This is a genomic window from Streptomyces sp. NPDC034099 (assembly GCF_055575415.1).
In genome coordinates this window covers 1-50,228 of sequence record NZ_JBVISR010000026.1, presented here as the reverse complement: position 1 = coordinate 50,228, position 50,228 = coordinate 1, and the positions used below count along the sequence as shown (strand labels likewise).

General features: G+C 70.6%; 30 protein-coding genes and 2 pseudogenes. 17 read left to right on the top strand and 15 right to left on the bottom strand.

Features of this window, described 5'->3' with window-relative positions:
- The 4 genes from ACZ56V_RS38330 to ACZ56V_RS38315 form a co-directional block, all read left to right on the top strand.
- The coding region (locus ACZ56V_RS38330) for an amino acid adenylation domain-containing protein (RefSeq protein ID WP_468948357.1) at nt 1-7,439 on the top strand (7,439 nt) is incomplete at its 5' end.
- Nucleotides 7,439-14,617, top strand: a complete 7,179-nt coding sequence (locus ACZ56V_RS38325; protein ID WP_468948355.1) for an amino acid adenylation domain-containing protein — start codon at nt 7,439-7,441, stop codon at nt 14,615-14,617. The genes ACZ56V_RS38330 and ACZ56V_RS38325, both read left to right, overlap by 1 nt.
- Before the next feature lie 64 nt (nt 14,618-14,681).
- Nucleotides 14,682-14,900: an MbtH family protein gene (locus ACZ56V_RS38320; RefSeq protein ID WP_031035186.1), complete on the top strand. Its 219-nt coding sequence runs from the start codon at nt 14,682-14,684 to the stop codon at nt 14,898-14,900.
- A 100-nt stretch (nt 14,901-15,000) separates the two neighbouring features.
- Nucleotides 15,001-15,804, top strand: a complete 804-nt coding sequence (locus ACZ56V_RS38315; protein WP_398915009.1) for an alpha/beta fold hydrolase — start codon at nt 15,001-15,003, stop codon at nt 15,802-15,804.
- A 52-nt stretch (nt 15,805-15,856) separates the two neighbouring features.
- Here ACZ56V_RS38315 and ACZ56V_RS38310 read toward each other — a convergent pair whose 3' ends face one another.
- Together ACZ56V_RS38310 and ACZ56V_RS38305 are read right to left on the bottom strand one after the other, a co-directional pair.
- Nucleotides 15,857-17,002: a hypothetical protein gene (locus tag ACZ56V_RS38310; protein WP_467383331.1), complete on the bottom strand. Its 1,146-nt coding sequence runs from the start codon at nt 17,000-17,002 to the stop codon at nt 15,857-15,859.
- A 181-nt stretch (nt 17,003-17,183) separates the two neighbouring features.
- Nucleotides 17,184-19,607 carry an MMPL family transporter gene (locus tag ACZ56V_RS38305; protein WP_468948352.1) on the bottom strand — a complete coding sequence of 808 codons (2,424 nt, stop codon included), beginning with the start codon at nt 19,605-19,607 and terminating at the stop codon, nt 17,184-17,186.
- Nucleotides 19,608-20,000: 393 nt separating this feature from the next.
- On the opposite strand from ACZ56V_RS38305, the gene ACZ56V_RS38300 reads away from it, so the two are divergent.
- Entirely contained in the window at nt 20,001-21,026 is a 1,026-nt protein-coding gene (locus tag ACZ56V_RS38300; RefSeq protein ID WP_398915015.1) for an ornithine cyclodeaminase family protein, read from the top strand.
- Nucleotides 21,027-21,130: 104 nt separating this feature from the next.
- On the opposite strand, the gene ACZ56V_RS38295 is transcribed toward ACZ56V_RS38300, so the two are convergent.
- The 3 genes from ACZ56V_RS38295 to ACZ56V_RS38285 all read right to left on the bottom strand — a co-directional run bounded on the left by ACZ56V_RS38295 (nt 21,131) and on the right by ACZ56V_RS38285 (nt 23,717).
- On the bottom strand, nt 21,131-21,766 hold the full coding sequence (locus ACZ56V_RS38295; protein ID WP_398915278.1) for a response regulator: 636 nt from the start codon (nt 21,764-21,766) through the stop codon (nt 21,131-21,133).
- The gene (locus ACZ56V_RS38290) at nt 21,766-22,986 is read right to left on the bottom strand and encodes a sensor histidine kinase (RefSeq protein WP_467383335.1); all 1,221 of its coding nucleotides are present in this window, start codon (nt 22,984-22,986) and stop codon (nt 21,766-21,768) included. Before ACZ56V_RS38290 ends, ACZ56V_RS38295 begins: the two co-directional genes overlap by 1 nt.
- A 68-nt stretch (nt 22,987-23,054) precedes the next feature.
- On the bottom strand, nt 23,055-23,717 hold the full coding sequence (locus ACZ56V_RS38285; RefSeq protein ID WP_398915019.1) for a DedA family protein: 663 nt from the start codon (nt 23,715-23,717) through the stop codon (nt 23,055-23,057).
- Nucleotides 23,718-24,026: 309 nt separating this feature from the next.
- On the opposite strand from ACZ56V_RS38285, the gene ACZ56V_RS38280 reads away from it, so the two are divergent.
- Genes ACZ56V_RS38280 through ACZ56V_RS38260 form a run of 5 tightly spaced genes read left to right on the top strand, consistent with a single transcriptional unit; the run spans nt 24,027 to nt 30,674 of the window.
- Complete coding sequence (locus ACZ56V_RS38280) at nt 24,027-25,160, top strand: hypothetical protein (RefSeq protein ID WP_468948349.1); 1,134 nt, start codon at nt 24,027-24,029, stop codon at nt 25,158-25,160.
- Entirely contained in the window at nt 25,157-25,891 is a 735-nt protein-coding gene (locus ACZ56V_RS38275) for a DUF6182 family protein (RefSeq protein WP_398915023.1), read from the top strand. The genes ACZ56V_RS38280 and ACZ56V_RS38275 overlap by 4 nt, the downstream gene beginning before the upstream one ends.
- Nucleotides 25,891-27,516, top strand: coding sequence for a GH3 family acyl-acid amido synthetase (locus ACZ56V_RS38270; RefSeq protein ID WP_467383339.1), 1,626 nt, complete (start codon nt 25,891-25,893; stop codon nt 27,514-27,516). Before ACZ56V_RS38275 ends, ACZ56V_RS38270 begins: the two co-directional genes overlap by 1 nt.
- Before the next feature lie 31 nt (nt 27,517-27,547).
- Nucleotides 27,548-29,887 (top strand): hypothetical protein, encoded by a 2,340-nt coding sequence (locus ACZ56V_RS38265; protein WP_468948346.1) that lies wholly within the window; start codon nt 27,548-27,550, stop codon nt 29,885-29,887.
- On the top strand, nt 29,880-30,674 hold the full coding sequence (locus tag ACZ56V_RS38260) for a hypothetical protein (RefSeq protein WP_468948344.1): 795 nt from the start codon (nt 29,880-29,882) through the stop codon (nt 30,672-30,674). The genes ACZ56V_RS38265 and ACZ56V_RS38260 overlap by 8 nt, the downstream gene beginning before the upstream one ends.
- A gap of 136 nt (nt 30,675-30,810) precedes the next feature.
- Here ACZ56V_RS38260 and ACZ56V_RS38255 read toward each other — a convergent pair whose 3' ends face one another.
- Nucleotides 30,811-31,785 (bottom strand): helix-turn-helix transcriptional regulator, encoded by a 975-nt coding sequence (locus ACZ56V_RS38255; protein ID WP_468948342.1) that lies wholly within the window; start codon nt 31,783-31,785, stop codon nt 30,811-30,813.
- A 136-nt stretch (nt 31,786-31,921) separates the two neighbouring features.
- Here ACZ56V_RS38255 and ACZ56V_RS38250 point away from each other — a divergent pair, with 136 nt between their 5' ends.
- A complete protein-coding gene (locus tag ACZ56V_RS38250; protein WP_467383344.1) occupies nt 31,922-32,317 on the top strand; it encodes a RidA family protein in 396 nt (131 codons plus the stop codon).
- Between the two features lie 36 nt (nt 32,318-32,353).
- Here ACZ56V_RS38250 and ACZ56V_RS38245 read toward each other — a convergent pair whose 3' ends face one another.
- The 5 genes and pseudogenes from ACZ56V_RS38245 to ACZ56V_RS38225 form a co-directional block, all read right to left on the bottom strand.
- A complete protein-coding gene (locus ACZ56V_RS38245; protein ID WP_468948339.1) occupies nt 32,354-32,773 on the bottom strand; it encodes a type II toxin-antitoxin system death-on-curing family toxin in 420 nt (139 codons plus the stop codon).
- A 32-nt stretch (nt 32,774-32,805) separates the two neighbouring features.
- Complete coding sequence (uppS, locus tag ACZ56V_RS38240; RefSeq protein WP_468948360.1) at nt 32,806-34,482, bottom strand: polyprenyl diphosphate synthase; 1,677 nt, start codon at nt 34,480-34,482, stop codon at nt 32,806-32,808.
- A 157-nt stretch (nt 34,483-34,639) separates the two neighbouring features.
- Nucleotides 34,640-35,505: pseudogene (locus ACZ56V_RS38235) on the bottom strand (ABC transporter permease).
- Nucleotides 35,502-36,110, bottom strand: coding sequence for an ABC transporter ATP-binding protein (locus ACZ56V_RS38230; protein ID WP_468948337.1), 609 nt, complete (start codon nt 36,108-36,110; stop codon nt 35,502-35,504). The pseudogene ACZ56V_RS38235 and the gene ACZ56V_RS38230 overlap by 4 nt, the downstream one beginning before the upstream one ends.
- 462 nt (nt 36,111-36,572) lie before the next feature.
- Nucleotides 36,573-37,145: a TetR/AcrR family transcriptional regulator gene (locus ACZ56V_RS38225; RefSeq protein WP_468948335.1), complete on the bottom strand. Its 573-nt coding sequence runs from the start codon at nt 37,143-37,145 to the stop codon at nt 36,573-36,575.
- Between the two features lie 196 nt (nt 37,146-37,341).
- On the opposite strand from ACZ56V_RS38225, the gene ACZ56V_RS38220 reads away from it, so the two are divergent.
- From ACZ56V_RS38220 to ACZ56V_RS38210, 3 genes are all read left to right on the top strand, one after another.
- A complete protein-coding gene (locus ACZ56V_RS38220) occupies nt 37,342-38,772 on the top strand; it encodes an MFS transporter (protein ID WP_468948333.1) in 1,431 nt (476 codons plus the stop codon).
- A gap of 12 nt (nt 38,773-38,784) precedes the next feature.
- Nucleotides 38,785-39,018 (top strand): hypothetical protein, encoded by a 234-nt coding sequence (locus ACZ56V_RS38215; RefSeq protein WP_468948331.1) that lies wholly within the window; start codon nt 38,785-38,787, stop codon nt 39,016-39,018.
- Nucleotides 39,019-39,093: 75 nt separating this feature from the next.
- Nucleotides 39,094-39,759, top strand: coding sequence for an O-methyltransferase (locus tag ACZ56V_RS38210; protein ID WP_468948329.1), 666 nt, complete (start codon nt 39,094-39,096; stop codon nt 39,757-39,759).
- A gap of 1,428 nt (nt 39,760-41,187) precedes the next feature.
- On the opposite strand, the gene ACZ56V_RS38205 is transcribed toward ACZ56V_RS38210, so the two are convergent.
- A complete protein-coding gene (locus tag ACZ56V_RS38205) occupies nt 41,188-41,580 on the bottom strand; it encodes a type II toxin-antitoxin system death-on-curing family toxin (RefSeq protein WP_468948327.1) in 393 nt (130 codons plus the stop codon).
- Nucleotides 41,577-41,771 carry a ribbon-helix-helix protein, CopG family gene (locus tag ACZ56V_RS38200; protein ID WP_007445201.1) on the bottom strand — a complete coding sequence of 65 codons (195 nt, stop codon included), beginning with the start codon at nt 41,769-41,771 and terminating at the stop codon, nt 41,577-41,579. Before ACZ56V_RS38200 ends, ACZ56V_RS38205 begins: the two co-directional genes overlap by 4 nt.
- Before the next feature lie 718 nt (nt 41,772-42,489).
- Here ACZ56V_RS38200 and ACZ56V_RS38195 point away from each other — a divergent pair.
- Entirely contained in the window at nt 42,490-42,882 is a 393-nt protein-coding gene (locus ACZ56V_RS38195) for a hypothetical protein (protein WP_468948324.1), read from the top strand.
- Nucleotides 42,883-42,887: 5 nt separating this feature from the next.
- The gene (locus ACZ56V_RS38190; RefSeq protein WP_468948359.1) at nt 42,888-43,556 is read left to right on the top strand and encodes a nucleotidyl transferase AbiEii/AbiGii toxin family protein; all 669 of its coding nucleotides are present in this window, start codon (nt 42,888-42,890) and stop codon (nt 43,554-43,556) included.
- 122 nt (nt 43,557-43,678) lie between these two features.
- On the opposite strand, the gene ACZ56V_RS38185 is transcribed toward ACZ56V_RS38190, so the two are convergent.
- Nucleotides 43,679-45,265: a hypothetical protein gene (locus tag ACZ56V_RS38185; RefSeq protein ID WP_468948322.1), complete on the bottom strand. Its 1,587-nt coding sequence runs from the start codon at nt 45,263-45,265 to the stop codon at nt 43,679-43,681.
- Between the two features lie 838 nt (nt 45,266-46,103).
- Between ACZ56V_RS38185 and ACZ56V_RS38180 the strand changes: the two genes are divergently transcribed.
- Nucleotides 46,104-48,806 (top strand): tetratricopeptide repeat protein, encoded by a 2,703-nt coding sequence (locus ACZ56V_RS38180; RefSeq protein WP_468948320.1) that lies wholly within the window; start codon nt 46,104-46,106, stop codon nt 48,804-48,806.
- A 225-nt stretch (nt 48,807-49,031) separates the two neighbouring features.
- Here the strand turns inward: ACZ56V_RS38180 and ACZ56V_RS38175 are convergent.
- Nucleotides 49,032-49,189: pseudogene (locus tag ACZ56V_RS38175) on the bottom strand (IS110 family transposase); the annotation flags it as partial.
- Between the last annotated feature and the right edge of the window lie 1,039 nt (nt 49,190-50,228).

Genomic DNA, 50,228 nt, shown 5'->3' with positions numbered 1-50,228 from the left:
TGGCCCGTGACCTCACGGCCGCCTACGCGGCCCGGGTGCGCAATGCGGCAGCCCCGGAGTGGGCGCCGCTGCCGGTCCAGTACGCCGACTACAGCCTCTGGCAACGCGACATCCTCGGCACCGAGGACGACCCCACCAGCGAGATCTCCCGCCAACTCGACTACTGGACCCACACCCTCGCCGGACTCCCCGACCAGCTCGAACTCCCCTACGACCGCCCCCGCCCCGCCGTCGCCACCTACCGCGGCGACCGCATCCCCTTCGACATCCCCGCAGAGCTGTACGACGGGATCACCGCCTTGGCGCGGGATACGCAGGCGAGCCCCTTCATGGTGCTCCAGGCGGCCCTCGCCGCCCTGCTGACCCGGCTCGGTGCCGGCGAGGACATTCCCCTCGGCACCCCGGTCGCGGGCCGTACCGACGAAGCGCTCGACGACCTGATCGGCGTGTTCATCAACACGCTGGTGCTGCGGACGGACACCTCCGGGCGTCCCTCGGCGCTCACGCTCATCGAGCGCGTCCGGAACCAGACCCTGGAGGCGTACGCGCATCAGGACCTGCCGTTCGAGCGGCTGGTGGAGGCCGTCAACCCGGAACGCTCACTCGCCCGGCACCCCCTCTTCCAGGTGCTCCTGGCCTTCAACAACACGGACACCGCCGCCGTCGAGGACGCGGTCGCGAAGCTGCCCGGACTGTCGGTCTCGCGTGCGACGGCCGACACGGGCGTGGGCAAGTTCGACCTCTCCTTCGCGTTCGCCGAGCAGGCGGGGTCGGGCACCGGACTTCAGGGCGTGCTGGAGTACAGCAAGGACGTGTTCGACCGGGAGACCGTCGAGACCCTGGGCCTTCGCTACCTGCGCCTGCTGCGGGCCATGGTCGACGCCCCGCAGAAGCCCGTCGACGAGGCGGATCTGCTGGACGGGGCCGAGCGCGGCCGTCTCCTCTCCGAGTGGAACGACACGGCGTGTGAGGTGCCGGGGCGTTCGATGGTGGAGCTGTTCGAGGAGCGTGCGGCCTCGGACCCGACGGCCGAGGCCGTGGTCGCCGGCACGCAGTCCCTGTCGTACGGCGAACTCAACGACCGCGCCGACCGTCTGGCCCGCGTGCTGGCAGAGCACGGAGCCGGCGCCGAACGCTTCGTCGCCGTGGCTCTGCCCAGGTCCACCGACCTGGTCGTGACCCTTCTCGCGGTCTGGAAGACCGGCGCCGCCTACCTCCCCCTCGACACCGAATACCCGGCCGAGCGACTGGCCTACATGCTGGACGACGCCAACCCCGTCCTGCTCCTCACCACCAGCGACCTGACCCCCGTGCTGCCGGCCGCCACACAGGTCCCTCAAGTCCTCCTCGACGAGCCGGGCCTCCAGGAAGAGCTGTCCGCGCCGGCCGGTCCCGGCCCGCTGCGCGTCATCCACGACCCGAGTGCCGCCGCCTACGTGATCTACACGTCGGGGTCGACGGGACGCCCGAAGGGCGTGGTCGTGCCACATGGTCCGCTCGTGAACTTCCTGACGGCGATGCGGCACCAGTTCCCACTCGGCAACGGTGACCGCCTGCTGGCCGTCACCACCGTCGGATTCGACATCGCCGGACTCGAACTGTTCCTGCCGCTGCTCACCGGCGCCTCCATCGTGATCGCCGAACGCGACACCGTACGAGACCCCGCCGCCCTGTGCACCCTGATCCGCACCAGCGGCGCCACCACCATGCAAGCCACGCCGAGCCTGTGGCGGGCCGTCCTCGCCGAGGACCCCACCGTCCTCACTCCCCTGCACGTCCTCGTCGGCGGCGAAGCTCTGCCCGCCGACCTCGCCACCACCCTCACCCACCACGCCACCTCCGTAACCAACCTCTACGGACCCACAGAAACCACCATCTGGTCCGCCCACTGGCCCGCCACCCCCCACACCGCACACCACCCCCACATCGGCCACCCCATCGCCAACACCCAGATCTACCTCCTCGACCACACCCTCCAGCCCGTCCCCACCGGGACCCCCGGCGAGCTCTACATCGCCGGCCACGGCGTCGTCCGCGGCTACCACAACCGCCCCGACCTCACCGCCGAACGCTTCACCGCCAACCCCCACGGCCCCACCGGCTCCCGCATGTACCGCACCGGCGATCTCGCACGCTGGACCACAGACGGCAACCTCGAATACCTCGCCCGCGTCGACGACCAGATCAAACTCCGCGGATTCCGCATCGAACTCGGCGAAATCGAGACCGCGCTCACCACCCACCCCCACATCACCCAAGCCGCCGTCATCGTCCGCGAAGACCACCCCGGAGACCCACGCCTCGTCGCCTACCTCACCCCCACCACGCCCCACCCCATCCCCACCACCGACCTACGCCAACACCTCGCCACCCACCTGCCCGACTACATGCTCCCCTCCGCCTACATCACCCTCGACGCCTTCCCCCTCACCCCCAACGGCAAGCTCGACCGCCGCGCCCTCCCCACACCCGACTACGCGGCCCACACCGAGAACGGACGAGCCCCCCGCACCCCCCGCGAAGAACTCCTCTGCACCCTCTTCGCCGAAGTACTCGGCACCGACACCGTCACCATCGACGACGACTTCTTCCACCTCGGCGGCCACTCCCTCCTCGCCACCAAACTCGTCAGCCGCATCCGCACCGTCCTGGACACGGAACTGGCCATCCGGCAGCTCTTCGAGGCGCCGACGGTGGCACGGCTGGCGGGGGTGCTGGACTCCTCGGCCGCCGCTCGCGGCCGGCTGGTCGCCGCGCCGAGACCGGCCCGGGTACCGCTCTCCCACGCCCAGCAGCGGCTGTGGTTCCTTCAGCACCTCGAGGGGCCGAGCGACGCGTACAACGTGCCGATCTCGCTCGACCTGACGGGAGAGCTGGACCAGGAGGCGCTGCGGCTGGCGCTGGCGGACGTCGTCGACCGGCACGAGAGCCTGCGGACCGTCGTCGTCGAGGACAGTTCCGGCACCGCCCACCAGGTCGTACTGGGCCGGGAGCAGACGCGGGTGCCGCTGGCCGTGGAGCACCTCGCCTCGGACGCGGAGGTCGACGCACGGATGCGGCGGGCAGCCGGGTACGTCTTCGATCTCGCCTCCGAGATTCCTCTCCGCGCCACCTTGTTCGAGGTCGGGGAGGAGGAGTCCACGAACCGCAGGGCCCTGCTGCTGCTCACCCACCACATCGCCAGTGACGCCTGGTCGCGTGGCATTCTCATCCGGGACCTGGTGGCGGCGTACGCCGCGCGCACCACGACGGGCCGGGCGCCCGACCTGGCGCCGCTGCCCGTCCAGTACGCCGACTACAGCATCTGGCAGCGGAACGTCCTCGGCTCCGAGGACGACCCCGACAGCGAGGCCACGCGCCAGCTCGACCACTGGAAGCGGGCGCTGTCCGGGCTGCCCGAGGAACTGTCGCTGCCCTTCGACCGCCCGAGGCCGGCAGTGGCCTCGTACCGGGGTGACCGGGTCGCCTTCGACCTGCCGCAGGATGTGTACGAGCGGCTCGTCCGGGTGGGCCGCGAACAGGGGGCCAGCCTGTTCATGGTGCTGCAGGCGGGGCTGGCCGCGCTGCTGACCCGGCTGGGGGCCGGCACGGACATCCCGCTGGGCACCCCGATCGCCGGCCGCACCGACGACGCCCTGGACGACCTGGTCGGCTTCTTCGTGAACACGCTGGTGCTGCGCACGGACACCTCGGGAGACCCGACGTACGCCGAGCTGGTCGACCGGGTCCGCGCCGAGTCCCTGGCGGCGTACGCGCACCAGGACCTGCCGTTCGAGCGGCTGGTGGAGGCCGTCAACCCGGAGCGTTCGCTCTCCCGGCACCCGCTGTTCCAGACCATGCTCAGCTTCGACAACGCCGGTCGGGTCGCGTCGCACGCGGATCTGGCCGGGCTCGCGGTCTCCGGGCGGACCCTGGGTGCGCCCGCCGCGAAGTTCGACCTGTCCTTCGAACTCGCCGAGCGTCCGGCGGGGCCGGGCCGGGCGGCAGGTCTGAGCTGTGCCCTGGACTACAGCACCGACCTGTTCGACCGCTCGACCGCGCAGGACGTCGCCGACCGCTTCGTCCGCGTCCTGACCGCGCTCGCCGACGACCCGGGGCGCCGGATCGGCGAGACGGAGATCCTCGGCCGGGACGAGCGGCGGCGGATGCTCGTCGAGTGGAACGACACCGCGGTCCAGCACGCGGACCGCACGCCGGTCCACGTCCTCTTCGAGGAGCGCGCCGCCGCCGAACCGGAAGCCCTCGCGGTCGTGTCGGGTGAGGAGCGGCTCAGCTACGGCGAACTGAACGCGCGGGCCAACCGGCTGGCGCACCGGCTGCTCGGCCGGGGCGTCGGCAGGGAGAGCCGGGTCGCGGTCTTCCAGGAACGCTCCGCCGAACTGATCGTCGCCACGCTGGCCGTGCTGAAGGCCGGCGGTGTGTACGTGCCGATCGATCCGCAGCAGCCCGCGTCCCGGTCCGAGTTCATCCTGCGGGACACCGGGGCCGTGGCCCTGCTCACCGACCGCGCCCCGGGTGACCTGCCCTTCGCGGTGGACGTGCCGGTCCTCGACGTCGGTCCCGGCATGGACCTGTCCGGGGAGGCGGACACCGACCCCGGGGTGCCGACGGACGCCGAACAGCTCGTGTACGTGATGTACACCTCGGGCTCGACCGGTACTCCCAAGGGCGTGGCCAACACCCATCACAACGTGGTGCACCTGGCAGCGGACCGCTACTGGCGCGGTGGGCGTCACGAGCGGGTGCTGATGCACTCGCCCTACGCCTTCGACGCCTCGACGTTCGAGATCTGGACGCCCCTGCTGACGGGCGGCACGGTGGTGGTGGCCCCCGCCGGGAGGCTGGACGCGGCCGACCTCGCCGCCGCCATCTCCGGGCACGGGGTCACGGGGCTGTTCGTCAGCGCCGGTCTGTTCCGGGTGCTCGCCGAGGAGCGGCCCGAGTGCTTCCGCGGGGTCCGGGAGATCTGGGCCGGCGGCGACGTGGTGTCCCCCACGGCCGTCCGCCGGGTCCTGGAGACCTGCCCGGGCACGGTCGTCGCCAACGAGTACGGGCCCACGGAGACCACGGTGTTCTCCGCGGTGAACCAGCTGCGCGACCCGGCGGAGGTACCGGAGGCGGTCGTGCCGATCGGCAGGCCCCTGTGGAACACCCGGCTGTACGCCCTCGACGAGCGGCTGCGGCCGGTGCCCGTGGGGGTGCCCGGCGAGCTGTACATCGCGGGCAGCGGTGTGGCCCGCGGCTACCTCGGCCGGGCGGCACTGACGGCGCAGCGCTTCGTGGCCGACCCGTTCGCGGGCGTCGGCGAGCGGATGTACCGCACCGGTGACGTCGTACGCTGGCTGGCCGACGGGCGGCTGGAGTTCCTGGGCCGGGTCGACGACCAGGTCAAGCTGCGGGGCTTCCGGATCGAACCGGGTGAGGTGGAGGCGGTCCTCGCCGGCCGCGCCGAGGTGAGCCAGGCGGCGGTGGTGCTGCGGGAGGACCGGCCCGGCGACAAGCGGCTCGTGGCCTACGTGGTCGCGGGGGCCGAGGCCGACCCCGAGGCGTTGCGGGCGCACGTGGCGGGCACCCTGCCCGAGTACATGGTCCCGTCTGCCGTGGTCCTGCTCGACGGGCTGCCGCTCACCCTGAACGGCAAGCTCGACCGGCGGGCACTGCCCGCCCCCGACTACGGTGCCGACACCGAACGGCGCGGCCCGCGCACCGAGCGGGAGAAGGTGCTGTGCGGGCTGTTCGCGGACGTCCTGGGCCTCGCCGAGGTGGGCGTCGACGACGGGTTCTTCGACCTCGGCGGCGACAGCATCATGTCGATCCAGTTGGTCAGCCGCGCCCGACGGGTTGGACTCGAACTGTCCGTGCGGGCCGTCTTCGAGCACCGGACCGTGGCGGCACTCGCCGAGATCGTCACCGAGACCGACACCACCGTCACGGAGGAACCCGGCGCCGGCATCGGCGACGTACCCCTGACACCGATCATGCGGTGGTTCCTGGAACGCGGCGGTCCGGCCGACCAGTTCAACCAGTCCCGGCTGGTCCAGGTCCCGGCGTCGCTGCGTCTGCCGGACCTCACGGCCGCGCTCGGCGCCCTGCTGGAGCACCACGACGCGCTGCGGGCGCGGCTGACGGACGGATCGGAACGCCGGCTGGAGATCCGCGGGCCGGGGGCGGTCGAGGCCGACTCCGTCGTCCGCCGGGTGGACGCCGCCGGTCTGGACGACGACGCCCTGCAGGACCTCGTACGCGTGGAGACCGTCGCGGCGCGGGAGCGCCTGGACCTCGGTGCGGGGCGGGTCGTGCAGTCGGTCTGGTTCGACCGCGGGGACACCCGGCCGGGCCTGCTGCTGCTGATCGTCCACCACCTGGTGGTCGACGGGGTCTCCTGGCGGATCCTCGTACCGGATCTCGCCGAGGCGCACCGTGCGGTGGCGGCAGGACGGCCGGTCGAGCTCCAGCCCGTGGGGACCTCCCTGCGCCGCTGGGCGCAGCGCCTCACGGAGGTGGCGGGTGATCCGGCGCGCACGGCGGAGGCGGACTGGTGGCGGTCGGTTCTGCGGCCCGGAGACCCGCTGCTGGGGCGGCGGCCGCTGGACACGTCGCGGGACACCTACTCCTCGGCCCGCCATCTCACCCTGACCCTGCCGGCGGCGGTGACCGAGCGGTTGCTGACGCGGGTGCCCGCGGTGTTCCGGGCGGAGGTCAACGACGTCCTGCTGGCGGCGTTCGCACTCGCCTGGGCCCGCCGCGGCGGCGGCCGGGGAGCCGGGGTGCTGCTGGACCTGGAGGGGCACGGGCGCGAGGAGGAACTGGTCGGCGGCGCGGACCTGTCCCGCACGGTGGGCTGGTTCACCAGCCTGCATCCCGTGCGGGTGGACGCGGGGCCGGCCGACCTCGCCGACGCGTTCGCGGGCGGACCGGCTGCCGGTGCCGTCGTCAAGCGTGTCAAGGAGCAGCTGCGCGAGGTGCCCGAGAAGGGCATCGGGTACGGGCTCGTGCGCCATCTCAACCCGCGCACCGCGCCCGGCTTCGCCGGGCTGCCGACACCGCAGGTCGCCTTCAACTACCTCGGCCGGTTCACCACCGCGGGTGTCGAGAACGCGGGCAGTGAGACGGTCCCCGACTGGACGGTGCTGGCCACGGCGTCCGGTGTCGGCGGCACCGACCCCCGGGTGGCGCTCGCCCACCCGCTGGAGCTCAACGCCCGTACCAACGACGGGCCCCGCGGTCCCGAGCTGTCGGCCACCTGGTCCTGGGCCGGCGGAATCCTCGACGAGGACGAGGTGCGGGAGCTGGCCGAACTGTGGTTCAGGGCGCTCGAGGCGCTCGCCGACCACGCGGGGAACCCGGAGGCGGGCGGGCTGACCGTCTCGGACGTGTCGCTGAGCCTGCTGGACCAGAGCGAGATCGAACTGCTGGAAGACGAGTGGAGGAACCTCTGATGACGAAGCAGTCCGGACTGCAGGACATCCTGCCGCTGGCGCCGCTGCAGGAGGGCCTGCTCTTCCACAGCGTGTTCGACGAGAAGGCACCCGATGTCTATCTGGTGCAGCAGGCCATCGACCTGGAGGGGGATCTGGACACGGCGGCGCTGGCCGCCGCCTGCCGGACCCTGCTGCGGCGGCACGCCAACCTGCGCGCGGCCTTCCGCTACCAGGGACTGAAGCGGCCGGTGCAGCTGATTCCGCACCAGGTGGAGCTGCCGTGGGAGGAGACGGATCTGTCCGGCCTCCCCGAGCCGGAGCGGTCGGCGGCCGCGGACCGGCTGCTGGAGGAGGACCGGCTGCGCCGCTTCGACCTGGGCCGTCCTCCCCTGATGCGCTTCACGCTGATGCGCCTGGGGGACGGCCGGTACCGCTTCGTGCTGACCAACCACCACATCCTGCTCGACGGCTGGTCGCGTCCCATGCTGGTGCGGGAGCTCCTGGCGCTCTACCGGACGAAGGGCGACGACAGCGCGCTGCCCCGGGTCCGCCCCTTCCGTGACTACCTCCAGTGGCTCGCCGCGCAGGACCGGGACAGCGCGGTCGCCGCCTGGCGGGAGGTGCTCGCCGGACTGGACGGGCCCACCCTCGTCGCCCCGCAGGCGGGCGACCGGACGCCGGTCGTGCCCGGCCGCCTGGAGACGGAGCTGGCCGACGCCGACCACTCGGCGCTGACCAGGCTGGCCAGGGAGCGCTCGCTCACCCTCAACTCCCTGGTGCAGGGCGCCTGGGCGGTGGTCCTGAGCGGGCTCACGGGCCGGGACGACGTGGTGTTCGGCACGACCGTCTCCGGGCGGCCGCCGGAGGTCGCCGGGATCGAGACCATGGTGGGGATGTTCATCAACACCCTGCCCGTGCGGGTGCGGTTGCGGCCCGACGAGCCGTTTCTGGACGCGGTGCGCCGCACCCAGGACGAACAGACCCGGCTCCAGTCGCACCAGCAACTGGGCCTGGCCGAGGTGCAGCGGTTGGCGGGCGAGGGTGAACTCTTCGACACGACCATGGTGTTCGAGAACTATCCGGTCGACATCGGGGCCGAGCGGGACGAGCCCGGCGGCATCGGCGGGGTGACCGTCACCGGCACCCGCAACCGGGACGCCACCCACTATCCGCTGGCGCTGGTGGCCGTGGGCCGCGACGGGCTGCGGCTGCGCCTCGACCACCAGCCCGACCTGGTACCGCCGAAGGCGGCCCGGGCCGTCCTGGAGCGGTTGGTGCGCGTCCTGCGCGGGGCGGCCGCGGAGCCGCACCGCACCGTCGGACAGCTTGAGCTGCTCTCCGCCGAGGAGCGCGGCGCCGTGCTCTCCCTCGGCCGTGGCACGGACACGGGGCCCGCCGACGAGACGCTGCCCGCGGCCTTCCGGGCCCAGGCCGCGCGCACTCCGCACGCGGATGCCGTCCGCTGCGGTGCGACCGTGCTGGACTACGCCGAACTCGACCTCCGGTCCGACCGGTTGGCGCGTGCGCTGGTGGCGTACGGGGTGGGGGCCGAAACCCCGGTGGGGGTCCTCATGGACCGCTCCGAGCACCTGATCGTCGCGCTGCTGGCCGTGCTCAAGGCGGGCGGTGCCTATGTGCCGCTCCGGCAGGGCGACCCGCTCGACCGGCTGCGGCAGGTCACCGCCCTGGCCGGCGTCTCCCACGTCCTCACCGACGCGGAACACGCTCCCCGGGCGGAGGAGCTGGGCGTGACCGCCGTGCGGGCCGACGCGACGGACGCCCCGGCCGAGGGTGTCGAACTGCCCTCCGGCCCCGGGCACGCCGACCGGCTGGCCTACGTGATGCACACCTCGGGCTCGACCGGGATGCCCAAGGGGGTGGCCGTCACCCACCGGGACGTGGTCGAGCTGGCCCGCGACCGGTCCTTCGCCGGCGGCGCCCACGCCCGCGTGCTGGTCCACTCCCCGCACGCCTTCGACGCCTCCACGTACGAGGTGTGGGTGCCGCTGCTGTCCGGCGGGACCACCGTCGTCGCCCCGCCGGGTGACCTGGACGCGGACACCCTGGGCAAGGTGCTGGCCGAGCACGAGGTGACCGGGCTGTGGCTGACCTCCGGGCTGTTCCAGCTCGTCGCCGACGAGGCGCCCCACCACCTGGCGGGGGTAAGGGAGGTGTGGACGGGCGGCGACGTCGTCCCGGCGGCCGCGGTCCGGCGGGTCCGGGAGGCCTGCCCCGGCACGGTCGTCGTCGACGGGTACGGGCCCACCGAGACCACCACGTTCGCGGTGCGCCACCGCATCCCGGCGGACGCCCCGGTGCCGGACACCGTGCCCATCGGCACGCCGCTGGACAACACGCGGCTGCTCGTCCTCGACACCGCCTTGCGCCCCGTCGCCCGGGGCGTCGCGGGTGAGCTGTACCTCGCGGGGGCGGGGCTCGCCCGCGGTTACTGGCGACGGCCGGGCCTCACCGCGGAGCGGTTCGTCGCCGACCCCCACGGCCCGGCGGGCACCCGCATGTACCGCACCGGCGACCTCGTACGGTGGACGCCGGACGGCACCCTCGAGTACCTGGGGCGCGCCGACGAGCAGGTCAAGATCCGCGGATTCCGCATCGAACTGGGCGAGATCGAGGCCGTGCTGGGCCGCCACTTCGAGGTCGCCCAGGCCGTCGTCACGGTGCGCGAGCCGCGCCCCGGCGACAAGCGGCTGGTGGCGCACCTCGTGGCGGAGGAGGGCGGTGATCCGACGCCCGCCTCCCTGCGGGCCTACCTCGCCGCCGAACTGCCCGACTACATGGTCCCGTCGGTCTACGTGACCCTCGACGCACTGCCCCTGACCGGCAACGGCAAGATCGACCGCAGGGCGCTGCCGGTGCCCGACCTCACCACCGCCGACGCCACCGTGGAGAGCCGTGCTCCGCGCACCCCGCGGGAGGAGATCCTGTGCGGGCTCTTCGCCGAGCTCCTCGGCATGCCGCGGGTCGGCGTCGACGACGACTTCTTCGCCCTCGGCGGGCACTCACTGCTCGCCACCCGGCTCGTGGGCCGGATCCGCTCGGTCCTCGACGCGGAACTGACCGTGCGGCAGCTGTTCGACGCGCCGACGGTGGCGGCCCTGTCCCGCGCCCTCGACACCGCGGGTGCGGCCCGTTTGCCCCTGCGTCCGGCCGAGCCCCGCCCGGAGCGTGTCCCGGCCTCCCCCGCGCAGCGCCGGCTGTGGTTTCTGCACCGCTTCGAGGGCCCGAGCCCGACGTACAACATCCCCTTCGCGCTGCGGCTCTCGGGCGACCTGGACCGGTCGGCGCTGCGGGCCGCGCTGGCCGACCTGACGGACCGGCACGAGAGCCTGCGGACGGTGTTCGCCGAGGACGCCGAGGGGCCCCGGCAGATCGTGCGGCCGGCCGCCGAGGCCCGGCCGGAGCTGACCGTCGTCCCGTCGGTGCCGTCGGACACCCTGGAGGCGGAGGTCACCCGGGCGGCCTCGCACTCCTTCGACCTCGCGGCCGAGATCCCGCTGCGGGCCTGGCTGTTCGAGACGGGCGAGCGGGAACAGGTGCTGCTCCTGCTGGTCCACCACATCGCCGGTGACGGCTGGTCGGTGCCCCTGCTCGCCCGTGATCTGACCACCGCGTACACGGCCCGTCTCGGGCAGCGCGCGCCGGAGTGGCGCCCGCTGCCCGTCCAGTACCCCGACTACACCTTGTGGCAGCGCGAGGCGCTGGGCTCGGAGGACGACCCCGACAGCCCCGCGGCCCGGCAGCTCGCCTACTGGCGTGAGGCTTTGGCGGGGCTTCCGGAAGAGCTGGCGCTGCCCGCCGACCGGCCGCGTCCGGCGACTGCCGGGGGGCGGGGCGGCCGGGTGCTCTACGAGGTGCCCGAGGAACTGCACGCCCGCATCGTGACCGTTGCGCGGACGTGCCAGGCCAGCCCCTTCATGGTGGTCCAGGCGGCCGTCGCCGCTCTGCTCACCCGGCTCGGCGCCGGCGAGGACATTCCGCTGGGCACCCCGGTCGCCGGGCGCACCGACGATGCCCTCGACGGTCTCGTCGGCTTCTTCGTCAACACCCTGGTGCTGCGCGCCGACACCTCCGGCAATCCCGCCTTCCGTGACCTGGTGGCCCGGGTCCGCGAGACGGACCTGGCGGCGTACGCGCACCAGGACGTGCCCTTCGAGCGGCTCGTGGAGGTGCTCAACCCGAAGCGCTCACCGGCCCGGCACCCGGTCTTCCAGACCATGCTGACCTTCAACAACACGGACCGGCGGCCGGGTGACGGCCTGCGTCTGCCCGGTCTGGACGCCGAGTCCCTGTCCGCCGACACCGGCACCGCCAAGTTCGACCTGCTGTTCTCCTTCGCCGAGCGGCACGACGCCGAGGGCCGCCCGGCCGGACTCGGCGCGGGTCTGGAGTTCAGCACCGACCTGTTCGACCCGGACACCGCCGAGACCCTCGTCGCCCGGCTGCTGCGCCTGCTGGACGCGGTCACCGCGGCACCGGACCGTGCCATCGGCGAGGTGCCTCTCCTCGGCGACGAGGAACGCGCACGCGCCCTGTCCGCCTCCCTCGGACCGGCGCGCGTACCGGTCGGGGGGTCGCTGCCGGAGCGCTTCGCGGCGTCGGTCGCGCGGGCCCCGCACGCCGTCGCGGTCGAAACGACGGAAGGCGTGCTGACCTACGCCGAGTTGAACGCCCGGTCCAACCGGCTGGCCCGGCTGCTCGTGGAGCAGGGGGTGGGGCCGGAGAGCCTGGTCGCGGTGGCCATGCACCGGTCGGCCGAGCTGGTCACCGCGTGCCTGGCGGCCCTCAAGGCGGGCGCCGGATACCTGCCGGTCGACCCCGAGTACCCGGCGGACCGGATCGCGTACATGCTCGACGACGCGCGGCCGGCCTGCGTCCTGACCACCCGGGACCTCGCCGGCGCGCTTCCCTCCGGGCCGGCCGGGGCGCCGCTCGTGGTGGACGACCCCGCCACCGTGACCCGCCTCGGCTCCCTGCTCGACGCCGACCTCACCGACATCGAACGGATCTCACCGGTCGGTCCGGCCCATCCCGCGTACGTGATCTACACGTCCGGTTCGACGGGACGCCCCAAGGGCGTCACGATGCCGGTGCGGGCGCTGGCCAACCTCCTCGACTGGCACGAGCGGACCCTGCCGGGCGGCCCCGGCACCCGGGTGGCGCAGTTCACCGCGGTGAGCTTCGACGTCTCGGTCCAGGAGATACTCTCCGCGCTGCTGGCCGGCAAGACCCTGGTCGTCTGCCCGGAGGACGTCCGCCGCGATCCGGAGCGGCTGGCCGGGTGGCTGGGAGAGCGGCAGATCCAGGAACTGTACGCGCCCAACCTGGTCATCGACGCGGTCTGCGAGGCGGCCGTCGCCGCCCGCCTCGACCTGCCCCATCTCACCGACCTGGTGCAGGCCGGGGAAGCGCTGACTCCGCACGGCGCCATGCGCGCCTTCTGCGCCGCTCGACCCGGCCGCCGCCTGCACAACCACTACGGTCCCGCCGAGACCCACGTGGTGACGGCGCACCGGCTCCCGGCCGACCCGGCCGACTGGGGCCCCTCCGCCCCGCCGATCGGCCGGCCCGTCGACAACACAGCCGTCCGGCTCCTGGACCCGTGGCTGAACCCGGTTCCGCCGGGCGTCCCGGGTGAGCTGTACATCGGCGGGGACGCGCTCGCCCGCGGCTATCTGGGCCGGGCCGGCCGTACCGCCGAACGGTTCGTCGCCGACCCCCACGGTGCGGACGGCGCCCGCATGTACCGTACGGGCGACCTCGCCCGGCTCACCCCCGACGGGCTGCTGGTGTACCTGGGCCGGGCCGACTCGCAGGTCAAGATCCGGGGCTTCCGCATCGAACCCGGGGAGATCGAGGCGGCGCTCACCGCCCACGCCTCGGTGGCGCAGGCCGCCGTCGTCGTGCGGGAGGACCGGCCGGGCGATCGCAGGCTGGTCGGCTACGTGGTGGCCGCCCACCAGGAGGCCCCCGACTCCGTGCGGCTGCGCGAGCACCTTTCCGGAAGGCTGCCCGCCCACATGGTGCCGGCCGCGTTCGTCGTCCTCGACGCGCTCCCCCTGACCCCCAACGGCAAGCTGGACCGCGCCGCGCTGCCCGTGCCCGAGTACGCGGTGGGCGGCGGGTCGAGGGCGCCCAGGACGCCCGCGGAGCACCGGGTGTGCACCCTCTTCGCCGAGGTGCTGGGCGTCGAACGGGCCGGTGTGGAGGACGACTTCTTCGAACTGGGCGGGCACTCCTTCCTGGCCGCCCGCCTGGTGGCACGGCTGCGGGAGGAGTTCGGCCAGGACCTTCCCGTCCGCACGGTCTTCGACTCCCCCACGCCGGAGGGCGTCGCCGCCGTGCTGACCGGGACGGCCGACGGCTCCTCCCCGGGGCGCTCCTCCGAGGGCCTGCTCCCGCTGCGGGCGCGCGGCACGGCCGCCCCGCTGTTCTGCCTGCACCCGGGCGGCGGCTTCAGCTGGTGCTACGCGGGGCTCGTGCGCCATCTCGGCCCGGACGTCCCGGTCTACGGCATCCAGGCGCGAGGTCTCGACGGGAGCGGCCCGCTGCCCTCGTCCATGGCGGAGATGACCGCGGAGTACCTCGCTCTGATCCGTTCCGTGCAGCCGAGCGGTCCCTACCGGCTGGCGGGGTGGTCGTTCGGCGGCATCGTCGCGCACGCCCTGGCGACCGCGCTGCGCGCCGAGGGCGAGGAGGTGTCCCTGCTCGCCCTGCTGGACGCGTATCCGCCGGGCGAGAACGCGGACACCTCGGAACCGGTCGAGCACGAGGTGGTCGCGCACAATCTGCGGGCCATGGGCTTCGAGTTCGACATGGCCGAGCTCATAGCAGACCAGGAAGGCGTCCTGCGACGTTTCCGGGAGTTCCTGCAGTCAGGCGACCAGGCACTGGCGCAGCTGGAGGCCCGGGACATACTCGCACTGAAGGACGTATACGTGAACAATGTCCGGCTCATGCGGAAGTTCACACCGGAATTCTTCGACGGGGACCTGCTCTTCGTCTCCGCCGAGCGGAAATCCGCGGACGACCGGGAGGGCCGCCTGAATGTCAGCTTGTGGCAACCGTTCACGGGTGGTTCGGTCGAGGTGTGCGCCATAGACTCGACGCACGGAAATCTGATGACGGATGCCCGCCATATGGCCCGGATCGGCCAATTCCTCGCGGACCGCCTGTGACCTTTCACGAGATACCCGACACACCGTCCCAGAGAAACAGTCAGCGCTGAGAAGGAGCGATGGAATGAGCAGCAATCCCTTCGAGGACCCCGAGGGCACCTACCTGGTCCTGGTCAACGACGAGGGGCAGCACTCGCTGTGGCCGGCGTTCGTCGAGGTGCCCGCCGGCTGGCGGACCGTCCTCGAGGAGAGCAGCCGGGACGCGGCGCTGGAGTACGTCAACACCCAGTGGACCGACATGCGTCCCAAGAGCCTGGTCGACGCGATGGACGGGGCCGCCTGATCGGAGCGCCGCACGGCCCGCGGCCCCGGGCGTCCGGGGCGCGGGTCGCCTGCGTGTGCGGGCGCGTGCCGCACGACCACCACGAGAGGGGAGAGGCACCATGCCGGTCATTCCCGTGAACGGGATTCGGCTCAGCTACGACGAGGCCGGCACCGGCGACCCGGTGGTGATGATCCAGGGCACCGGTGGCGGCCGCACCGTGTGGCAACTGCACCAGGTACCCGCGCTCACCGCGGCCGGTCTGCGCGTGATCACCCTCGACAACCGGGGCATCCCCCCGTCCTCCGAGTGCCCCGAGGGGTTCACCCTCCAGGACATGGTCGGGGACGTGGCCGGGCTCATCGAGCGCCTGGGCCTCGGTCCCACCGCCGTCGTCGGCACCTCCATGGGCGCGTTCGTCGCCCAGGAACTGGCACTGGCGCGTCCCGACCTGGTCAGCCGGGCGGTCCTGATGGCCACCCGGGGCCGCACCGACTTCCTGCGCGCCGAGCTGACGCGCACGGAGATCGACCTGTACGACTCGGGGGTGCGGCTACCGGACCGCTACGCGGCCGTCCTGCGCGCCCTGAAGTCGCTGTCGCCGCGGACGCTCGACGACGACTCGGCCATGGCGGACTGGCTCGACCTGTTCGAGCTGACGTCCGCGCCCGGGCCGGGGCAGCGGGCGCAGATGGAGGTCAGCCGGCTGGAGAACCGGCTGGCCGCGTACCGGGGCATCCGTGTCCCCTGCCAGGTCATCGCCTTCGCCGACGACCTGGTCACTCCGCCCCGGCTGGGCCGCGAGGTCGCCGACGCCGTCCCCGGCGCCCGCTTCGACCTCGTCGAGGGCTGCGGGCACTACGGCTACCTGGAGGACCCCGAGGCGGTGAACAAGCTGCTCGTGCAGTTCCTCACCGGTCCCTGAGGGCCGTCACGGCGGAGGGGCCCGGCGGACGCCGGGCCCCTCCGCCGTGGTGTCAGGCGCTCGGCGCGAGGGAGGCCGCGTAGCCCTTCAGGTAGGCGTGGGGGTAGTGGAGCCCGTTGGCCCACAGGCTTCCGTCCGCCGTCGGGTACAGGGCGGTCACCTCGGAGCCGGGCGTCGCCCCCGGGGCCGCGGCCGTCTCCCACGTGGAGCCGTTCCAGCGGGCCAGGCCGCGGTCCTTGGTGCGGTCCGCGTACAGACCCGCCCACACGGTTCCGTCGTGGACGGCCAGGGCCTGCACGGACATGCGGTCCTTGGTCGCGTCGCCGGTGGGTGCGGGCACCGGCACGTAGGTCGTCTGCCAGTCCGTGCCGTTCCCGCGCAGCACGAACGCCCTCGGCGTGCCGCTGTCGGTGTAGATGTTGCGGTCGGTCCCGCCGATCCACACCTCGCCGTCCCGCACGGTCACCGCGTTCGCGGTCGCCGAGAGCCCCGACAGCCGGGGCAGGGCCACCTCCTGCCAGGACGTGCCGTCGTAGTGCGCGGCGTAGAGGCGGCCGCCGCCCGAACCCACCACCCAGACGTCGTGGGCGGACACGACGTGCACGGCCTTGATGTTGGTCCAGGCGTCGGGCGCGCCGAGCTTGGTCAGCGTCCAGGCCGAGCCGTTCCAGTGGGCGACCGCGCCGGGCACGTCCCCGTCGCTCTCCCGGTAGTTGCCGACCGCCCACACGTCGGTGCGGGAGACGGCACGGGCCGCCAGCACCTCGAAGTCCGGGACGGTCCGGTCCGTCCACCGCGAGCCGTCCCAGTGGTACTGCCCGAAGTCGCCCCACTCGCCGCGCCCGAGGGCCCACACGTCGTTCGGGGCGGTGCCGGTGAGCACGTCCGTGGAGGCACCGGCGGGGGGCATCGGGAGGCTGCGCCAGGCGCCGGCCTGCCGGGTCCACAGCGTGTGCTCGTACTCGCAGGGCAGGCAGGTGGTGCTCGTCTGTACCGTGCTGCGCGCCACGGCCGACGTCGCGTCGAAGGGGACGTACGCGCTGAGGCCGGCCGGGGCCGGCGGCGGCACGGCCTGCCATCCCGCGGCGGCGTGGCCCTGAGCCGCCGCGGTCAGGCCCGCCAGGAGGGCCAGGAGCAACGCTCCCGCCCCGTACAGCGCCGCCCGTAACCGGTTCGTGGGTCTCTGTTCGATCCGCATGCTCACTCCGTCGAGGTCGGTTGTACCTCCACCGTCGCCGCGGGACGGGCCGGGCGGGACGCGTTGGCAGCTAGTTGCCGGGCACGGCGGCCGGGCACGCGAGAGACGAGAAAGAGGAAGGAGGGCCGTCGCCGTCCGGGGGTGACGGGCGACCCTCCTTCCTCGCCGGAGGGACCTGGCTCTACTGCTGGTAGTAGCCGGGTCGCGAGGGGTCGTCGCGGTACGGTCCGGGCTGCTGGTAGCCGCCCTGCTGGTAGGGATCCTGGTGGCCGCCCTGCTGGTACGGCTGCTGGTAACCGCCCTGCTGGTAGGGCTGCTGCTGGTAACCGCCCTGCTGGTAGGACTGCTGCGGAGCCTGCTGCGCGGACGGCTGCCCGTACTGCCGCTCGGCGGCGAACCGCGCGTACTGGGGCTGCTCCTCGGCGTGGCGGCTGCCGGGCTCGGCCTGGTCCGGGAGGGAGGTCGGTCCGCCGGGGCCGCCGGAGACCTTGCCGGGCCACCAGTTCCACTTGCCCAGCGCCGTCATCAGAGCCGGCAGCACGTAGATCCGGATGATCACGGCGTCCAGCAGGATGGCGGCCGCGAGACCGACGCCCAACTGCTTGAACTCGACCATGCTCAGGGTGCCGAAGATCGCGAAGACTCCGACCATGACGATCGCGGCGCTGGTGACCACGCCCGCGGAGCGGGTGATGCCCTCACGGACGGCGGTCCTGGTCGGGGCGCCCGCGAGGGCCGCCTCGCGGATCCGGCTGACCACGAAGACGTGGTAGTCCATCGACAGCCCGAACAGGACCACGAACAGGAACAGCGGCAGCCAGGAGACGACCGCGCCCGAGCTGTGGAAGTCGAGGAAGCCCTCGGCCCAGGTGTTCTGGAAGACGGCGACCAGCACACCGAAGGCGGCCGCGGCGGAGAGCAGGTTGAGCAGGATCGCGGAGAGCGCCACGGCGATCGACCGGAAGATCATCACCATGGTGACGAAGGTCAGCAGCAGGACGAAGCCCACCACCCAGGGCATGCGCTCCTCGAGGTGACCCGTGAAGTCGACGCCCTGCGCCACCTTGCCGCCGACCGCGCTCTCGGCGCCGGGCACGTCCGCCATCGCCTGCGGCACCCACTCGCGCAGCAGGTCCAGGGACTCGCGGGCCCCGTCGCTCTTCGGCTGGTAGGGGGTGCCGACGTCGACGGTGTGGACCCTGCGGTCCTCGGACACCTTGATGGCGGGGGTGGAGTCGTGGGCGAAGAGTTCGTCCTTCGCGGTGCGCTCCAGGAGGCCGTTCAGCGCGGTCTTCACGTCGTCGGCCCGGTCGGCGGGCGCCCGGACGGCGACCTGGTGCACGGTGCCCTTGCTGGGGAAGTGGTCGGTGAGCCGGTCCATCGCCTGCACCACGGCGATGTCCCGGGACAGGTCGTCGGAGCCCGGCTGCTTGAGCTTCATGTCGAGGGCCGGCACCGCCAGCAGCAGCAGCGCGCCCACGGACACCACCAGCGTGATGAACGGCTTGGACAGCGCCGGGCGCAGCAGCGCGGGCCACACCCGCGACTCGCCGGAGCGCATGGTGAGCCGCCACAGGAACGGCACCTTGGGCTTGTCGACCCAGCGTCCCAGCTTGGCGAGGAGGGCGGGCAGCACGGTCAGCGAGGCCAGTACGGCCACCGCCACCACGATGATCGAGCCGGTGGCCAGGGAGGCGAAGGTCGCCTCGTTCGCCAGGTAGAGGCCGGCCATGGCCACGATGACGGTGGTTCCGGACACCACGACGGTGTGCCCGGAGGTCTCCGCCGCGACCTCGATGGCGTCGACGTGGGACTTCCCCGCGCGGCGTTCCTCGCGCTCCCGCTTCAGGTAGAAGAGCGAGTAGTCCACGCCCACGGCCATGCCCATGAGCAGGATGACGTTGCTGACCGCGCTGGTCTCGGGCAGTACGTGGGAGGCGAGCGTGGACAGTCCGATGGCGGCGCCCACGCACGAGAGGGCCAGGACCACCGGCACGCCCGCCGCGATGATCGCGCCGAAGACCACGAGCAGGATCAGCAGGGTCAGCGGCAGGCTGATCAGCTCGGCCTTCTTGAAGTCCTCGCCGAGCGTCTCCGACAGACCCTTGGCGGTCGAACCGGTGCCCACCTCGTCGACCCGCAGGCCCTCGTGGGCGTCCTGGACCGACGCGCTGGCGTCGAGCAGCGGTTGCACACGCCGGTCGGCGTTCTCGGTGTCGCCCTTCATGGTCACGGGGACCAGCAGGGCCTTGCCGTCGGGTGCGGGGACCGGGTCGCCGACGCCTTCCACCTCGTCGAGGGCCTTCATGCGCTCGACGACGTCCGCGGCGGCCTCGCGGCCGGCCGCGGGGTCCAGCTTCCCGCCGTCCTCGGCGGTAATCAGCACGTTCTCCTCGGCCTTCTCGGGGAAGTCACCGGAGTGAACGATCTTGCCGGCCCGGCCCGACTCGCGGACCCCCGACTCCTCGTCGCTGATCGAGTTCGTTCCTGCCGCTCCGCCCAGAACGAGGCACGCGGCGACGAAGACGACCCACAGGCCGATGGCGGACCACGGGTGCGTGGCACTCCATCGCGCGATCCGTACTGTTGCCGGCTTCTTTCGCACCTTGCTTCCTTCCGTTGCTGCAGGTCCGGCCCTGGAAGCCGGTCGGATCTCGACGAGCAGAACGCTAGATCCACCGGCAGTCGGGTGGATACGAGGTAAACCGTCGTGCTGACCGTTGCTTTCCGCAGGTTCACCGTACGGAAAACCGCAGGTGCCGCCCTGCGGGAAACCGCAGGCAGAAACCTGCGGAAAACCGTAACGCCCCTTGGAATCCTTGACCATTAAAAGCCGGACGGTTACGTTCGGAACGCGAATTGACCGGCACCCCCAAAAGGGTACGCAATAGCTTCCTGCTTGAAGTGTCGGCCGAGCGCGGATCGTAGCTCATTAAATGGCAGACGCACATTCCTTGGCAATTAGTTGCCGAGGCGCGACGACAATCGAGGGGAGAAAATGGAGACCACGGTCCTCACCCGGCAGCATGTTGCCAAACTCGTCAAGGAGAGCGGCAACGACCGCTTCATGGACCGGATGATCGTCCGGCTCCAGGAGGCCTTCACCGCTCCGGACAAAGGCGTGAGCCCCACCCGGGACGGTTTTCTGCGCGGCCCGGGGAACACGGCCATCCTCGAGTGGATGCCGCACCATGATCCGGGGCGTTCCATAACGATCAAGACGGTGGCCTACACACCGTCGAACCCCGGCACGTTCCAGCTGCCCACCATCATCGGATCCCTCACGCGCTACGACGACGTGACGGGCCGTCTGCTGGCGGTGTGCGACGGCATCCTGCCCACCGCGATCCGCACCGGAGCCGCCTCGGCGATCGCCAGCAGGCTGCTGGCCCGTCCCGACAGCCGGGTCCTCGGCCTGGTCGGCGCCGGCGCCCAGGCGGTGACCCAGGCGCACGCGCTGAGCCGGGTGTTCCCGCTGGAGCAGATCCTGGTGCACGACATCGACCCGGACCACGCGCGTTCGTTCGCGGACCGGGTGGACTTCCTGGACCTCGACATCAAGGTCGTGGAGCTGGCCGAGCTGGAGGCGGCGGCGGACATCATCTGCACCGTCACCTCCGTCGGTGTGGGCGACGGCCCGGTGCTGAACGGCACGAACCTGCGGCCGCACGTGCACATCAACGCGATCGGGGCCGACCTCATCGGCAAGTTCGAGGTCCCGGTGCCCGTGCTGAAGTCGGCGTTCGTGACGCCGGACCACCTGGCGCAGGCGCTGCGGGAGGGAGAGTGCCAGCAGTTGGAGGAGGGCGACCTCGGGCCCGACCTCATGACGCTGTGCGCCGACCCGGAGACCGCGGCGCGGCACCGGGACGGTGTCACGGTCTTCGACTCGACGGGCTTCGGGCTCGAGGACCACGTGGCCCTCGACGTGCTGCTCGAACTCGCCGAGGAGGCCGGCATCGGCGACCGCGTCCAGATCGAGCACCTGCCGGACGACGCGCTGAACCCGTACTCGTTCCAGTGACGGGGTCCGAGTGACCGGCGGGCCGCCGGGCCGGTGACGACGACGTGCCGGTGACGACGACGTGCCGGGCGACGGGGACGACCCGACGCCCGGCTCGTCGCGCGTCAGGACTCCAGGTACCGCAGTACGGCCAGGATCCGGCGGTTGTAGCCGGTGGCGTGGGCGAGTTCGAGCTTGTCGAAGATCATGTTGAGGTTCTTCTCGACGGTGCTCATGGAGATGTGCAGCTTCTCCGAGATCGCCGCGTTGGTGTGCCCCTGCGCCAGCGTCTCCAGGACGCTGCGCTCCCGAGGGGTCAGCCGGGCCAGCGGGTCGCTGTGTGTCGTGCGGATCACCAGTTGCCGTACGACCTCCGGGTCGATGGCGGCGCCGCCCGCCTCGATCCGTTCCAGCGCGTCGAGGAACTCCTCCACCTGGGCGACCCGGTCCTTCAGCAGGTAGCCGACCCGCTCCGCGTTCGACGTGAGCAGCTGCGCCGCGTAGTTGCGCTCTATGTGCTGGGACAGGACGAGCACCCCGACGCCGGGCCACCGCTTGCGGATCTCCAGCGCCGCCCGCAGCCCCTCGTCCGTGTGGGTGGGAGGCATCCGGATGTCCACGACGACCATGTCCGGCCGCAGCTGCTCCATCTCCCGCAGGAGGGCGACGGCGTCGCCCACCGCGGCCAGGACCTCGTGGCCCTCCTCGCTGAGGAGGCGGACCAGCCCCTCCCGCAGCAGGGTCGAGTCCTCGGCCAGCATTACGCGCACGGCAGCTCCGCGGTGATCGTGGTGGGCCCCCCTGAGGGGCTGTGGACGTGCAGACGGCCGTCCAGGGCGCCGACCCGGCTGTGCAGCCCGGTCAGTCCGCTGCCCTCCGGCCTGGCGCCGCCGACGCCGTCGTCCTCGACCTGGACGACGAGGACCGGTCCGTACTTGCGGACGCTCACCTGGATCTCCGTGGCGGCCGAGTGCTTGGCGGCGTTGGTCACCGCCTCCGACACGACGAAGTACGCGGCGGTCTCCACGGAGGCGGGCAGCGGCTCGGCGAGCGCGAAGTCGGTCCTGATGGGGATGCTGCACCGCTCCGACACCCCGGCGAGCGCCTCCTGGAGTCCCAGGTTGTCCAGTGCCGTCGGATACACCCGCCAGGCCACTTCCCGCAGTTCCGTCAGGACGTCCTGGGATTCCTTGTGGGCCTGCTCCAGCAGGCTGCGCGCCTGCTCGGGCGTGCGGCCGCCGCGACGGGCCCGCCCGAGGAGCATGGCCAGCGCGACCAGACGCTGCTGCACGCCGTCGTGCAGGTCCCGCTCGATGCGCCGGCGCTCGGTGTCGACGGCCTGGAGCACCGCCGCCCGGCTGGTGGCCAGCTCGTCGATGCGCTGCTGCATCAGCTCGCGCTCCGAGGGCCCGAAGCACTCGCGGGCCATCCGCGCGTCGAGCGCCTCCAGCGAGAACAGGCCCTGTACGTCCAGGAAGAGCAGCACCCCGCCGAGCACGACCTGGGTGACCAGTTCCCGGCCGTCGAGGGTGCCCCGGGCCAGACTCGCGACGAGCAGGCCCGCGAGGACGGCGCCGAAGGCGAGCAGGCCGAGCACCACGCCGGTGATCAGACCGGCGTAGGTACGGGCGGCGAGGTAGCGCAGGATGCGCTGGTCGGGCACGGGACGGTCGGGGAAGGAGTCCCCGAAGAAGACCGAGCGGCGCCACCGTTCGAGGGCCGTCAGCCGCCGGGCTCCGGAGGTGAGGACGACGAACGCCCGGCGCCGGGTGCGCGGCCACAGCAGCAGCGGGCCGAGCGGGACACCGGCGACGACGAAGTACAGCAGTCCCAGCAGCGCGGTCAGGCAGCCGAGGAGGACGCCCGCGGCGCGCAGGGGCAGCGCCCGGGCGGGCTTCGCCGCGGGCTCGCCTCCCGGCAGCGCGGTTCCGGGCACCGTCGGAAGGGGCTGGATGGTCGTGTCCGCCGAATCCCCCTGCACGCTCGCTGAGCCTAGTGGGGCGGCGCAGCCGGGGCAAGATCGCTCGGTCCGGGTCAGGACGGGACTGGTCACGACGGGCGGCGGTGCTGGGCGGTGCCGCGCGAGCGCAGCCGGACCACGATGTAGAAGGCCAGGGCGAGGACCACCATGACCAGGACGGCCTTGCTGAGCACACCGACGTAGTCGCCGACCTTGTCCCACTGGTCGCCCAGCCAGTACCCCGACATGACGAGCACGGTGTTCCACATCAGCGCGCCCAGACCGGTGAGGGCCAGGAAGGTCGGCAGGGGCATGCGCTCCAGGCCGGCCGGCACGGAGATCAGACTGCGGAAGATCGGCACCATGCGGCCGAGGAAGACGGCCTTGGTGCCGTGCTTGGCGAACCACTCCTCCGTCCGCTCCAGGTCGGAGGTCTTGACCAGCGGCAGCTTCGCCCAGATCGCGTACATCCGCTCGCGGCCGACCAGTGCGCCGATCCAGTAGAGGACCGCGGCACCCACCACGGACCCGAGAGTGGTCCAGAAGAGGGCCGCGAACAGGCTGATGACTCCCTGTCCGGCGGCGAAGCCGGTCAACGGCAGGATGATCTCGCTCGGCAGCGGCGGGAAGAGGTTCTCCAGGGCGACGGCGAGGCCGGCACCGGGCGCGCCCATGGCGTCCACCAGGTCGGCCGCCCAGCCCGCGATGCCGTCCGCGGGCTCCTGTGGCAGCGCAAGGATGATGTGGTCCATTCGAAGTCTCCAGGTACGAAGCGCACGCCGCGGGCCGGTGCCGCGATCCGTTGACCACGCTAGAAGTGCCAGCTCAGTGCCGGTATGCGGATAGCCGTCGAACTCGTGCGGTTTCCCCCACCGTGGACCCTGCGGTTTTCCGCAGGGTCCACGGTGGGGGCGGGCGGGGAATTGGCAGCAAGGTGCCAGCGGAACGGCATTCGTTGGACGCCCTATTTCCGGTCTGGCTAATCTCGCCCCCCGTGCCCCTCAAGTCCCTTTGGAGAAAACGGACTTGACTCCGCGCCCATCCGGACGAACGGCGTGACCATGCAGCTGACAGTCGCTCCCGCCACCGAGCTCGTCGTGGCACCGGTGACGATCACTCCGACCAAACCCCTCACCCCCACCCACGTCAAGGGCCTGCTGTGGACCGACGTACTCGTCAAGGCGAGCGCCCGGACCGACGGGGTGCGGCTGGTCTGGAACAACCGCATGGCCACCGTCACCACCCAGGCGACGGCCTTCTGGCACCACCTCGAGCTGACCGAGCCGCACACCGACTGGAGCCGCGAGTCGGAGACGGCGATCGGCGATCGGTACGTCCGCTTCCACGGCGAACACCGGACGGCCGACCCCGAGGCGGTGGGCGTGCGCCTGGCCCACGCCGACCGTGACGGCTGGATACACCCGGCCGGGCTCCGCATGCTGCAACTGTGGCAGGCCCAGCTGGACCTGCTGGGCGTCGGCGACCTCGGACTCACCACCGACCGTCCGCTCGCCACCACGGCCGGGACCATGCTCGACACCCTCGCCGCCCGGGGCCTGCTGCTCGATCACCGGCGCTACGGCGGCCCGGTCCTCCTCGACGGTCCCCGCTGGGGCCTGCCGCTGCGCCAGTTGGTCGGCGCCGACGGCCACCCCAACTACCTGCTGCCGATCCTGCGCGAGCTGATCCCGATGATCGGCCCGCGACGGCGGTTCCTGCTCATCCACGACGACGGCATCACCGCCGACTACCTGCTCCTGGAGAGAGTCCTGGCCGAGTTCGGCGCGCGCACCGCACGTCTCTCCCTGAGCAGGGTGCCCGTGGGCGGGACGGCGCGCTCCAGCCGGTACGGCGGCTGGCGGGGCTCGACCCTCGGCGACCTGTCGGCCACCTCCGGCTCCGCGGACCGGGCGGCCTACCGGCTGGGCATGCGGCTGTACTTCGTCGGTACCCTGCACCGGCGCTCCGCCCAACCGTTCCGGATGGGGCTGCTGCGCCGTTGCGTGGGGCGCGCGGCCCGGCTGCTCGACCGCGCGGCCGCCGGCGGCGCGGACCCGGACCGGTGGGACGCCGCGGATCCGCTGGCCCGGCTCCGGGCACCGCACGGATACGTCGACCCCTATCGGCTGACCGCGTCCCTGCTCGGCGGGACCGGCGTCCCTCCCGCCCCCGAGATCAGGGCGATCTACACATGAGCGCCCCATGGGCCCCGCGTCCCACCGACGCCGACGTGCTGGCCGCCGCGGCGCGGGCCAGGGTCGGGGCCGTCCGCGCGGGGCTGGCGGGCGGCGACCTCTCGGCCCCGCGGGAGCTGACCGCGGTCGTCGTCGTGGAGGACATCGACCCGGCCGCGTTCGTCGCCGGCGCTGCCTCGTTCGCGCTGGCGCTGGAGCCCGGCGCGCGGGCGGGCTGGTACCGCGCCTTCACCCGCACCGTCTTCCTCGCCGGGCGGCCGGGCAGCGTCGCCGGCCGTCATCCGCACCGCCGTCTCGCCCCCGGCGGCGGCCTCGCCTGGTACGGCCCGGCCACCCGCCGCGAGCTGTCCGCCCTGTCGCGGATGCTGCGCGCCTTCCAGGGCCCGTTCCCGGTCGACGTGCCCCCGGGGCCGCTCGCCGTGCACGTGCCCGGGCGGCCCTCGGGACACCGGGTGGAGATGACGGTGGCCACCGGCCGGGTCCGCAGCGACGCGTACCTGGTGCACGTCCACCACCTGGTCACCGAGGCGGTGTTGCGCGGGCTGGTCGGGCCCGGCGACGCCGTCCGGGTGGAACACCGGGAGGTACTCGACCCCCGGGACTTCCGTGCCGCCCTCGACCCGGGCCGCGCCGCCACGGTCCAGACCCGGATCTCCCGCGACGGCACCGACCACGACCGGCTGCGCCTGTACGGCGTACTCATCTCGAACCGCGACCGAGGAGGCCACTGATGGAGGCCGCACGCGTACAGGCGGCGCACCGCCGGCTCTTGGACAGCCTGGACCGGCCCGAGGAGACGCAACGCGAGCTGCTCACCCGGATCCTGGAGCAGAACGCCGGCACCGCGTTCGGCCACGAGCACGGGCTGGCCGGTGTCCGTACCGTCGACGAACTGCGCCGGGCGGTGCCGATCCGCACCCATGAGGCGCTGATGCCGTGGATCGAGCGGGCGATGGACGGCGAACACCGCGTGCTGACGGCCGACGACCCGGTGGTCTATTTCTCCTCCAGCGGCAGCACGGGCCGCGAGAAGCACATCCCGGTGACCCGCACCTACATGCGGGAGACCTTCCTGCCCTTCTACCACGCCGCCTTCGCCCCGCTGCTCGGCACGCTGCCCGGCTCGGCGACCGCGCCGGACGGAGTGCTGAACCTGTGGCAGGACCCGACCGCGCCCGCGGCCCGCACCCGCAAGGGCCAGCCGCACATCGGCTCCAGCCAGGTCGATTACCGGCGGTTCGGCGAGGACTCGGCCGTCGGACCGGGCAACGACGCCTCCTGGAGCCGGATTCCCGAGGAGCTCGCCTCGGCCGACCCCTGGGAGCGCGCCTACTTCAAGCTCCGGCTCGCCGCCGCGCAGGACATCCGGGTCGTCATCGGCATCAACCCCGCGATGGTCGCCGCTCTGCCCTACCAACTGCGCACCGAGTGGCCCAGGCTGGTCGAGGACATCCGGGCCGGCACGCTCGGCGGCCGGCCGCACACCTCACCCGACCCGGAACGCGCCGACGAGATCGCGCGGTACGCCGCGGCGTTCGGCACCGTGCTGCCCCAGCACCTGTGGCCGCGGCTGACCGCCGTCCTCGTCTGGAACAGCGCCCTCGCCTCCCTCTACCTCCCCCGCGTACGGGAGACCTACGGGCCCGGTGTCCAGCTCTTCGCGGCGCCCGTCGCGTCCTGCGAGGGACCGGCCGCCGTACCGGTGGACCGGCACCCCGGCGGTGCGCCGCTCTACCTGCCCGGCTGCGTCTACGAGTTCGTCCCGGCCGACGGCCCCCTGTCGGCCGACAGCGAGACCCTGCTGCCGACCGAACTGGAGGAGGGAGCCGACTACCACCTCGTGCTCAGCCACATCGGCGGGCTGTACCGGTGCGCCGTCAATGACGTGGTCCGGGTCGTCGGCCGGGTCGGGCGCACTCCGCGCGTCGAGTACGCGGGCCGCAACGTCGTCCGGTCCGCCGCCGGCGAGCGGCTCTCGGAGGCCGTGACGGTCCGCGCACTGGGCGCCGCCTGCCAGGACACCGGGGCGGAGATCCGCAACGCCACCTGTCGCCTGGCCCCCGGCCGGCCGGGCCGCTACCAGGTCGCGGTGGCCTTCGCGGGGCCTCCGGTGGCGGACCTGGCCGGCGCGCTGGACGCGCGGCTGGCGCGGCACTGCCCCGGATACGGGGCCGGCCGCCGGTCCGGACGGATCGCTCCCGTCGAGGTGATCACCGTCCACGAGGACGCCTTCCTGCTCGAGTGGGAGCGCGCGGTACGCGGCGGACAGCGACCGCCCCGCGTCAAGGACCGGGTCTTCCAGCCCTCCGACGAGGTCTGGGCGCGCCTCACGTCCACCCGGCCGCAGGCGGCCTGATGCAGACGCCGACCCACGAGACGAGGGACCTATGAGCGACGTCATTCCGGGCCGGGGACAGTACTCCGAGGAGGCCCGCAGGCAACGGCTGCGCTGGCTGCGGGAGCGCGGCGGCACCGCGCTCGCCTCGCTGGAGAGCACCGGCCTTGCGGCCCGGAACCTGATGGGCAACGTGGAGAACTTCGTCGGCTCCGTGGAGGTGCCGGTGGGTCTCGCCGGCCCGCTGCTGTTCGCCGGGGACGCGGCCCGGGACAGCGTCGTGGCTCCGCTCGCCACCACGGAGGGCGCGTTGGTGGCCTCCGCGTCCCGGGGCGCGCGGGCGCTGACCGCCTCCGGCGGCGTGGTGACGAAGGTGCTGTCGCAGCGCATGACCCGGGCACCCGTCCTGGAGTTCGACGACCTCAACGCCGCGCACCGGTTCACGGGCTGGCTGCGGGAGCAGCGCGGCCTGTTGGAGGAGCAGGTCCGCATGGTGTCCCGGCACACCCGGCTGATCGACGTCGAGCCCTACCAGATCGGCCGCTATCTGCACCTGCGCTGTGTGTTCGAGACGGCCGACGCGGCCGGCCAGAACATGACGACGGCGGCCACCTGGCAGATTTTGCGCCGGCTGACCGAGGCCGTTGCCGACGACGCAGGCATGCGCCCGGTGAACTCCCTGCTGGAAGGCAACCTGAGCAGCGACAAGAAGGCGGCCGTCACGTCCCTGCTCGCCGGGCGCGGGACCCGGGTGACGGCGGAGTGCCGGGTGCGCCGCGACGCGGTGACCGGCGTTCTGAAGACCACGCCGGAGGCCATGGTCAAGGGCCATGTGGCGACGGTCCTCGGGGCCCAGCAGGCCGGGATGGTCGGCTACGGCGTGAACGCGGCGAACATCGTCGCGGCCCTGTTCCTCGCCACGGGCCAGGACGCGGCCTGCGTCCACGAGTCGGGCGCGTCGATCTTCTCGATGGAGACGGACGGTGACGATCTCGTCGCCACCCTGCTGCTGCCCAACCTGGTGGTGGGCACCGTGGGTGGCGGCACCGCGCTGCCGCACCAGCGCGACCTCCTCACCCTGCTGGGTTGCGCGGGCACGGGTGGAGCGCGTCGGTTCGCGGAGATCGTGGCCGGGTTCGCCCTCGCCCTGGACGTGTCCACCATGGCGGCGGTGGTCAGCGGCCAGTTCGCGGCCGCGCACCAGCGCCTCGGCCGGGCCCGGCGCGTCGACTGGCTCCAGCCGGGCGACCTGGACGCCGCCCTGTTGCAGCCCCTGCTCGCACAGGGCACCGGCGACCCCCGACTGCACATCACTCGCGTGACCCAGGGACCCGGGCTGCGGGGCGACGGCATCTCCAGCGAGCTGGGCGCACTGGCCGAGCGGCGCAAGCTGACCGGCCTGTACCCGCTGAGCGTCGGCTGGAACGCGGCCGACGGGTCCACCGGCGCCGAGCTGGTGGCAAAGGTCAAGTCGCGCGGGGACGAGATCGTCGGCGGCGTGACGAAGCTGTTCTCGGTGTGCGGGCCGGAGCTGGAGGCGGCCTGGCAACGCTGGGGCGCCGACACCGTGTTCACCGACGCCCACCGCCGGGAACTGGCGGTGTACCGGCGCGGGGAGCCCGTCCTCAAGGACTTGCTGCCGCACTGCTACGGGCTGCTGGAGGACGACGAGCGCGAGGCGTACGTCATCCTCATGGAACGGCTGCCCGACGACGGTGGGCCGTGGAACGCCGCCCGGACCGACCAGGCGCTGCGTGCCGTCGGTGCCGTCCACGGGCACTGGCTCGGCCGCGACCAGGAAATCCTGGCCGAGGGCTGGCTGCACCACGTGCCCGATCCCCCGCAACTGGCCAAGGCACGGGAACTGTGGGCGGCGCTGGTGCGCCATGCCGCGGCCGAGCTTCCCGAACTGCTCGGCGCCCACCGCCGGGACGTCCTGCTCGGCGTGGTCGAGGACGCCGAGCGCTGGACCCAGGAACTGCACGCGATGCCCCGCACTCTGGTCCACAACGACTTCAACCCGCGCAACCTCGCGGTACGGGAGGGGAGGATCGTGGCGTACGACTGGGAACTCGCCACCGTCGGACCGCCTCAGCGGGACGCCGTCGAGCTGCTGGCGTTCACCGCAGGCCCGCACGTCACGGCGGAGGAGGTGGACCGCTTCCTCGACGTGCACGCGCGGGCGGTGGCCTCGGTGTCGCCCCGGGCGGCACGGCTCGTCGCGGACTCCGACTGGAGGCGTGGACACCGGCTGGCGCTGCGGGAGTTCCTGATGACCCGGCTCGCGCTCTACGCGGCCGGGAACACCCAGCGCGAGTTCGCGTTCCTGCCGGAGGTCGTGGCGACCGCGTTCCGGCTGTGGGACATCGAAGAGACCCGGGACGGTGGGTGAGGTGCGCGTCGCCCTCGTCGGCATCGACGGAACCGGGAAGACGACTGTGCTCCGCCGCCTCCGCGAACGCGACGGCGTCGGGGTCGTGCACGCCGTACGGGGGCACGAGAACCCGGACAATCCGGGCGCCGGGCTGTCCGCGGCGCTGGCCGGCGCCTCCTCCGCGGCGGACGAGGTGGGCCGCGTCCAGCTCAAGGTCTGTGTCCTGTACCTCCAGTTGTGCCTGTTCGGTCCGGCGGAGGGGCACGCGGCGGCCGGCGGCCGGACCGTCCTGGCCGACCGGCACCCGCTCGTCGACCCTCTGGTCTACCTGCCCCTGTTCGCCCGTGCCCGGCGGGAGGACGAGCCCGGTACCGACGTGGACGCCTGGTGGCGCAAGCAGGACCCGGACGCCGCACGGGCGGTGCGCGACTGGCTGCGGACCCGCACCGGGGACACGGACGCCTGGGCGGCGGGCACGGAGGTGCTGCGCTGGGGCACCCTTCCCCCGGACGCCCTGTCCACGACCCTCGCCCGCCACTTCGGCGTCAGCCTCCCGGACGGTGTCCTCCTCCTCGACCTGCCCGCCTCCGAAGCACTTCGCCGCACCGGGCAACGCCCCCGCGGCGGCGAACTCCACGAGACCGAGGCGTTCCTCGCGGCGACCCGGGAGCGCTACGACACCGTGCTGGAGCACCTCTCCCGCACCCGTCCCCACCTGGCGGTACGCCGGCTGCCCTGCTCGGGACGTTCCGTGGACGAGGTGGCCGCCGAGGTGCGCGCCGCCGTCGCGGCCCTGTCCTCGTAGCCCTCCCCGGAGATGTCCTCCGCCGGAGGCCGGCCCCGCGGCCCTCCGCGCGGGCGAGTCCGTCCCGCGCCGCGCACCGGGTCACGAGCCCGCCGACGTCCGACCTGGCCGACACGCCACCTGACACACCGTCACTTCAGGTCGGTGTCGCATAGCGGGCCGCGATCCCTGTCGCGCGGTCGTGCAGGGAGGCGCGCAGCCACTGCGGGTCCTCCACCTCCGCGTACACGGCGTGCTCCCACAGCGCCCATTCCGCGTGCCGCGCGTCCTGGAAGACGACGTGCAGCCGGAGCCGGCCGTCCTCGTCGGTCTCCTCGCAGCGGACCGCCAGGGCGGTGGCGACCAGGTGCTCCCGGTGGTCGGGATCCACGCGGACCACCACGGCGGTGGTCTCGCCACCGGTCCGGAACCGCACGTTGCGTTCGCGCCAGGCCCGGTCCAGGTCGACCGCGTCCGGACGCTGCGCGGGTTCGTCGAGCTCCTCGGCTGCCAGGACCCGGCTCAACCGGTAGGTGCGGTCCTCGGTGCCCCGCTTGGCCAGCAGGTACCCCTGGTCCCTGACGGTGACCAGGCCGATCGGGTCCACCGTGCGCCACTTCGGGGGCCGGCCCACGGCCTCGTAGTAGATGCGCAGTTTGTGCCCGGCGAACACCGCCCGCCGGACCGCTGCGGCGATGGAGTCCGGGATTTCCTCGGGGGCCACGCGACGCGAGAGGAGATCGGTCTCCGGGTCGATGAGCAGCCGCTGGGCCGCTCCGGCGGCAGTGTCCCGCAGTCCCTCCGGCAGCGCGTCGACCACTTTCAGTACGGCTGAGGCGAGCGCCGATCCCAGACCGAACAGCTGCGCGCCGCGCCGTGATCCGGCGACCACGAGAGCGAGTGCCTCGTCGTGGTTCAGGCCGGTGAGCGCCGTCTGGAAATCGGGCAGCAGCGAGAACCCGCCGTGCCGCCCGCGCTCCGCGTAGACCGGGACACCCGCCGCGGAGAGCGCCTCCATGTCGCGCAGCACCGTCCGGGTCGACACCTCCAGCTCACGAGCGAGCGCCTCCGCGGTCGTCCGGCCTCGCTGACGCAGCAACAGGACCAGGGAAACCAACCGGTCGGCGCGCATGGGGAAACCGTAGCGAAATACATGACCGAGGGTGTCACGTATTCCTGCCAGGCTTCCTCACACGACGTCAGAGCACGGCGGCTGCCGAAGCGATGGGCGTGGGCAGAGTCATGAACCGAGGGGAGCAGGTGCGGCAATGCAACGTAAGGCGGTCAACCCGGTGTCGTGGTCGGTCGAGATGGGCTTCAACCAGGGCGAGGTCGTCTCCGGGCACTCGCGCACCCTGTACATCTCGGGCCAGACGGCGATGAGCAAGGAAGGCAAGCCCGAACACGACGGTGACATGGCGGCGCAGCTGGCGCTGGCCGTCGACAACATCGAGGCGGTGCTCGCCGAGGCGGGCATGACCCTCTCGAACCTCGTCCGGCTGAACGTCTACACGACCGACGTCGATCTGCTCTTCCAGCACTACGGCGTGCTGGCCCGCCGCCTGGGAGCCGCCGCCGTCGCTCCGACCACCACCATGCTCGGGGTGACGCGGCTGGCGATCCCCGGTCAGATGGTCGAGCTCGAGGGCACCGCCGTCGCGTGACGCGACCCCGCGTGACGCGCGACGCGTCCGAGCGCGTCAGGAAACGAGGAACCAGGCCGCAAGGCGCTTGGCGATGACCTGTACGTCGAAGTTGTCCTGCGCGACATCCTCGACGAACGGGCCGGCCACGGAGACGGGCGGCGGGGCGGTACTGGCGATCATGCCGTTGAACCGCAGGAAGACGCGCATGGCGAGCCAGGCGGTGCGCTTGTTGCCGTCGATCAACGCGTGATGGCGGGCGACGGAGTGCAGCAGCGCCGCGGCCTTCTCATGCAGCGTGGGATACAGCTCGGCCCCGAACACGTTGGTCCGGGGCCGCTCGATCGCCGACACCAGAAGTCCCATGTCACGCACACTGTGCTCGGTACCGTTGACCGCGCGGGCGATGGCCAGGACCTCGTCGACCTTCAGCTCGGCCCGGTTCTGGGCGTCACGGATGGCCTCAATGGCCAGCACCTGCTTACTGCGGGCGTCCCACGCATTCCAGGTCACCGCGTGCGTGCCGCTGCGGCGCCGCCGTGGCGTCGTTGGCGGCGGCTGTACTCGGTGATGGCCTGCCACAGGTCACGCCGATCGACGTCGGGCCAGTGGTTGGGGGTGAAGTACAACTCGGCATACGTGGTGTGCCAGGGAAGGAAATTGGAGGTGCGCCGTTCGTTGCCGGTGCGCCACAGCAGGTCGACGTCCGGCAGGTCGGGGTGGGGTAGGCGGCGGGCGAAGTCGTCTTCACCGATGAGGTGGGGGTCGATGTCGCCTGCATGGGTCGCCTGGGCGAGGGCTGCGGCTGTCCGTGTGATCTCGTCGCGGCCGCCGTAGTTGATGCAGACGGTGAGGGTGAGGCCGGTGCGGTTGCGGGTGCGGCGCTCCTCGCGCAGGAGGGCCTGGACGAGTTCCTCGGGCAGTTTGTCGGGGTGGCCCAACCAGCGCTGGCGCACGTCGAGGTCACGGACGGGTCCCTCGTCGAGGTCGCGTCGGATCGCTTCGAGGATCGTGGTGACCTCCTCGGTGTCACGTTTCCAGTTCTCGGTGGAGAACGCGTAGAGGGTCAAGTGGCGCAGGCCGATCTCCAGGGCGCCGTAGACCATCTCGTGGACGGCGGCGGTGCCGGCGCGGTGGCCTTCAGGGCGGGGCAGGCCGCGCTGCTCGGCCCAGCGGCCGTTGCCGTCCATGATGACCGCCACGTGGGCGGGCATCCGGTCGACCGCGATCTGCGGGGGCCGGGCTCCGTCGGGGTGCGGTGCCGGGGGCCGAAGGGTGGTGCTGTCGACTTCAGGGCTCGGCCCGCTCACGGTCACCGCGGGGTCTCGGGGTTCGGGCACGGTCAGGGGCGTCAGGCTCCAGGCCAGTTTCGAGCGGATACGGGCGCGGGCGAGGATGCGGGTGCGGGCCGCGAGAGGTGGGCGCTGGGCGCGTTTGAGCAGGGCGTGGCCGGCCGCGTCGACGGCATCGAGCTGAGCGCGCATCAGGCAGCCGGCCGTGTCGATCACGATGGCAGCGCCCGGGTGCATGCCTCTGGTCATCGCGGGCCTGGTCAGCCATTGACGGGTCAGAGCTGTCAGCTCCCGGATCAAGGCAGCTGTGGCCGGGCTCCAGGTCCCTTGCCGCAGGTCGTCCTCGGCGCCGGGGAAGGCGTCCAGGACCTCCTGTGGCAGGAGCAGGTCGCCCTGGGCGAGGTCGGTGCTCAGGTCGGTGAGGATGTCGGTGAGCTGGGCGCCGTCGATGAACCGCTTGTAGTCCTGCTGCCGGTCCAGCCGGAGCGTCATCGGCGCTCCGGCCCGTTCGAACAGGTGCCGTACCTGGTCGACCCAGGGCACGATTTCCTCGCTGCACCAGGACCGCCACGCGGCCCAGTCGGCGAAATGCCGGCCGCAGGTGTCATCGCGTGTGCTGATCATGGCGCCTCGCAGGCTGGACAGGTCCAGGTGCCATCGCAGGGCGGTGTCCACCAGAGCGCGGCGGACCGGATCCGTGCTGGTGCCGGCCGCCAGGTCACATTGCAGGGCTTGGGTCCACGCTTGAACGCGGGCCTCCCGTTCGGCCTGTGGAGCGTCTCGCTGGTCGGCGAGATCGTCCAGGACGCTCGCTGCCGCCCACAAAGCCCAGCAGGGTGGGCGCAGCACGGTCGGCAACAGCTGGATGAGGGCGAAAATACCGGGATCGTGCACTCGTGTGGTGCGCAGGCACAGCCGGTACGAGGCCCGCAGAAGAGGGTCTTCGCCGGTGGACGGCCGACGGGTGGGTCGCCGTCGCTGTGCTGGCGGAGCGGCGTTGGAGTCTGCCGTAGTGGAGTGCGTGGTGATGCGCATGTCGGGAGCCGGAACCTCAGTGTGCTTCCGTGTCGGACGCTGTGGCCGATGGGCTGGCAGTTTGCCGCGGTGCGGGAATGCCGACCTTGCTGCTTCCCGGCCCGGTCGGCGCAGTGGAGGCGGTCGGCAGGCAGTTGCGGGTGCTGTGGCGGAAGCCCAGCAGGGCGACGTGGGCGGCCAGCCCGAACCAGGTGAGCTGCATGGCCAGATGTCCGGGGACCGGGTTGGTGGAGAATCCGGCCGCTGTACTGGCCTGCATGGCCCCATACGAGGGCAGGTAGCGCATGACCGGGTTGTCAGCCCCGGAACTCGTGATGGGGTTCTGCAGCGCGAGATCGATGATGCTGGTCATCACGATGGCGAATATCCCCTCGACTTCCCGGCGCAGCAGGGACCCTAAGACGACTCCCAGAGCGCCGTAAGTGAGTCCGGCGCAGAACAGGGAGGCGGCGAGCAGGAGAGGCTGGCGGGGGGTCCAGGTCAGGCAGATGACCGCGGTGGCGTAAGCGGCCACCGCCGCCGAGACCAGAGCAGAGCGGTGACTTTCGCCAGGACGAGGTGGGCGCGGGGGTAGCCGGCCATCGCCAGGCGGCGGTCGAAGCCGCTGCCGGAGAAGGTGGCGGCGAACATCATGAAACCGGTGATCAGGGTGATGGCGTTGAGCGCTCCGCTGATCGCGGTCAGTTCATTGCCATGCGGTGCCAACGCTTCCCCGGTGGCGCGAAGCCGCATCCAGGCCGGGGTGTCGGGCATCGCGAGGTAGGCCAGGGAGGTCCACACCGGGACAAACAGGATCACCAGAATCATGGCGAACCGGTTGCGGCCGTGTTCGATCAGCGTGAACCGGGTGGCGACAGCGAAGCGGGTTAGGTGAAACCTCACGCGGCGGCCCCCGCCTTGTCCGCTCGCAGCATTCCGCTGTCCAGGCGCCACAGCTCGTCCAGGCGCTCGGTGTCGTACGCGAGGTGGGAGACGACCAGGACCGAGCGCCCCGCGTCCCGCAGCCGCGCGGCCAGGTCCCAGAACCGCTGGTAGGTGTCCCAGTCGAAGCCCTGATACGGCTCGTCCAGCAACAGGACTTGCGGATCATGCATGAGCGCCAGCGTCACGTTCAACTTCTGCCGCGTGCCGCCGCTGAGAACCCCGGCCCGCTCATCGGCGTATCCGGTGAAGCCCAACACGTCCATGATCTGTTCGGCGTAGCGCACATCGGGGAGGCGGTAGGCCGTCTGGAAGAACGTCAGGTGCTGCCGGACGGTCAGCGCGTCATTGAGGACCACGTGCTGTGGGCAGTAGCCGAACCGGCCGTTATGACGGACCGTTCCATGCGTGGGCCGCAGTTCGCCGGACAGAATCTTCAGCAGCGTGGACTTGCCGGCACCGTTCTCCCCGACGATCCCGCACAGAGTTCCGGCCCGAAGCCGCAGGTCAACGCCCCGCAAGACCACACGCCGACGGTAGGCATGATGCACATCCCTGATCTCCACGCCAGTGTCTTCCCCCTCGTAATGCTGGACCGGCCGTGACCGAATGGCCTAACGCTCGCGACGCGTCACAGACACGGGGCCCATGCCACCGGGCGTCGGCGCCAGAGGCATACAAAGCACTTCGGACAGCCAAGCCCACGGCTCGCTCCTGGGCGGACCCGTCCACGCCGCCTGCTCAACCGCCGACCGGCGCGCGGGTTGGCTACCTGTGCCCGCCGAGATTCCGCGCACCGGCGACATGGCGCCATCACCCGGCGCATCACCGGCGCCCACGCCCGCCGTACGGGGGTGGGTGACGGCACGGCAGGGCCTGCCGAAGGGTTCCTCCCGCCGCGGGCGGCAGCGACCTGGAGTGCAGGCACCAGATGCGGCCGTCAACCCGGTGCAGCGGTGCGTCCATCCCGCACGCCCTAGGCAACTCCGGCCCAGAAGCCGCCTGTTTGTGGCCTCGCGCCGCACCTCTCAGCCGGCGTCCAAGATCCGCAGGAACTGCTGCACCAGCCGTGCCGTGTCGAGGTCCCCCGCTGGACGCCCGGACAGGATGTGGAAGAAGGCAGGGCCGATCAGTGCGGCAGCTGCCTGATCCGGCTTCAGATCGCCATCACTTGCCGCAATCAGAGGAGCTACCACGGCGGTTGCGCTTTCTCCCACGATGTCACCGGCTTTGAGGAGAGCCGCCACGTCGGGGTCGTGCTGCGCTTCTCCCAGTAGCGCACGGTAAGCGGCCCCCGCGTGCGAGTGCGCAAGGAATGCGACCAAGGCATCGAGAAAAGCCGTGAGGTCCTCCTGGGGGTGTCCTGTGAGGGGTACCGCCAGTTCCTTCTTGGCGTCAAGGGCACTCGCCTCGTACAAGACCTCCGCCTTGTTCGACCACCAGCGATACACGGTCTGGCGCCCCACTCCAGCGCGCTCCGCGATGCCCTTCATGGTCATGGCGGCGTAGCCGACTTCCACCAGCAGATCGTCGACCGCATGCAGTACGGCGACCCGTGCGCTTTCACTGCGGGGCCTGCCCCGGCTGCTCTCATGCGTCATCCCCCCACTATAAACGAGACACGGTGCTCCGTAAGGTGATACGTTAACGGTGCACGGTGACTCGCAAAGGGGGCCGCCCGAAGCCCGGGGAGACATGCGTCCGCGTGGCCGTGCTCTGTACCCCTCCCAGAAGGAAACGAGACCAATGACTTCCGTAGTGCAGAGCCCGGCGCCGACCGACACACGATCTGGTTCCGTGCTGCCCGCCATGAGCGTGTGCACGGCTCTGGTGGTCGGCTTCGTCGCGGCCGTCAACCTCGCCGTTCCCAAACTCGCCGCGAGTTCCCTGCAGCCGTCCTCCTCGGACCTGTTGTGGATTGTTGACGCCTACGTGGTGATCTTTGCCTGCCTGGTGATTCCTGCCGGTGCGGTCGGTGACAAGCTGGGCCGCAAGGGCACGCTGCTGGCCGGGCTCGCCATATTTGCCGCCGGGGCCGTGGCCTCGGCCGTTGCCCCCAACGTGGCCGTCATGCTGGCCGGGCGCGCCGTCACCGGGCTGGGTGCAGCCTGTGTCCTGCCCAACTGCGTCGGCATTCTCCTCCATGCGACCGCCCCCGAACGACGGGCGCATGCCCTGGCCATCTGGGCCGCGGCATCCGGCATCGGCGGCGTCGTGGGAAACCTCGGAGGCGGAGCGGTGCTGACCGCGGGCTCCTGGCGCCTGCTGTTCACAGCTGTCGCGGTGATCGCGGTCGGCTGCCTGTTGTGGGCGCGGCGCACCGTGCAGCGCAGCGCACGCCATGAGCGCAGTCTCGATGTCCCGGGCACGCTGCTGTTCGTGGCGGCTGTGGTCGCTCTGCTCATGGGGATCATCCAGGGGCCCGAGCAGGGGTGGGCGAGTGCTGTAGTGCTGTCGGCCTTCGCCTGCAGTGTTGTGCTGGGCGTGTGCTGGGTGCTCGTCGAGCTGCGGGTGGATCACCCCATGCTGGACCCCCGGTTGTTCCGCAGCCGCACTTTGAGCGCGGCCGGTGTGGGTATGGCGCTCACGTTCTTCGGCAACTTCGGGCTCTTCTACGTCAATGCCTCGCTGCTGCAGTACGGACGCGGGTTCTCTGTTCTACAGACGGGCCTGGGCATCATCCCGATGACGGTTCCGCTGCTGGTCGGCACGCGTTACGTGCCCGCGCTGATACGCCGGGCGGGAGCGCCCCTCACCTTGTCAGCCGCGTTTTCCCTCACCAGCGCCGGCCTGCTCGTACTGGCCTTCGCAGCGGACCGCCCCTACCCGGTGTATGCGGCCGGCCTGGTGGTGATCGGACTCGGCATCATGCTGGCCGCTCCCTGCCTGACCGCGCAGATCGCTTCCGCGGTGCCGGTGGAACGAGCGGGAATCGCTGGTGGCCTGCAGTCGGCCACCCGCGAGCTGGGCAGCGCCCTGGGGGTGGCGGTCGTGGGCACCGTTTTGACCGCGGGCTTCACCCGCCACCTGCCCCAGGCGCTCAGCGCGCACCGGCCCGCCCCGCACACCGTCCAAGAAGCACTCGCTCTCGCGCCCACGGACCACCAGGCCATCACCCAGGCGTTCACCGACGGTGCCACAACTGCCCTGCGTGCTGCCGCCCTCATCGTGTTCCTGGTCGGCGCGGTCGTGGTCACCGCGACACGGCGCCCCCTCCGGAGCGCGTAGTCCAAACCAGCGGTGCGTCGCCGAGGTGCCGTCGCCACCAAGGCGATCGCCGAGGCCGTCGGCCGTAGCCTCGGCCTGCGCGTCGTCTCGATCGCCGCACCGGACGCCCCCGCCCACTTCAGCTTCGGCACCTTTTTCGCCAAGACGATGACCGCGACCAGCAACGTGACCAGGCAGCTGCCGGCATGGGAGCCCACCGGGCCCACGCTGATCGAGGACATCGACGCCGGAGCCTACAGCGCCTGATCCACCACCGGGGCAGATGGCTCCCCAGCCTTCTGCCCCCTGGACGACCACTCCCCTCTCGAAGGAGCCAGCACCGTGACCGTGCCCGCACACACCCTCGCCGACCCTCGCGTCGCCTCCGCTCTGGCCCGGATGTTCGAGGCCGCCGCCGACGACGAGATCACCGCAGCGCGCAGCACAAAGTTGCCGTCCTCCGGATGGCAGTCCCTGGAGTCGCAGGAGCTCGCCGACGCGGCGAGTGACATCTACATGCCCATCTCCGCCGACGGCGGAAAGCTCCTCTACAACCTCGTGCGCAGCATCAGGCCCGCTACCGTCCTCGAGTTCGGAACCTCCTACGGAATCTCGACACTTCACCTGGGGGCCGCCGTCCGTGACAACGGGCACGGGGAGGTGATCACCACGGAGATGAGCCGTACCAAGGTGAGCGCCGCCCGTACCACGTTCACCGAGACTGGCCTGGACGACCTGATCACAGTGTGGGAGGGCAACGCCCTGCAGACCCTCGCCGAACTCGACCGACCCGTGGACTTCCTGTTCCTGGACGGCTGGAAGGACCTCTACCTCCCCGTCCTGCGGCTATTGGAACCGCTCATGGCCCCAGGCACTCTCGTGATCGCCGATGACGTCGAGTTCTCCAGTGTCGCCCCCTACTTGGACCACATCCGGGACCCTGCGAACGGCTATGAGAGCGTGAAGTTCCCGGTGGAGGACGGCCTGGAGATCAGCTGCCGCCTGTGAACACCGTGTCGGCGGAAGCCAGGTTCCGGAGACACTCCGGCAGGGCCGCCCACCTCTTGTTGGGTTGCGTGCGGGCAGCAGGCCAGGCACCTCGCTCACGAAACCGCAGTTCAGCAAGCTGCAACGAGCAATCCCCCGCTCGAACCGCTGCACTTCGGCAAACAGGTCGAGCGCGCCCGGCCCCGCCTGAGAAACCTACGAAAACCTAAGGTCAAAGCCCCTCCGTCGTAGACTCAAAGATCTCCACCTACTCCACGTGCGACGTCATCGCGAAACATGTGGAACAGAAACGTGTGGAGTGCTTGGCACCCTGGTCATGAAGTACGGGCCCGGCACGACTTGGCCGTGTCATCGGCCCCGTTCGCTCAGCCGCGCATCAGCGCGCGCCCTCCGGGAGCGTGCAGGCCGGTTGTTCCAGCCACTCGGCGGGGGTCGACCCGACGATCGCCGGATGGCCGACGGGATGCCCGGAATCCCAGGCTGGTGGCACACCGCCGTGCGCGCAAGAAGGTGCCCTCGGCGTGGCAGTGGCGCAGGCGGCCCCCGCCCCGCCTTCGTACGCCTGATCTACATCAATGCAGGCATGGAGGCGGGACACACCGCAGGTCGCTCCGGCCGAGAGAAGATCCCGTTGCCCGAGGAAACACTCGACGCATACACCGAGATCGACGATCAAGCGTACGAGCCTGGCACCTCTCACATGCTGTCTGCCAGGCACGTCAGAAGGCGTGCCTCCACCGAACTCAGAGCGCTTCGCCATTGGCCTGCCGCCGGAAGCCTCCTGCCACAGCAGGCCCGACGATATCGGCACCTGTCCGGCGCCCCTGATGGGGCATCTCGGCCGCCAGCGTGCGGGTCAGCTTCGCCGTCCACCACAACGTCGACACCAGATCACATGTCCGTCCGGCTCGACCAGACTCAGCAGGGCGGTCCGCAATCCGGGGTGGAGGTCCACGAAGCGTTTGCGTACACCGCCCGGCCACCCTCCCCACCAGGGAATCGACCCGTCTTCAGGTCGGACAGCCTTTGCCAACTGCTGCCCCCCTCACCCGGCCGGCCCCAGGTCACGGCCCGAATACCGCGATACCCCAGCCCTCGCGCCTCCGAGGCCGTCAGCAGCTGCCCTTCGTACTGATCCGGGAATAACACCGCGAATTCAAAGAATGCGCATACGACACCGACGCACCTCAAATCGGAGAGCAACACCTTGATGATCGGCAGGCCCTTAGGTCGAAAGCCAGCCGAGGTGTCTGGTTCGCGGTGCGGGTCAGTCATCCCACTTTCGACGCCACTTCCCACCGACCGGAACCAGTACTCGGTCTCGCGACGGCAAACGCACCGATCCGCTGAATGAACAGATCTCAGGAAGGCGGAAAGCACGGAGCCAGCACCGCTTTCCAGACTCTCCCCACCGCACGGCGTCAAACGTCAGGAGAAGGGGAACCAGACTGCCAGGCGCTTGGCGATGGCCGGTACGTCGATGCTGTCCTGCGCGGCATCCTCGACGAACGGGCCGGCCACCGAGACGGGCGGCGGGGCGGTACTGGCGCTGACGCCGTTGAACCGCAGGAAGACGCGCATGGCGAGCCAGGCGGTGCGCTTGTTGCCGTCGATCAACGCGTGATGGCGGGCGACGGAGTGCAGCAGCGCCGCAGCCTTCTCGTGCAGCGTGGGATACAACTCGGCCCCGAACACGTTGGTCCGGGGCCGCTCGATCGCCGACACCAGAAGGCCCATGTCACGCACACTGTGCTCGGTACCGTTGACCGTGCGGGCGATGGCCAGGATCTCGTCGATCTGGAGGTAGCGCACGCCGGTCACTTCAGGTAGTCCAGGATCTCCGCATCGCTGTCCATCAGCTCGGCCAAGACGTCATCGACCTTCAGCTCGGCCCGGTCCTGAGCGTCACGGATGGCCTCAATGGCAAGCTCCTGCTTGCTGCGGCCCTCCCGACGGGCCCGCTCGGTGAGCTTCGCGTCAAGGTCGTCGGGGAGTCGGAGTGTCATCGCCATACACAGAAGATACCTGACCGGTATCACAGCGGCGCGGTCGAGTTGCATTCCCTGGCAACGCGCAGCCGGAGGAGATGGCGGCTCGCAGCTGGGGGCGGAAGAGCAGCAGTGGCTTCCGCATCGAGCGTCGTCCGAGTGTCAAGATTCTCCGAACGCCCCTCTACGTGGGTCGCCCATGCAGGCACCTCGCTCACGAAACCGCAGGTCAGCAAAGTGCACTGCGCAATCCCTCGCTCGAACCGCTGCACAGAGGGGAACAGGCCGAGCAACCCACCCGGACAACAAAAGTAAAGGTCAGGACGCCTTGCCCGCAGGCTCCAGGATCGCCACGCACTCCACATGATGCGTCATCGAAAAGGTGTCAGCCTAAGCGAGTCATGAAAAAGACCAGGTCAGGGCAGCTTTCTCGGCTCGCTGAGCAGCGTGAGGGTGCCCAGAGCGTCAAATGAGCGTCACGACTGGCCGGACGCAGCCACCCTCGGTACGGCAGGCGCGTCCACCTTGATCGAGAGCTCTGCGGATCTTGTCGCTTCCTGCGGGACGACCGCGCGGCGCCCCGAAGACGGGACCAGCGCCCGGCGGACTGCCAGGAGTCAGCACCGCTCACGGAATAGCAGACTGCAGAAACCAGCTCACCAGGAGATCCGTCCCCACTCGCTCCGGGCGCCGACTCGCTTATCGTGACACTCGCAACGTCTCCGGCCGCCATAATGGAGTCATGCCCTCCAGCCCACAGCACCCCGCACCCACCCCAAGGGACGTTTCGGGAGCGGACGCCGAGGACCTCGCGCTGTACCGGGAGAAGTTCCGTCGCCGTCTGCCGGAGTCGCTGGACCAGCTGCACGGGCCGACCCACGGTGTCGTGGATCTGCCGCTGCACCTGGCCTGGTCCGGGATGACCTCATACGACCTGGGCAAGCCGCGTCAGCGTATGGGCCTGTACCGCACCGTCCTGCATGAGGGCCTGCACGACGACCTGCCCCGCTACCTCAACCACGACCTGCTCCTCCAGCTGTGGCCAGTGCTGCGCACCCTCGTTGGCCGCACCGTGCGCGCCGTATGGGAGGACGCCTTCCCCGAGCTCGCCGCGCGCACCCGGGCGGCCGCGTGACGGACATGCCGGAGCTGCACGCGCGGCTCCTGGCGGATGTGATCGCGCTCGGTTCCCCATATCCCCTCGTCCTCACCGGAGGATATGCCGTGCGTGCGCACCGCCTCGTGAACCGCCCCAGCCAGGACCTCGATGTCGCCACCGAGAACCCGGCGCCCATGGCCGACATCGCCGCCACGCTCCGCACCGGCCTGGAAGCCCGCGGCTGGAAGGTGCACGCGCTGGAGACCGCCCCGCTGTCCGCCCGCTTCACCGTGGCCGATCCGGCCACCGGGCAGGAATGTGAAGTCGACATCCTCAAGGAGATCTTCTGGCGGCCGGTCGCCCAGAGCGCGTACGGGCCCGTCCTCGCGGAGGAGGATGTGATCGGGACCAAGGTCCGCGCCCTCGCCGACCGCGGAGCGCCCCGCGACCTGATCGACGTGTTCGCAGCCTCCCGCCGCTGGACCAGTGCCGAGCTCGAGGAGTTCGGCCGCCGCCACGCCCGCGGCCGCTTCGAGCGCGAGGATCTGCAGTCGAACCTCACGGGCGCCGAGTGGACGGACGACGAAGCCTTCGCCGCCTATGGCCTCGATGACGCCACCATCACCGCTCTCCGCGCTTGGGCCGTGGAGTGGGCCGACGACCTCGCGGCCCGTCTCCTGGAAGAGGCCGATGATCCGGACATCGACTGATCACGTCCAAATGAGGGCTCGCGGTGAGACTGCAGGGCTTGCGCGCTGAAATCCGCCGTACCGTACAGTGCCAGGGTGGTCACCATGAGTGCCCACGGATGCCAGGTGCCCGCCCGGGCCAGCTACAGGTGCAGTCCCACATGGTTCACGATGAACCGCTTCTCCTCGGAGTCGAGGGCGAAATAGATGCGTCCGACCTCATTGGGCGAGACGGCGTCCCGGACCTTGATGTGTGGCAGTCCGTCCCAACGTTTTCCGTTGAACATGAAGTAGCGCTTGTCCTTGTCCTTGCTGAGTTTCTCGTCGTTGGGCGCGAATTTCAGTCCGTGGTTGTCGTAAAACCACTGGGCCAGCCTTGGCATCCTGCCGGAATTGGAGTACAGGTCCGTCGCAGCCTGCGCAAGGGCGGTCAGCCGGTCGGTCATCTCCTGGGGGTACGGGTAGCGGGAGTCCTTCCAGGCGCGCGCCGCTCTCGCCGTGAACACGATGTGCTCCTCCGATGCCTTAACGAGAGCTTCGAAAGTGGGTACGGCGTCCGTTCCCAGAGGAGGGATCTCGCTCCAGGCGTCGAATGTGGCCGCCTGCCCCCTCCCGCCCTTCGACAGGTTTAGGTACTCGTTCTTCCAGTAGTCCCGGTCCTGACGCAGGGCCTCAGCGGTGGCGGCATCGTCTCGCGCCTTGTCGCGTTCCTCCATGCAGCTCTGTGCCAGGCCCTCCCAGGATGTGGCGTCTTCTTCGAGCTGCCGGACACGTTTCTGCAGCGCTTCGAGCTCGGCGGTCGTGTCTCCGGCGGCCTGGGCGCGCGACAACTGCTCCGCCGCCCTGCGGGCTCCCGCGCGGTACGACGCCTGTCGCGCACGCTCCCACGCCGTGTCACTGCCGCGGGCGATGACAGAGAGATGGGCGAGCGACGGCATCAACCGCCGTTCCACGAAGGACGTCCGAGACACCTCCTCCCGTGAGTAGGCGGGGTGCTCCAGGCCAAGGTCGGGCCAGACCAGCCGGGCGCCACCGCTGGGTACGGCAACCTGCTCGTGGGCCCGGCGGACGGCCTGTGCGGTCACATAGTTCAGGGTCACCACCTGGGCCAAGCCCGCGAGTTGTCCCGACGCATCGGCCGCCGCGCTCCATCCCGCCTGATCCCTGGGGTGCATCAGGAGAATGGGGAGGCGCGTGCGCAGCGCCAGGACGTCGAGGAGTACGTCAGCGTGACCCTCCTCCCGGATCCTCTCGTATCGCCCCGTGGCGAGCTGGCTCAGCACCCGCACTTCAAGTTGCTCGTCGCCGAGCACCGCCCGCAACAGGTTGGGGCGCTTGAGCGGCGGATCCTGCACTGGCGCTATCCAGCCGTCGGGGATCTCCCTCCCCATGACGATCCTGAGCCCGCCGCCTTCCCCCGACTGGGAGACCGTGACCCGGGTGACAAACTGGGCCGGTCCCGTAGACAGCGGCTGGTGGATGGTCATGCGCAGGGCGCGGGTGAGTTCGTCGCCCGCCACGGTCCAGCTCACTGTGCGGTCACCATGGCCGGGAATCTTGCCGGCGAGCACCGCCCGGCCATCCCTGTCGAGTTCGGTCGCCGACGGTGCAGGTACACGTCCGTGGTGGCCGAGCCAGTCGGCGAGATGGCCGCGAAGGCTCTCGTAGACGTGGCCCGGCTGCTCCTGGGCGGACCGGATGTCGAAACTGACGGCATACAGCGCCTGCACGGCGGCTCCCCTCACCCCCGATGCCCTGTGCGACGACCGTTCCCCCTCGAAAGCAGTCAGGGCACCGCTCGGAGAGCAACCGTAATACCGCCACACCCAGGTCCGTAATGCCCTGGGCGTGGCTTCGGGGCCGACCGTCCGGTCAATCGAACGCCATAGCTGCCGGCCCCCGACGGGGCCGATGAAACGGGGAGCCGTCGTGCACTCCGCCCACACCGTCTTGCCGGGCCGGAGCTGTCGTGTACGCCCCAGTCAGCGGCGAGCGCATCGACAAGGAGCAGCCTGTGGCATCCGCCCTCGTCCGGATCGGGAGTCGGTCGCGCCAGCCGGGTGTGGTGAATGTCGGTCAACTCGATTCGGACGACGCCCAGACTCTCGTCGTGGGAAGGGAGAGGTTGAGCACTGCCCGGGACGCGGCCGTGGGGCGCGGCGTTCGCCGCGAGTTCGGCCATGACGGGGCTGTCCACGGGTGACGGATGACGCGGCGGGACCGCGGGTCAGGCACTGCGGCCAGATGACTACGTAGGCAGCGACACCCACATGATCACCGGCGACCATGCCCGTTCTGCGTCCAAGGGCCTGCCCGACACAAGTCGACGAGCCGTCACATCCGGGGCTCACCAAGCGAACCGCCCACCTCAGCACTTCTCAACGACCCTGCGTCCCACCGGGGACTGCAGACACCTTGAACGCCCTGCGTGAGAGTAAGGGCGAGCGGCCACGCCAGCCGATTGGCGCTCTGTTCCGACCCGGTGACGCTATGCCATCATGGACGTTCGCTGTGCGAACAGGAGGATGGTTGGCAGCGTTACGGGTCATTAGACGTCAGCGCCTACTTGTGCCGATCGCGGTCTCGGTGGCGGCGTCAGCGGGGATGACGGGAGGGCTGGTCTTCGACATCGGCCTCTCGAAGTGGTGGGCGGTCGGAGGCTGGACCGCGTCCATGATGACCGCCGCCGGTCTTACCTTCTACGCAGAGCGAAGCAGTGCCGTTGAAACGATTGACAGGGCCGAAGGGCAGCGATATGTCGATCAGTTGGAGCGAGAGCCAGTCTTCGCTGGACGCACCACGCTTGCTCAGGCCCTCTGCGCCGCCCTCTCAGACGTGTCTCCTGCCGACAGATTCCCGCGCTCCGGCGTCGAGTCGCAGAGCAGAGCAAGCGTGGTTGTCGTATACGGCGCGGCCGGCGCTGGCAAGACCACTCTGGCGCTGTACTCGGCTCACCAGGTCAAACGGTCTTTTCCCGACGGGCGTCTGTATATCAACCTGCGGGGCGACGGCAGCATGCCGGTCAGCGCGGGGGATGCGCTGGAGCATTTTCTACGCAGCCTTGGGATCGCACCGACCGAGGTGCCGCGAACTGTCGGAGACCGGGCAGCGCTGTTCCGCAGCCTTGCCGAATCCCTTCGGATCCTCGTGTTCCTGGACAACGCGCACTCCACCGAGCAGATCAGGCCGCTGATCCCTGCTGGCCCTGGCTGTGCTGTCCTGATCACTAGCCGCCGGGCCCTTTCGGTCGGGAACATCGGGCACCGGCGGATGGTGCGGGTGGCCTTGCCGGAGTCGAGCGATGCCCTCGCGGTTCTGTCTTGCTGGGCAGGTGAGGAACGAGTACGGGAGGATCCCGCGACTGCAGTCGACATTATTCAGTTCTGCGGCCACCTCCCGATTGCTCTCAAGATCGTCGGCGCGAAGCTGGCCGCCCGGCCGGACTTGACTCTTGCAATGATGCGGACCCGGCTCGAGGACGAGCGCCACCGCATCAGGGAACTGCGCGACGACAACGAGAGCCTGCAAGCGTGCCTCCTCCTCACCTACGAAGATCTCAGCCCTGCAGGGCAGCGGCTGCTCGGTGCCATCGCGACACTGCCCGCCGGCCGCCTCACCCCATGGCACTTCCAACTCTTCCACGAGGCCAACCCTCACCACGAGATCGACGAACTCGTTGAGACCTGCATGGTGGACGCTGCTGGAACGGCAGGTGACCCAACTCCGAGTTATCGGCTCCACGATCTAATTCGCGTTTTCGCTGCCGAGCAGCACGGCGTCATACCGCCGGAACAACGTCACACGAGGCTGCGCGCAGCCATCGAGGGGTACGCACGAACGTCGCTACGCCTCGCGGCTTTCCGGGCACCGGAGATCGCCACGGACGAGTCGGTGAGCCCGCTGCGCGAGCTCGACGGGTTACTCGGACCTGAGTGGATCGCGGCCGAGGCCGACAGGATCCTCTGGGCGTGCGGTAAGGCGCACGAGGTGGGTGCGGCCGAAGCAGCTCCCCGACTGGCTGAGGCGTTGGCCTGCTTCGTTGACGACATCCCAAGCGTCGCCGAGCGTGTCACGGATCTGTTCGAGACGACTGCTGCTGGTCACGAGCCATCCGCAGGGGCAGTGTCTCGTCCCCCGCCCGGGACCACCCCTGCGCCGCACCCGCGCTCGGCAGACGCCTGCCGTCGAGCCCTCGCCACGCTGCTGTCTGGCCGTCGCGATAATGCCGCCGCCCTCGCTCATCTGGACACCGCTCCGGAGTCGAATCCATACGCGGCAGCCCGAGCTGAGGTGCTGCGGGCGTGGATCGTGCGGGAGGAGGAAGGGTTCGTGGCCGCCGAGCGACGGATGACGGCCGCCGTGGAGCAACTGCGCCGATTGGATGACCGCTGGCATCTGGCGCAGGCATTGGAGATGCTCGGCGAGCTGCGCCGTTGGATCGGCAACCCCTCGGACGGCGAGCAGTGCCAGCGGGAGGCCCTCGCCATCATCGAGGAGTTCCAGGACGTACGAGCGAGGGCCCGGCTGCGTCGCACCCTAGGTGAGACACTCGGATATCAGCGAAGGCTCACGGAAGCGGCCCAGCTGTTGGGTGACGCTCTTGGTGACTTCCGACAGCTGGGTGACCGCAGCTGGCAGGCTCGTACGTACTACTCGCTGGGAAATGTACAAAGAGCACTCGGCCGGCGGAACGAAGCCCTACGTGGCTTCGATAAGGCACTACGGATCTTCGAACAGCTTGGTGATCCGATGTGGGTTGGACGAGTACACAATGCCCGCAGTCGTGTGTTCGCTGGACTGAGTGATTACGTTCGTGCTTATGCTGATCAGGAGACCGCCCTACAGATATTCGAGGAGCAAGGCCACGACCTCTGGCACGCCCACACCTTGAGATTCGTCGGCTGGCTGCATATCCGGACGGGATGCCCTCAGGACGCGCTTGTTCTCCTGGAACAAGCGGCAAGGACCACCAAGGCGGCCGGTGACGCGCACTCCGAGGCAGCAGCACGCTATCTGCTCGGTATCGCACACCGTGAGCTGGGGCATTTCGCAGCGGCGCGGACCGAGTTCGAGGCTGCCAACGCCATCTTCGCGCGGGGAAACTACCAGTGGAATCATGCGGCCTGCACGCAGGACTTCGTGCGCATGCTACGCGCGGCCGGTGAGCATGCTGAGGCGGACCGCCTCACCGAAGAATTGATGCGCGAAAACCCCCATTTCCCGAACATGCGAGACCGCGACGGTGCTGTAACAGTCCCAGATGAGGACTGAAGGCACTGCGGCGCTCAGCTCCGGGAAGGAAGTCGAGGACAGTGATCTATTTCAGAGTGGCCACGGATCGGGTGACCAGTCGGCGTCCCGCAACGCACAAGGATCCTGTTCCGTTGAGACAGGCGTTCGCCGTTCCAACTCATCAACCCGGGAGCCTCGTTGGTTCCATACCCTGCCGTAATCGATCTGCCGCATGCCTTGGTCGAGCGAGTCTCAATGATGATGTCAAGTCGATTGGGCGGTGGGTGGGGTCAAGGTGAAGCGCCACTTGTCATGAAGCATGGCCCATAGGACGTCGGCCCGGCGGCGTGCAAGGGCGAGCAGTGCCTGGACACGGAGCAGTCCTTCGGGGCATTTTCGAGGTAGTAGTCCCGGGAAGGGCCGGAAATCAGAATGCGTACGTCCGTGGCGCCGAGGTCCTCGGCGTTCTGCACGATCTCCGAGAGTCCCTGGAGACGGTCGCTCGACAGATTCCCCGCGTGATCTCGGGTACGTCTCAACGCGTGCCGTACTTGACCGTCCAGTCGCGCGAACCGGCTGCCGAGTCGCTCGACCGCCGCCTCAGTCGCCACCTCACCCTCCGGCTCCGGTACGACGGCTCCTTCTGGGATGTCCTCCATGGAGAAGAGCGCATCGGCGGACGCAATTCCCCGCTCCACCGCAGCCGTTCGACGCACCGCATCCCCCGTGCTCATCTCCGCCCCCACGTACCTCGGCACTTCCTGCGACACAGGGTAACGAGGCCAGCTCAATCAGCACACGTCCATCCGGGACCTGTCGCCGCATAGCTCAAGTCCATAGAACAGACCTAACGCGCTACTCGACGGGCTGAGCCCGAAAAGTCGATTGGCCCGCGCCATCCGGTCCTAGCACGACCACCTCACACTCCGTCAGGAACAGCGTCGAACGAGCGTCAAGACATTTCTTGAACCCGTCCCTGACGGAGTTGAGCAGAGCGTTCCGGACTCACGCTCCCGCTGCGAAACCGCAGGTGAGCCAGGTGGTGGCTACCTACAACAGGCTCCACGCGGTGAACCTCGAAAAACAGGTTGAGCACCACCGACCACAGCCGGAAAGCCCAAGAAAGCCGCAGGTCAGAGCCCCTTTGCGCTAGGCTCCAGAATCGCCACGCACTCCACGTGCGAAGTCATCGGAAAGATGTCAGGTCGAGCGAGTCACGGAAAGCCCCAGGTAGGAGCCGGTGTCTCGGCTCAACGCCCGGCGGTGCGGGCGCCCGGAGCGTCAAACGAGCGTCACGGCCGAGAGTCCGTCGTGCTCAGGGCGAAACAGACTGCGGCAACCAGATCACCCCGGCGGCCATCGACTTAGAGGTCCTAACAAAGGCGTCGGACGTGGCGGTGGGTGATCAGGCAGACGGCGAGGCCGAGGAAGGCTTCGTGGATGTCGTCGCGTCGTTCCCAG

What these genes read in the sequence shown, in the direction of transcription:
- ACZ56V_RS38325 (WP_468948355.1), top strand. Translation starts at nt 7,439, where the DNA reads ATGACGAAGCAGTCCGGACTGCAGGACATCCTGCCGCTGGCGCCGCTG.
- ACZ56V_RS38320 (WP_031035186.1), top strand. Translation starts at nt 14,682, where the DNA reads ATGAGCAGCAATCCCTTCGAGGACCCCGAGGGCACCTACCTGGTCCTG.
- ACZ56V_RS38315 (WP_398915009.1), top strand. Translation starts at nt 15,001, where the DNA reads ATGCCGGTCATTCCCGTGAACGGGATTCGGCTCAGCTACGACGAGGCC.
- ACZ56V_RS38310 (WP_467383331.1), bottom strand. Translation starts at nt 17,002, where the DNA reads ATGCGGATCGAACAGAGACCCACGAACCGGTTACGGGCGGCGCTGTAC.
- ACZ56V_RS38300 (WP_398915015.1), top strand. Translation starts at nt 20,001, where the DNA reads ATGGAGACCACGGTCCTCACCCGGCAGCATGTTGCCAAACTCGTCAAG.
- ACZ56V_RS38295 (WP_398915278.1), bottom strand. Translation starts at nt 21,766, where the DNA reads ATGCTGGCCGAGGACTCGACCCTGCTGCGGGAGGGGCTGGTCCGCCTC.
- ACZ56V_RS38285 (WP_398915019.1), bottom strand. Translation starts at nt 23,717, where the DNA reads ATGGACCACATCATCCTTGCGCTGCCACAGGAGCCCGCGGACGGCATC.
- ACZ56V_RS38280 (WP_468948349.1), top strand. Translation starts at nt 24,027, where the DNA reads ATGCAGCTGACAGTCGCTCCCGCCACCGAGCTCGTCGTGGCACCGGTG.
- ACZ56V_RS38275 (WP_398915023.1), top strand. Translation starts at nt 25,157, where the DNA reads ATGAGCGCCCCATGGGCCCCGCGTCCCACCGACGCCGACGTGCTGGCC.
- ACZ56V_RS38270 (WP_467383339.1), top strand. Translation starts at nt 25,891, where the DNA reads ATGGAGGCCGCACGCGTACAGGCGGCGCACCGCCGGCTCTTGGACAGC.
- ACZ56V_RS38265 (WP_468948346.1), top strand. Translation starts at nt 27,548, where the DNA reads ATGAGCGACGTCATTCCGGGCCGGGGACAGTACTCCGAGGAGGCCCGC.
- ACZ56V_RS38255 (WP_468948342.1), bottom strand. Translation starts at nt 31,785, where the DNA reads ATGCGCGCCGACCGGTTGGTTTCCCTGGTCCTGTTGCTGCGTCAGCGA.
- ACZ56V_RS38250 (WP_467383344.1), top strand. Translation starts at nt 31,922, where the DNA reads ATGCAACGTAAGGCGGTCAACCCGGTGTCGTGGTCGGTCGAGATGGGC.
- ACZ56V_RS38225 (WP_468948335.1), bottom strand. Translation starts at nt 37,145, where the DNA reads ATGACGCATGAGAGCAGCCGGGGCAGGCCCCGCAGTGAAAGCGCACGG.
- ACZ56V_RS38200 (WP_007445201.1), bottom strand. Translation starts at nt 41,771, where the DNA reads ATGGCGATGACACTCCGACTCCCCGACGACCTTGACGCGAAGCTCACC.
- ACZ56V_RS38195 (WP_468948324.1), top strand. Translation starts at nt 42,490, where the DNA reads ATGCCCTCCAGCCCACAGCACCCCGCACCCACCCCAAGGGACGTTTCG.
- ACZ56V_RS38190 (WP_468948359.1), top strand. Translation starts at nt 42,888, where the DNA reads ATGCCGGAGCTGCACGCGCGGCTCCTGGCGGATGTGATCGCGCTCGGT.